This window comes from Pseudomonadota bacterium (assembly GCA_018817425.1).
GTDB lineage: Bacteria > Desulfobacterota > Desulfobacteria > Desulfobacterales > RPRI01 > RPRI01.
The window spans coordinates 57,672-115,342 of sequence record JAHITX010000011.1 but is presented as its reverse complement, the minus strand read 5'-3'; the positions used below and the strand labels follow the sequence as shown (position 1 = coordinate 115,342).

54 protein-coding genes (2 of these 54 cut by a window edge) are annotated in these 57,671 nt (G+C 40.2%); 17 read left to right on the top strand and 37 right to left on the bottom strand.

What is annotated here, in order from left to right:
- The 20 genes from KKC46_02860 to KKC46_02765 all read right to left on the bottom strand — a co-directional run.
- On the bottom strand, positions 1 to 635 hold the 5' portion of the coding sequence (locus KKC46_02860; protein MBU1052754.1) for a corrinoid protein. The gene continues 22 nt to the left of window position 1, outside the view; the window shows 635 of its 657 coding nt (coding positions 1-635); it begins with the start codon at positions 633 to 635; the stop codon falls past the left edge of the window.
- Positions 636 to 669: 34 nt separating this feature from the next.
- Complete coding sequence (locus KKC46_02855) at positions 670 to 1,782, bottom strand: hypothetical protein (GenBank protein ID MBU1052753.1); 1,113 nt, start codon at positions 1,780 to 1,782, stop codon at positions 670 to 672.
- Positions 1,783 to 1,949: 167 nt separating this feature from the next.
- Complete coding sequence (locus tag KKC46_02850) at positions 1,950 to 3,062, bottom strand: hypothetical protein (GenBank protein ID MBU1052752.1); 1,113 nt, start codon at positions 3,060 to 3,062, stop codon at positions 1,950 to 1,952.
- Between the two features lie 490 nt (positions 3,063 to 3,552).
- Positions 3,553 to 3,780 carry a hypothetical protein gene (locus KKC46_02845; GenBank protein MBU1052751.1) on the bottom strand — a complete coding sequence of 76 codons (228 nt, stop codon included), beginning with the start codon at positions 3,778 to 3,780 and terminating at the stop codon, positions 3,553 to 3,555.
- A gap of 65 nt (positions 3,781 to 3,845) precedes the next feature.
- Positions 3,846 to 4,154 (bottom strand): hypothetical protein, encoded by a 309-nt coding sequence (locus tag KKC46_02840; GenBank protein ID MBU1052750.1) that lies wholly within the window; start codon positions 4,152 to 4,154, stop codon positions 3,846 to 3,848.
- A gap of 713 nt (positions 4,155 to 4,867) precedes the next feature.
- Complete coding sequence (locus tag KKC46_02835) at positions 4,868 to 5,110, bottom strand: hypothetical protein (GenBank protein MBU1052749.1); 243 nt, start codon at positions 5,108 to 5,110, stop codon at positions 4,868 to 4,870.
- A gap of 42 nt (positions 5,111 to 5,152) precedes the next feature.
- A complete protein-coding gene (locus tag KKC46_02830) occupies positions 5,153 to 5,296 on the bottom strand; it encodes a hypothetical protein (GenBank protein MBU1052748.1) in 144 nt (47 codons plus the stop codon).
- A 57-nt stretch (positions 5,297 to 5,353) separates the two neighbouring features.
- Positions 5,354 to 6,253 carry a tetrahydromethanopterin S-methyltransferase subunit H gene (locus KKC46_02825; GenBank protein ID MBU1052747.1) on the bottom strand — a complete coding sequence of 300 codons (900 nt, stop codon included), beginning with the start codon at positions 6,251 to 6,253 and terminating at the stop codon, positions 5,354 to 5,356.
- A 32-nt stretch (positions 6,254 to 6,285) separates the two neighbouring features.
- Positions 6,286 to 6,735, bottom strand: coding sequence for a glycine cleavage system protein H (locus tag KKC46_02820; GenBank protein MBU1052746.1), 450 nt, complete (start codon positions 6,733 to 6,735; stop codon positions 6,286 to 6,288).
- A 313-nt stretch (positions 6,736 to 7,048) separates the two neighbouring features.
- The gene (locus tag KKC46_02815; GenBank protein MBU1052745.1) at positions 7,049 to 7,720 is read right to left on the bottom strand and encodes a cobalamin-dependent protein; all 672 of its coding nucleotides are present in this window, start codon (positions 7,718 to 7,720) and stop codon (positions 7,049 to 7,051) included.
- 33 nt (positions 7,721 to 7,753) lie between these two features.
- Entirely contained in the window at positions 7,754 to 8,989 is a 1,236-nt protein-coding gene (locus KKC46_02810) for a hypothetical protein (protein MBU1052744.1), read from the bottom strand.
- Positions 8,990 to 9,104: 115 nt separating this feature from the next.
- Positions 9,105 to 10,415 carry a DUF1329 domain-containing protein gene (locus KKC46_02805; protein MBU1052743.1) on the bottom strand — a complete coding sequence of 437 codons (1,311 nt, stop codon included), beginning with the start codon at positions 10,413 to 10,415 and terminating at the stop codon, positions 9,105 to 9,107.
- A gap of 200 nt (positions 10,416 to 10,615) precedes the next feature.
- Positions 10,616 to 11,092 carry a cytochrome c3 family protein gene (locus tag KKC46_02800; protein MBU1052742.1) on the bottom strand — a complete coding sequence of 159 codons (477 nt, stop codon included), beginning with the start codon at positions 11,090 to 11,092 and terminating at the stop codon, positions 10,616 to 10,618.
- Positions 11,093 to 11,167: 75 nt separating this feature from the next.
- Positions 11,168 to 11,932: a hypothetical protein gene (locus tag KKC46_02795; protein MBU1052741.1), complete on the bottom strand. Its 765-nt coding sequence runs from the start codon at positions 11,930 to 11,932 to the stop codon at positions 11,168 to 11,170.
- A 44-nt stretch (positions 11,933 to 11,976) separates the two neighbouring features.
- The gene (locus KKC46_02790) at positions 11,977 to 13,707 is read right to left on the bottom strand and encodes an FAD-binding protein (protein MBU1052740.1); all 1,731 of its coding nucleotides are present in this window, start codon (positions 13,705 to 13,707) and stop codon (positions 11,977 to 11,979) included.
- 21 nt (positions 13,708 to 13,728) lie between these two features.
- Positions 13,729 to 14,637, bottom strand: a complete 909-nt coding sequence (locus KKC46_02785) for a spirocyclase AveC family protein (GenBank protein ID MBU1052739.1) — start codon at positions 14,635 to 14,637, stop codon at positions 13,729 to 13,731.
- Between the two features lie 76 nt (positions 14,638 to 14,713).
- A complete protein-coding gene (locus KKC46_02780) occupies positions 14,714 to 16,327 on the bottom strand; it encodes an NAD(P)/FAD-dependent oxidoreductase (GenBank protein MBU1052738.1) in 1,614 nt (537 codons plus the stop codon).
- A 321-nt stretch (positions 16,328 to 16,648) separates the two neighbouring features.
- Positions 16,649 to 18,604 carry an FAD-dependent oxidoreductase gene (locus KKC46_02775; protein MBU1052737.1) on the bottom strand — a complete coding sequence of 652 codons (1,956 nt, stop codon included), beginning with the start codon at positions 18,602 to 18,604 and terminating at the stop codon, positions 16,649 to 16,651.
- A 183-nt stretch (positions 18,605 to 18,787) separates the two neighbouring features.
- Positions 18,788 to 19,024: a hypothetical protein gene (locus KKC46_02770; protein ID MBU1052736.1), complete on the bottom strand. Its 237-nt coding sequence runs from the start codon at positions 19,022 to 19,024 to the stop codon at positions 18,788 to 18,790.
- A 20-nt stretch (positions 19,025 to 19,044) separates the two neighbouring features.
- Positions 19,045 to 20,655, bottom strand: coding sequence for an FAD-dependent oxidoreductase (locus KKC46_02765; GenBank protein ID MBU1052735.1), 1,611 nt, complete (start codon positions 20,653 to 20,655; stop codon positions 19,045 to 19,047).
- Between the two features lie 216 nt (positions 20,656 to 20,871).
- Between KKC46_02765 and KKC46_02760 the strand changes: the two genes are divergently transcribed.
- Positions 20,872 to 22,554, top strand: a complete 1,683-nt coding sequence (locus KKC46_02760; GenBank protein MBU1052734.1) for a sigma 54-interacting transcriptional regulator — start codon at positions 20,872 to 20,874, stop codon at positions 22,552 to 22,554.
- Between the two features lie 421 nt (positions 22,555 to 22,975).
- On the opposite strand, the gene KKC46_02755 is transcribed toward KKC46_02760, so the two are convergent.
- From KKC46_02755 to KKC46_02730, 6 genes are read right to left on the bottom strand one after another with little or no spacing between them, the layout of a single operon-like run.
- The gene (locus tag KKC46_02755) at positions 22,976 to 26,224 is read right to left on the bottom strand and encodes an efflux RND transporter permease subunit (protein MBU1052733.1); all 3,249 of its coding nucleotides are present in this window, start codon (positions 26,222 to 26,224) and stop codon (positions 22,976 to 22,978) included.
- A complete protein-coding gene (locus KKC46_02750; GenBank protein ID MBU1052732.1) occupies positions 26,221 to 27,387 on the bottom strand; it encodes an efflux RND transporter periplasmic adaptor subunit in 1,167 nt (388 codons plus the stop codon). Before KKC46_02750 ends, KKC46_02755 begins: the two co-directional genes overlap by 4 nt.
- 31 nt (positions 27,388 to 27,418) lie before the next feature.
- Positions 27,419 to 27,637 (bottom strand): NifU family protein, encoded by a 219-nt coding sequence (locus KKC46_02745; protein MBU1052731.1) that lies wholly within the window; start codon positions 27,635 to 27,637, stop codon positions 27,419 to 27,421.
- On the bottom strand, positions 27,634 to 28,761 hold the full coding sequence (gene tgt, locus KKC46_02740) for a tRNA guanosine(34) transglycosylase Tgt (GenBank protein MBU1052730.1): 1,128 nt from the start codon (positions 28,759 to 28,761) through the stop codon (positions 27,634 to 27,636). The genes KKC46_02745 and tgt overlap by 4 nt, the downstream gene beginning before the upstream one ends.
- Before the next feature lie 8 nt (positions 28,762 to 28,769).
- Positions 28,770 to 29,837: a tRNA preQ1(34) S-adenosylmethionine ribosyltransferase-isomerase QueA gene (queA, locus tag KKC46_02735; protein MBU1052729.1), complete on the bottom strand. Its 1,068-nt coding sequence runs from the start codon at positions 29,835 to 29,837 to the stop codon at positions 28,770 to 28,772.
- 2 nt (positions 29,838 to 29,839) lie between these two features.
- Positions 29,840 to 30,025 (bottom strand): DUF2065 domain-containing protein, encoded by a 186-nt coding sequence (locus KKC46_02730; protein MBU1052728.1) that lies wholly within the window; start codon positions 30,023 to 30,025, stop codon positions 29,840 to 29,842.
- A 619-nt stretch (positions 30,026 to 30,644) separates the two neighbouring features.
- Between KKC46_02730 and KKC46_02725 the strand changes: the two genes are divergently transcribed.
- From KKC46_02725 to gatB, 6 genes are all read left to right on the top strand, one after another.
- Positions 30,645 to 31,544, top strand: a complete 900-nt coding sequence (locus KKC46_02725; GenBank protein ID MBU1052727.1) for an ORF6N domain-containing protein — start codon at positions 30,645 to 30,647, stop codon at positions 31,542 to 31,544.
- 148 nt (positions 31,545 to 31,692) lie between these two features.
- On the top strand, positions 31,693 to 32,874 hold the full coding sequence (locus tag KKC46_02720) for a DNA cytosine methyltransferase (protein MBU1052726.1): 1,182 nt from the start codon (positions 31,693 to 31,695) through the stop codon (positions 32,872 to 32,874).
- 12 nt (positions 32,875 to 32,886) lie between these two features.
- Positions 32,887 to 33,657 carry an HNH endonuclease gene (locus KKC46_02715; protein MBU1052725.1) on the top strand — a complete coding sequence of 257 codons (771 nt, stop codon included), beginning with the start codon at positions 32,887 to 32,889 and terminating at the stop codon, positions 33,655 to 33,657.
- A gap of 41 nt (positions 33,658 to 33,698) precedes the next feature.
- Complete coding sequence (locus tag KKC46_02710; GenBank protein ID MBU1052724.1) at positions 33,699 to 34,454, top strand: PD-(D/E)XK motif protein; 756 nt, start codon at positions 33,699 to 33,701, stop codon at positions 34,452 to 34,454.
- On the top strand, positions 34,451 to 36,499 hold the full coding sequence (locus tag KKC46_02705; GenBank protein MBU1052723.1) for an AIPR family protein: 2,049 nt from the start codon (positions 34,451 to 34,453) through the stop codon (positions 36,497 to 36,499). Before KKC46_02710 ends, KKC46_02705 begins: the two co-directional genes overlap by 4 nt.
- 220 nt (positions 36,500 to 36,719) lie before the next feature.
- On the top strand, positions 36,720 to 38,153 hold the full coding sequence (gene gatB, locus KKC46_02700; protein MBU1052722.1) for an Asp-tRNA(Asn)/Glu-tRNA(Gln) amidotransferase subunit GatB: 1,434 nt from the start codon (positions 36,720 to 36,722) through the stop codon (positions 38,151 to 38,153).
- Between the two features lie 27 nt (positions 38,154 to 38,180).
- Here the strand turns inward: gatB and KKC46_02695 are convergent, their stop codons facing one another.
- The 5 genes from KKC46_02695 to amrB form a co-directional block, all read right to left on the bottom strand.
- Positions 38,181 to 38,390 carry a hypothetical protein gene (locus KKC46_02695; protein ID MBU1052721.1) on the bottom strand — a complete coding sequence of 70 codons (210 nt, stop codon included), beginning with the start codon at positions 38,388 to 38,390 and terminating at the stop codon, positions 38,181 to 38,183.
- Positions 38,391 to 38,486: 96 nt separating this feature from the next.
- The gene (locus tag KKC46_02690; protein MBU1052720.1) at positions 38,487 to 39,743 is read right to left on the bottom strand and encodes a diguanylate cyclase; all 1,257 of its coding nucleotides are present in this window, start codon (positions 39,741 to 39,743) and stop codon (positions 38,487 to 38,489) included.
- A gap of 48 nt (positions 39,744 to 39,791) precedes the next feature.
- Complete coding sequence (gene amrS / locus KKC46_02685; protein MBU1052719.1) at positions 39,792 to 40,991, bottom strand: AmmeMemoRadiSam system radical SAM enzyme; 1,200 nt, start codon at positions 40,989 to 40,991, stop codon at positions 39,792 to 39,794.
- Between the two features lie 77 nt (positions 40,992 to 41,068).
- Positions 41,069 to 43,192 carry a hypothetical protein gene (locus tag KKC46_02680; GenBank protein MBU1052718.1) on the bottom strand — a complete coding sequence of 708 codons (2,124 nt, stop codon included), beginning with the start codon at positions 43,190 to 43,192 and terminating at the stop codon, positions 41,069 to 41,071.
- A complete protein-coding gene (gene amrB / locus KKC46_02675; protein MBU1052717.1) occupies positions 43,164 to 44,648 on the bottom strand; it encodes an AmmeMemoRadiSam system protein B in 1,485 nt (494 codons plus the stop codon). The genes KKC46_02680 and amrB overlap by 29 nt, the downstream gene beginning before the upstream one ends.
- Before the next feature lie 238 nt (positions 44,649 to 44,886).
- Here amrB and KKC46_02670 point away from each other — a divergent pair, with 238 nt between their 5' ends.
- Positions 44,887 to 46,629, top strand: a complete 1,743-nt coding sequence (locus KKC46_02670; GenBank protein ID MBU1052716.1) for a putative sulfate exporter family transporter — start codon at positions 44,887 to 44,889, stop codon at positions 46,627 to 46,629.
- A gap of 120 nt (positions 46,630 to 46,749) precedes the next feature.
- Positions 46,750 to 46,887: a hypothetical protein gene (locus tag KKC46_02665; protein ID MBU1052715.1), complete on the top strand. Its 138-nt coding sequence runs from the start codon at positions 46,750 to 46,752 to the stop codon at positions 46,885 to 46,887.
- 78 nt (positions 46,888 to 46,965) lie between these two features.
- Here KKC46_02665 and KKC46_02660 read toward each other — a convergent pair whose 3' ends face one another.
- A complete protein-coding gene (locus KKC46_02660) occupies positions 46,966 to 48,279 on the bottom strand; it encodes an ammonium transporter (GenBank protein ID MBU1052714.1) in 1,314 nt (437 codons plus the stop codon).
- Positions 48,280 to 48,340: 61 nt separating this feature from the next.
- Entirely contained in the window at positions 48,341 to 48,679 is a 339-nt protein-coding gene (locus KKC46_02655; protein MBU1052713.1) for a P-II family nitrogen regulator, read from the bottom strand.
- A 203-nt stretch (positions 48,680 to 48,882) separates the two neighbouring features.
- Between KKC46_02655 and KKC46_02650 the strand changes: the two genes are divergently transcribed.
- The 3 genes from KKC46_02650 to KKC46_02640 all read left to right on the top strand — a co-directional run bounded on the left by KKC46_02650 (position 48,883) and on the right by KKC46_02640 (position 51,285).
- A complete protein-coding gene (locus KKC46_02650) occupies positions 48,883 to 49,050 on the top strand; it encodes a hypothetical protein (GenBank protein MBU1052712.1) in 168 nt (55 codons plus the stop codon).
- Between the two features lie 132 nt (positions 49,051 to 49,182).
- Positions 49,183 to 49,989, top strand: coding sequence for an NYN domain-containing protein (locus tag KKC46_02645; GenBank protein MBU1052711.1), 807 nt, complete (start codon positions 49,183 to 49,185; stop codon positions 49,987 to 49,989).
- A gap of 681 nt (positions 49,990 to 50,670) precedes the next feature.
- The gene (locus tag KKC46_02640) at positions 50,671 to 51,285 is read left to right on the top strand and encodes a UbiX family flavin prenyltransferase (protein MBU1052710.1); all 615 of its coding nucleotides are present in this window, start codon (positions 50,671 to 50,673) and stop codon (positions 51,283 to 51,285) included.
- Here KKC46_02640 and KKC46_02635 read toward each other — a convergent pair.
- The gene (locus tag KKC46_02635; GenBank protein ID MBU1052709.1) at positions 51,276 to 52,307 is read right to left on the bottom strand and encodes an inorganic phosphate transporter; all 1,032 of its coding nucleotides are present in this window, start codon (positions 52,305 to 52,307) and stop codon (positions 51,276 to 51,278) included. The two genes, KKC46_02640 and KKC46_02635, sit on opposite strands and share 10 nt — an antisense overlap.
- A gap of 2 nt (positions 52,308 to 52,309) precedes the next feature.
- A complete protein-coding gene (locus tag KKC46_02630) occupies positions 52,310 to 52,936 on the bottom strand; it encodes a DUF47 family protein (protein MBU1052708.1) in 627 nt (208 codons plus the stop codon).
- Between the two features lie 523 nt (positions 52,937 to 53,459).
- On the opposite strand from KKC46_02630, the gene KKC46_02625 reads away from it, so the two are divergent.
- Positions 53,460 to 53,738: a PxxKW family cysteine-rich protein gene (locus KKC46_02625; protein MBU1052707.1), complete on the top strand. Its 279-nt coding sequence runs from the start codon at positions 53,460 to 53,462 to the stop codon at positions 53,736 to 53,738.
- Between the two features lie 58 nt (positions 53,739 to 53,796).
- Here the strand turns inward: KKC46_02625 and KKC46_02620 are convergent, their stop codons facing one another.
- Together KKC46_02620 and KKC46_02615 are read right to left on the bottom strand one after the other, a co-directional pair.
- Positions 53,797 to 53,970, bottom strand: coding sequence for a DNA-3-methyladenine glycosylase I (locus KKC46_02620; protein ID MBU1052706.1), 174 nt, complete (start codon positions 53,968 to 53,970; stop codon positions 53,797 to 53,799).
- On the bottom strand, positions 53,942 to 54,061 hold the full coding sequence (locus KKC46_02615; GenBank protein MBU1052705.1) for a DNA-3-methyladenine glycosylase I: 120 nt from the start codon (positions 54,059 to 54,061) through the stop codon (positions 53,942 to 53,944). Before KKC46_02615 ends, KKC46_02620 begins: the two co-directional genes overlap by 29 nt.
- A gap of 295 nt (positions 54,062 to 54,356) precedes the next feature.
- On the opposite strand from KKC46_02615, the gene KKC46_02610 reads away from it, so the two are divergent.
- From KKC46_02610 to KKC46_02595, 4 genes are all read left to right on the top strand, one after another.
- Positions 54,357 to 55,412, top strand: coding sequence for a KamA family radical SAM protein (locus tag KKC46_02610; protein MBU1052704.1), 1,056 nt, complete (start codon positions 54,357 to 54,359; stop codon positions 55,410 to 55,412).
- Positions 55,413 to 55,475: 63 nt separating this feature from the next.
- Entirely contained in the window at positions 55,476 to 56,303 is an 828-nt protein-coding gene (locus KKC46_02605; GenBank protein ID MBU1052703.1) for a purine-nucleoside phosphorylase, read from the top strand.
- Positions 56,296 to 57,606 carry an amidohydrolase gene (locus tag KKC46_02600; protein ID MBU1052702.1) on the top strand — a complete coding sequence of 437 codons (1,311 nt, stop codon included), beginning with the start codon at positions 56,296 to 56,298 and terminating at the stop codon, positions 57,604 to 57,606. The genes KKC46_02605 and KKC46_02600 overlap by 8 nt, the downstream gene beginning before the upstream one ends.
- 2 nt (positions 57,607 to 57,608) lie before the next feature.
- On the top strand, positions 57,609 to 57,671 hold the start of the coding sequence (locus KKC46_02595; GenBank protein MBU1052701.1) for an amidohydrolase. It continues 1,266 nt past the right edge of the window; only the first 63 of its 1,329 coding nucleotides appear in the window; the start codon lies at positions 57,609 to 57,611; the stop codon falls past the right edge of the window.

Below are 57,671 nucleotides of genomic sequence, written 5' to 3'. Positions count from 1 at the left end.
AACTCCTGGGCAAGCTGTGTAGCATGCAAGGCATCTTTGCCGTAAGCATCGGCTCCGATTTTTACTGCCCACTCAGGGTCCAGAACTGCTCCGCCAACCAGTGTAAAGACTTTGTCCCTGATTCCTGCTTCCTTAAGGCCCTCTTCAATCCGGGCCATTTCAGTGGCAACTGTTGATACAAATGCTGATGAACCAATAACATCTGCATTGTTTTCAAGAGCGGTCTGAACAAATTTCTCGGCAGAAACATCTTCGCCAAGATTAAAAACATTAAACCCGCCCAATTCCATAAATAATGCCACCAGATTCTTGCCGATATTGTGAACGTCGCCTTTGACTGTCCCGATAACAGCAGTTCCAATTGCTCCTCCGCCATCCTTTCCCTGCAAGTGTGGTTTCATAAATTCAATAGCGCTTTTCATTGCATCGGCGGCAGCTAGTACTTCAGGCAGAAAAAATTCTTTTGCGTCCCATTTTGCACCGACCAATTTCATGGCTTTAGTCATGCCTTCCTGGAGAATAGCTGAGGTTTCAACTTTTGCTTCCAAAGCGTTACCGCATACTTTTTGTGTCTGCTCTGCATCTCCATCAAGGATGGCCTGCCTGAGAGATTCGAGAATTGCTTCTTGTGTCATAATATCTCCTTTCAATCAGCTTCTGTAAAAGTTGTTAAATTTTTAATGGAAGTTTACCATACTCTAAAGCTGCTTCCATAAAAACATCCAGGTTTTCAGTCGGAGTATTGATATCCAATGTGTCTGTGGTCAATACAAAACGACCGCCCCGCCATCCCTGTTTAATTACGTTTTTTACTTCCTCACGAATCTTTTCTGCCGGTCCATGTACAAGTGTGTTGGAACTTACGCCATAGCGTACTGTACAATTATATTTGTCTGCCACTTCATTAATCTTATCAAGAGGTGTAGGTTGGCCACTGTGGAGATAAAATCCTTGTACTCCTGCCTGGGCATATGACTCAATAACATGTGACCAGTCACCTGCGCCAATTATAAAGACAGGGCACGGCAATGATTTAACCAATCCGCAAACATAAGGAAATTCAAATTTCCTGTGCATAGCATATGATACCTGATCATCAATTCCAACAATATGCAGCATATCAGCACCTGCCTCATACATTGCTGTACCGTAATCTATAACAAAGTTCATAAGTATGGCTGCCAGAGAGTGAGCCAGAACAGGGTCCTTACGAAGCGCAAGTAAAAGTTTATCCATAGGCATTATAACCGGACCAACTGCACCGGGAATTACCGTAAATCCATGGATAGGCATGATATCGCCAAGTTTTTCCTTTAGAACACTTAGCATCCATAGCTGCCATGGCAATGAGCCGTCTGTCATCACATTTGGCATTTTCAGCTTGCCCAGATCACTTGCTGTTTCCACTATACCCTTGATACCAAACGGCACGGCCGAATCTGTATGAGCTATTTCCTGCCCAAACTCCTTTTCACCGGTACTGAAACGGAAAGCTGAAGGAGTGTCGTATCCAAATCTTTCGAGATGTGTAAGATATGCCATGAGTGATATTTTCGGGTCATTGTATAAATCTCCAGGTGTTACACCATAATTGGAGGCTGCGTGCAAACCAAGAGCGCATACCTGAATTGGAATGCGGTCAGGTGTTTCCCCTCTGTAAACAGCTTCAAAACGCTGGCGGGGCGTCATGGATTCCTTTTTCACCCGCTCTCTGATCTTGGCACAAATATCATCGACTTGTGCTTCTTCTTCCTTGGTCAATTGAATTCCATAATCTTTCATTGCAATCATTCCTCCTTTTTCAAACTTTCATTATGGGTGTATTTTTTTTTCTTAAGTTATAAATTTTTATAATATTTTGTGCAGAGCTATCATATTTTGCATACAATCGCTTCGCCGCATACTTTTTGTGTTTGATCCGATCAATCAGCTCATCCATGTTGGTATTCTTAAACCTTTAAGGGAAGTTTACCATACTCTCTGGCTGCTTCCATAAAGACATCCAGGTTTTCAGTCGGAGTATTTATATCCAATGTGTCTGTGGTCAACACAAAGCGGCCTCCTCGCCATCCCTGTTTAATTACGCTTTTTACCTCCTCACGGATCTTTTCAGCAGGCCCGTGTACCAGCGTATTGGCGCTAACGCCATAACGTACTGTACAATTATATTTATCTGCCACTTCATTAATCTTATCAAGAGGTGTAGGTTGACCGCTGTGCAGGAAAAATCCATGTATTCCTGCCTGGGCATATGACTCAATAACATGAGACCAGTCACCGGCACCATTTATAAAGCAGGGCCCCGGAAGGGACTTAAGCAAACCGCAGACATAAGGAAATTCGAATTGCCTGTGCATTGCATATGAAACCTGATCATCAATACCAACAATATTCAGCATATCGGCGCCTGCCTCAAACAAGGCTGTGCCGTAATCAATAACAAACTTCATCAGCAAAGCAGCCAGACAGTGTGCCAGAACCGGATCCTTGCGAAGCGCCAATAACAGTTTATCCATAGGCATTATAACCGGTCCAACCGCACCCGGAATAACTGTAAATCCGTGGATAGGCATGATATCGCCAAGTTTTTCCTTTAGAACACTGATCATCCAGAGCTGCCATGGTAGTGAACCGTCCTTGTAAACATTTGGCAATTTTACCTTGCCTAGATCATTTGCTGTTTCCACTACTCCCTTAATACCAAACGGCACGGCCGAATCCGTATGTGCTATTTCCTGTCCAAACTCCTCCTCACCGGCGCTGAAACGGAAAGTGGAAGGAGTGTCGTATCCAAATCTTTCGAGATGTGTAAGGTAGGCTAAAAGTGATACTTTGGGTTTACTGTATAAATCTCCAGGTGTTACACCATAATTAGAGGCTGCGTGCAAACCAAGGGCGCATACCTGAATTGGAATGCGGTCAGGTGTTTCCCCTCTGTAAACAGCTTCAAAACGCTGGCGAGGTGTAATGGATTCCTTTTTCACCCGTTCTCTGATCTTGGCACAAATATCATCGACTTGTGCTTCTTCTTCCTTGGTCAATTGAATTCCATAATCTTTCATTGCAATCATTCTTCCTTTAATTATGGTTTTGTTTTTTTGCTAAGTACTCAATTTCATAATTTTGGTGTCATATCGACCATCGGGAGATATCTTTTACAGGCTCTCATCCCATCAAGATTTCTCACTTTGTTCGAAATGACAAATACGTAACCGCATTTATGAAACTCTATACTTAGGTATATTTTAATAATATTTTATGCAAAGCTATCATAATTTGTAATAATTGTTTGCTCAAATCGTGCCAACATTAAATATTATTTATATCAAAGTGTTATATGAATACATATGTATATATTTCTGTATTTAGAATATTCGCTTCTGTATTTAGAATATTTGTATTGGTTTAATCCGAATACAGAAATTTTTAATAACCTGCCGACAACACAAAAGTCATATTGTCACTGTATAGAGCTAATTTCAAAACTCTCCGAATCTATCTATGAAAGAAGTTCCGGGCACGAATTTTTATCAAGCTAAAGATGCTAAATTCTCAAAAAACAATAAAAGAGCTTTTAGAGGCACCAAAATCCTGATTTTTGGCGCAAACATTACAGTGGTTCGGCAAGTCCTTTAAGTTCTCTTCCGGATCTCTTATAGATTGGAGTTCTACGCGCTTCGGTGGTTTGGGAGAAAGAACTTCATCTTTAAGGGGATATCCCCCGCTTGCCTTTAGTTTTGGGTACTGTTTTGGATGTTTCTTCTTGCATTGGTTTTTCACGTGCTTCTATAGCGGTGGCATCACGGCGTATGTGGCCGACAACCTTTGGCTACAATGTTTTATAATCATTGCTTCGTAAATTTTTTGTGGCAGACTGTATGTTGTAAACTCTGTAAAGGATCGAGAGAACGTTGCGCTGGATGGTATTTTACATGCGAATTACCATCCACAAAGGCTTTTGCCATGTTGATGCGGTTTTTTTTCTTTCGTCCGAACCCTCGCCAGCGGAATTTCTTCATATGGCTTGGCAAATCGTGCAAGGGAATAACTTGAACAAATTCCAGCTCCTTATCAGAAAGTGGATCAAGTTCTTGCTCTAAACATGGAAAAAGTTGCATTCGGATGGTATTCCCAATATCAAAGAGAGTGTTCATATTATCGTTCCTTTCTTGGTTTAGGGAAATCAACAAGAAGATAATAGAACACTTTCTTGATATCATCAATAATATATTCGTTTTTTTGGTCTATATTTTTTAATATTACGATTGATCCAAGACTTTTGAAATTACCTCTATTCAATACCTTTTTTACTTAAGCAAAAAGACCTCAAAGGAATTAAGCTGGCAGCGGCATATAAAATGCCACCCTACTATCATTTTTTATAGTGCGGGGTTTTCATATCCTGCCCAAAACCCGATCTATTGTTTCATATGCGTTTTCTATCATTTCTCTATTGGCAATAGGACGGGGTTGATGAAATGCTATTATTTAAAACTGATGTTTGATATATATATTTATTATCCATTATCTTAATTGTCTATAGGTAAACCAACGGTTCTGTAAGGCTGCCCATAAGTAAGAATGTGAACCGCTCAACTATCTAAAAGGAGAGGTCGTAGATATTACCGAATTGAGCGGTTCACATATACGTCCTCCGGCTTTGCCGGAAGTAAAGTAAGCTAATAATTTTAGTAATGACATGAACAAAAATACTATAAAATGTCTTCCGACATTGTATCCATCAAAAATCGCATCAATTGCCTTGCGAGGAGTTAAACATTCACCAACTGCAGCCCTCCCAGTGACCCTTCCCGTCATCTACAACAAGTGCTTTTTCTCCGATTTCAGCTTTTTCCTGTAACACATCCTATACGCTGACAACATTATCCTGACCGTAACCGGGCAGAGAAGGAATTTCCGGCGTTGCTTCTATCCCAAGATTTACCTTTACACCCAGTCTTTCCATCTGTTTGTTGAGGTATCTGATACAGCCGCCGTATTCATCAATTCTTTTATTGCTATATGGAGATATGAGTTCCTCAATTAAATAACCTGAGCCACCGTGGAGTTCAACACCATCCAGGCCGGATTTTTCGCTAATCCTGCTGATATGCCAAAGGAGACGGCGCCCAGGATGCCTGCCTTGAAATCTCTATATCCGTCTGTCATAATGGACAAGCTGTGCAAGAACTTTACAATCCTGTTCATATACTGCTTCAGCAAGCAATTTTAATCTTGGAACAACCTTTTCATCACATATTTCTTGTATGAATAAAAATTCCCTTGAGTTGGGCATAATAATTCAAGCATGCTCATATATGTGATTCCGGCTCTGATGTTATATCTTTTCATGTTAAAAGATGCGGTACAGCGGGTGTTCTTTTTTAATATTTATTCCCTTTGCCTGCTCGCCATAGGCAATCATGGCATCCATAGTCGCGCAGGCAGGATAAACCCAGGAAGCATTTGCTATCGGGCCGTAAAGAATAAAATTTCCACCCCAACTGATGGGCAATAAATAACTTGAAGTTCCGCATACCTCAAATTCAGGACTGGCTTTTGCCTTTTTCTTCTTCCACTGGTACAATGCATTGGCAGGTGCACAACCGCCCGGATAGCCCAGCTTGTTCTTGATTTCCCAAATGGCCTGGCTTGACCAGCTTATGCTTGGGATATCAAGCACTCCGGTATCAATGAGCATATTTTCAATACCCGCTCTTTCGGCAGCTCCCAAAAGTTTTTCCTCAAGTAACTTAATCCTTTTTTTGGGCCTGATGGATTTTACATTAAAAGCTAAAATAACTGCGGTCTTGATCCCGCATTCCTTTATACAAGCCAGTTCTTCTTCGCTGTGATGGTCTTCGATTGAATTATATATCAGTCTCGGCAATACCTCTGTTTTGGCAAAATGCCTGATGGCATCCATCCTAACTTTTGCAATGGGCGAATCCACCAATATAGGCGAGGTGGAATTGGCAGCCACAAACTCGAGATAATTGATCAAGGCCGGAGTGGTATCGCCAATAACGTCAATTATACGTGGATTTCCCGTAATTGAGGATATCTCCGCTTCTTTGTCTAACAGTTCTTTGGCTTTTTGTTTATCAAATATACCCTTATCCGTGTCACTTACTATGCGATGTCCCTGGTAAAAAATACTACCCATAAGTACGGTTGGATTTTCACCCGGTTGACCGCCTATTGTTACATCACCTATCGTATAGGTTTTTTGTTCCTGAGTAAATGTCAACACTTCTTTATCACTCCTAGTTAAATATTCGTCGCCTATGCCATGGGAACAATATCATCCGCTTGTTCCTCTAGCCATTCCTTTGTTTCTTCCTCATCGCCTTTCATCAGGTCTTGAAGCTGTGTATCGGTATCTCCTGTTTTTTCTATCTCAATAAGCCAACCATCTCCATAAGGATCTTTCATTATGGTAGCCGGATCACCGCCGGATATTGACGGATTGACGGATGTAACCGTGCCTGAAACAGGGGCGATAATTTCTCTAACGGCTTTACTTGTCTCAACTGTTCCGATCACATCGCCCTTATTTATCGAAGTACCTGCTTCACATGTCATTTTAATGGTTACCAGTTTCTTTGCCGATCTTACTATTATATCGCTTAAACCGGCACGTATCTTTCCATTCTCTTTCTTTACCCAAAGCAACTCAGTGGAATATAAAACATCTTCCGGAAATACGAGTTCATAACCCCATAGGTTTTCCATATATCAATACCTCTTCATGTATACTTTTCAAAAAAACTGAATATCGAATATCGAACAAAAGAATTCGATTTATGAAGTGTTGTGCGGATTTTAAACAACCCCCTTTATCCCCCTTTTTTAAGGGGGAATCGTACCGCCTTACTTCATCATTTGGTGCTGGTTATGAACCTCAGATATTACTTATTTATTAAGTGGAAACCGACTCAAATATTCCCCCTTAGCAAAGGGGGCAAGGGGGTTGTTTGCTTATATCTTTTATCTTCCTTCGATATTCATTATTAATTATTCAATATTCATTTATTCACTTTAATTACTACCTGTTCTTGAGCAATGCTACTTCACCCGCTTTTAACATCTTAACTTTTTTAATGGCTTCAATAGCGCTGGTTCCCGCTGCATCGGCTCCGTATTCTTCGGCTTGCTCATCAGTAAAGGCCCAGCCACCGACTATGTAAATCAAATTATCCCGGACACCTGCATCAACAAGCGCTTTATTGATATTTCCACAATAAGCTTTCACAGGAGATAAAATAGCTGAAGCACCTACTACAGTTGCATTATGTTTTTTTGCGGCTTCCGCAAATTCCTTTGCAGATTTGTTCTCACCGATATCAACGACATTGTAGCCATTGGCAGTAAAAACGGCTCCCACTATACGCTTTCCGATAAAATGCACGTCTCCTTCTACCGTCCCGATTATCAACGTTTCACCCATAGGTTTGCCGCCTGCCTCAATCAAAGGGCGCAGTTTGTCGGTAGCATCATTTAACATGTCCCCGGCAATAACCAGATCGCTCATGAAGCGCTTGCCTGTGTCGAACCCCTCGCCGATGATGTTTAAACCGGGGTTCATACCTTCCATAATCATATCAAGAGGGGCTACATCTATCTTAAGTCCCTCGTCAATCAACTCAAACAATAAGTCGTCATCAAGATCAATGACGGCGTCTTTCATTTTCCCCAAAATTTCTGCTTTATTTGACATAGTTCTCATCTTTCCTTTTTAAAGTTATGCTTCTTATATCTTAGCAAATTTCATAGATGCCGCTATACTAGCGTCTAAATGTTCAGGGGTTGTATAATAATCAATAGCACCCAAACCTATCGTGCATCTGTTGTTGGGTATTTTTTTGGCGGCATCGCATCTTCCTTTTATCTCTTCCTCTATTTTGGACATAGGTCCGCTAACCAGGAGTTTGTCTGAAGGAGCATAGCATCCATACATGTTATTTTTTTGCAGAAAATCATTTACAATATTGTAATCGTTAATATCGCCAGTACACATAACACCGTCAAAGCTGTCATCTCCCAAAGCTCCGGCTTTAAGCATTTCATCCAGCCAATCGATTGCCCCGTTGAAGGCCCAAGCATGTAAGATCGGTTTTTTCACTGCCGCTTTTACTGCTTTGCCGATTCTTGCGTACTCACCGGCAATCCACTCTGAGCCTTTAATGGGGTACATCCCGACAACCGAGCACATATAGCTGTAATCAACTTTTCCGAGATTTGTTACCGCCGTACCCAGTTTTATCAGCCAGTCGGAGGCTAAGTTTGACGCTTTTTTACAGAGTTCGGGATTCTTGCGCATAAATTTTAAATATTGATTGTAGCCCGTCATATGAGCGCATGCAAAGCCGTCAGGCCCTTCACAAAATGATCCTTCGATGGGCATAATGTTGCTTAGTTGATACTTATCAAATATCCGTCTCATTTCCTGGCAAAACCAGAGATATTGGGCAAACATGCCATGTTTGGTTGGATCAGGAGCTTCCAGTCCTTCAAGATCTTCAATTGTTTTTATCGGCGGGTCTGCTTCATGCACCGGATTGCCGTTTTCAATGAACATGGAATCACAACCGAACAATTCTTCGCCATAAGAAATAGGCCCGCAAAACATTCTTTCCATCTTATAGCGGGCTGTGGTAGCCAGATGTGATTTAACCAGCAACTTGGGATAATAATAGGCATCGATGGACTTGACTGCATCGGCAAATCCGTCTAAAGTACGCATTGCATAAGAGGGATGAAAAAACGTCTCAACAACCAGACGGTCTCTCTCCTTGCCTTCCATAGTAGCTTTGAAACGCTCCATAGGCGTCATCTCTTCTTCCGAGATATTCTTGTGAATCTTCTCGCAGTAACGCTCTATCTCTCTTTCCTCTTCGGGACTCCATGATAAACTGGCATTTAATTCATCCAGTGATTTCGCATAATAGGGCCCAGCACCTTTCATTTTTCCTAATTTAATACTCATATACTTTTGTCTCCTTTTTTGTATAATAGTTGTTTAGTGACACTCACTCCCTTATTTATTTAATAGTCATTTATTTTTAGTTTGTAGGGTCGATTATCCGGTTGCCCCTGCGTTTTTATTTAGACAACATTAAGAAATTATTCACGCTAAAATAGCTGGCATCCAGTTTTGAAGCAGGCATATATAAGAATTGTTCCGGGTCTGCTGATCTGTTTACACTTGTAGCATGTCTATATTTTTCGTCTATATAGAGTTGGCAATCAAAATCTACTGCGTTATTATTACCACTTGGCGATTCACTATAGTGCAGCAAATTAACTACCCATGTCCGGAAATCACCGGATTTTTCCCAAACCTCTTTGTACCATATGGTATATGTTTCCTGATCAACATAGTTTAAATGCTTTCCCCAGTTATAATACGGATCTTTAGGCATCTGTTCTACAATCCATACTTTTCTTGGAACATAGGTAATATTAAGAGGCGCCCAGGATGCGCCCTTCCAGTTTGGATCTTCATAGCCGAATTTGAGATGAGTGCCGGTATAGGGATATGGCCTGATCATCCTTCCATCCGGCAATTCCTTTGCCGGAAGCATATCAGGACTGGTGAAACCGACAAGAATTGTCTTCTCGCCAACATATTTCCATTTCATTGAGCTGGTTTTACCACCCCACATGTAATTCATATCCATCCATGAATCAGAGCCCATATAGGGGTCAGACCTCGTCGTTGAGCCGGTTTGCCGAATCCTTCGAATGGCAGGAACATAAGCATAATTGCTATCTTCCTTTGCGCCTATATAAATGATTGCCATTGTATTGGTTCCTCTGGTGCTCATCGGCTCCAAAACTCTTTGAAATTCATACTGCTCAACCATATCAGGATTTCTTATTTCCTGACCTGGCGGCCGGCCGACCATATAAAGGCGTGAGTCCAGACCAGTTAAATAACGTTCCTCTCCTGTATTATTTATCCACATAATACGGATTTTGTCTCTTGAGGCCATAAAACGATCTACCGTGAATTTGAAGTTATATATGATCTCTAACCCGGCCTTGGGATCTTTAAAATCAATATTAGGAAAAGGGAAACTGTAAATATTTTTGGGGAATTTCCCGGTGCTTTTACTGATCAATTCGCCCGCATGATTTACATCGAATTTCCCTTCATTCTTTTCGCTTGCCGCGATGAAGCGGATAGGAAGTTTGTATTCGAAATTTATATTCCCCGGAGTAACAACAAAGTCACCTCTTTCAACAGCTCGGTACATAGCCGGAATGAGCAGGTCTTTGTATTGATTGCAGTTAGTCTTGTCGATCACCTTTGGCAAATCCAGAGCCTTAACGGTACCGCCATACAAAAGCAGAATAAACAACGTACAAAGTGACAATCCGAAACACTTTAAAATTTTCATTCGTTTCATTTCTCCTTTTCCTCCCTCCAGGTTTATGGTTATTATAGTTATCTTTCTCTCCGGCATTAAACAGCCCTTTTGAGGATCGCATTAAATAGCAAGCAATGTCAGGCAAGACATGAAACAACAAAAGGGCTGTTTAATGCCGGAGATAGCCTCATATTGTGACGCGTTTTAACCCGCTATCTTCGATGTTTGTAAATTTGTACTCAATTCATAGTATCATGACAGGAAACACAAAACCCATCAGGAGATTTTGCAATATGTGCCTTATGGCAAATATTGCAATCCACCTCGCCATAATGCGAATCATGGGGGTTTAAGCGTGTTTTGCCCTTTGTGAGCTTAATAATATCTGCGTAGCTCCCATGACACTTAAAACAAATCGTACTAGAATACTTCTGTACCGGAACAGGCGACGCAGTAGCAATATTTCCATGTGACTTTTGCAGATCTTTTGCATTGTGGCAATCCGAACAGACATTTCCAGCCGCGGCATGTTTGTATGCCAGCTTATTATTATCTGCCATTGACTTTACTTCTTTAGTGTGACAATCAGCGCAACGGGCTTTAGAGTTCCATACAAAAGGTGATGCAGTTGAATTTATTTCAGCTCTTCGATTACATGCAGCAACCAGCGATATCAAAATAAATAATACTGCAAGAACTAATATTATCTTTTTCAAATCAATTTTACTCCTTAATTGATTCCTCGATACTTTTACTTACAACTATTTTACTCTGACCTTTAACTTTCACTCTTAAATGCGCTGGGAAACCTTGGACAGAATATTACTGATGACGAAAACGAGCAGACAACACAAGCCAATTGTTCCAGTACCACATAGCCATACAACAACTTCAGACCAGCCGGAATTTAGTGCCAATGCGACCGGAGCAGTGGTTGAACCAAGCACACCGCCGTATATAAATGTCGGTACAAAAAGAAGCAGCAATTTGCGTGCACCTGACAGATGCGGCAGCAAGCAATATAGTGCCGCACCAAGTACAAAGCCACCAGTGGCATCAGCAAACGAAAACCATATAGGTGCACCAAAAAAGTGAAACGGTTGGTTGCCATAGAACGCACTCAAATCAAACCATTCGCAAATCGACACAGCAAGCCAATCAATAAGGACCAGCGCAAAGAAATATTTCATAGCTTGCACTACATTTATGCCGCGTTCAAAACGGCGCATCAGCAAATACGCAGCACCACCAAAAAACCATGCATATCCGATAGGTACGAACCAAGGTATTGTGCGTCCATATGCGGAAAAAACAGAGAGGGGGTTTTCTACCGGATACCAGTATAGCAGCGTATTATCGAATACAGGCTCGATCAGAATAGCGGAAAATGCAGCGCCAAGAAAAACCAGCGGCATTACCGGGCCTCGTTTGCGCTCGGCTGAAAGTGCCCACCACAGCAACAACACCACAACAATAAATATAGTGCCGACCAAAAAAATTATACCGCTTAGCGGCGGTGCCGGCATCACCGGCATAGCTGGAACAGAAACATTCATTACAGTCTCCTCACTTTTATATCTTCTTACTTGTTAGTATTCCGCTATCCATGTTGTTTTGCAGCGTGTTCACAAGCCATGTAAGAGGTTGTCATCGACCCGGCGGCGCTCCATATAACAGGATGATCAAATATGACCTCTCCGGCTCCTCCGCCGGCTGTAAAATATGTGGCATAAAGCCCGGGAATAATGTTCTGGTTCATATCCAGTACCTGCATGTTATGATTTACACGAAGGCCGCATGAGGTTGAGCCCATAGAGCAACCTATTTTTATTCCATAAAACGGCGGATCTTGAAGAGGTATCAAAGACTGAGGATCTTCTCCAAATTCAGGATCTGTTCCGGCTTTACAATATCCATTCCACTTATTAACAGCTGTTTTGAATCTTTCGGAATTCAAGCCTAATTTTGCAGCCAAGCCTTCATAGGTATTCGAGCTTTTTATTGCTCCCATAGCAATAGATTCATTTACTCCTACCCGCCAGTCTCTACTAAAAAGCCTTGGTATATGCCATTCTTTCATAAGGGGTAAATCGGGGGTTATAGGTATCTTACAACCTACAGGATTTTGCTTCCATATATTGATTTCGTAATTACTATCGAAAATTATATATGCCCTATGACCGGGCTGAGCCATTATTGCCGCCGGTCTTTTAAAAAATTGCATCGGAGAGCTGCTTATGTTCATGAATCTTTCACATGCCTTGTTCAAATGAAGCCAGGCACCCCTTGCCAATTGGATATCACCGGAATATAAATATCTGAACCATGGTCCATTTACTTCTGAGAAATCTATTCCTCCGTCAAAACCTGTGAAGGTATCATAACCTGCCAAATCCGCACCTGCACCCTGTCCCATTCTGATACATTCTCCTGTATTGGAAGGCAGAGCCATCGATACGCTGCCGACTCCATTATAGGCAGTTGGAACATATTTTTTAAGCATATTTTTATTGTGCGAAAAACCTCCTGCAGAAAGGATCACAGCTTTATTAGCTTTTATAAATATGGTAGTTCCTTCCAGCATTTTTTCTGCTTTAACACCTACTACCCTGCCTTTTTCCATAACCAAAGCAACAACTTTGGTATTTAGCAGTGTATCCCCGCCTTTTTTTTGCATAAGTGCATAAGCGGGATTTAAAGCTCCTCTCATTGCTGCGTGTCCTATGTTTCTGTCATCACCTTTGAATGCAGGTGAGTAGATGGGACCAAACGGATTTATAATCCATTCCACACCTATATCAGCCAGCCAATCAACCATTTCACCGCATTTAATTACAGTTGCACGAGTCAAGGCTTCATTAACAGTATAATTCGATTTTTCCACTGCCATACGCACAGTTTTTTCCAGGTCAAAAGGTGGGAAGCCGGGTATAGGCGGCACCTTTTTAGCCCCAAAAGCAAACAAGGCTCCAGCATGCCATGTGGTTCCGCCTACAACCGACATTTTCTCTAAAGCAATAACAGAGCTTCCCATCTGAGCAGCTTTTGCTGCACCAATAACACCACCCCCTAATCCAACAACAACAATATCCGCCTGTTTATCCCATATCGCAGGTGGATCTATCGGAGGAATAGGTTTGACATCATCCGGCTCCACGGGTTGGCAATCTCCGGATGAAGATGTAACTGTGCCCGCTATCGCCTTACCGGCAGTGCTTGAATTCAAAAAAGCCGCAGATCCTAAAACTGCGCCGCCAACCACCACTTCGGCATTCTTTAAAAACTCTCTGCGGGATAATCCTGAGTTCTTTTCCTTTATATTTTCTTTCATTTCGACTTCCCTATGATATTGTCAAGGTACAAGCGTGCTTGCATGTCCGAACAGCGCACGTACGGCAACGAACGGACCGGTGCTAAACAACAGGAAAAGCCCATTCATGACTAATATCCAAACTCCCAGACGCGCCAGTTCCCGCCCAAATCCTGCCTGAATATGATCAACTCCAAACCATGATTCGAACCTGACCCGTTCATCCGGACCGCGCATGCCCAATATCCAGGTGGTAATAACCCCGTAAAGAACAAAAAGTGCTATTGGATACACGACAGGAAAGTTGCCTCTATCCGTTGCAATTGCAGGGCCTATGTAATCCGTGTAGGACCACCAACCTTGACTTGCGGCAAAGCCTTCCACAAGCAGATCAAAAAGATAAAAGCTTGGTATCACAACAACAAGTATCCAGCGGTTTTTTCCTAAGTTTGGATATTTTTTGTGAAACTTATTGATCAGAGCAAGCATCAACAGATATATAGTAGCAAAAAAAGGGCCGTAAGACAGTATGATCGCCCATGGTTTGTTCGGTGCAGTCCAAAGGGTTGAGCCCCAAGGCATTAGAGAAAATGCAGGGTTAAAGAGCAGATATGCACCCCAATCCGCATACCATTCCTGCCAGAACATGGTTGTGGCGGAAATATATAAAAGCGCTCCGAAAGTAAAAGCTCCGCCACGAACTGACTGCGTGATGAAAAAAGCAAGCATGATAAGGGAAATAATAGGTACTATAATTTCCTGAATCCAGATATAAGATGGATTGTCAAACTTAGGAGACGCTTGTCTGGTGCTAACATCACCCACTGTACCAATCGTTTTGCCGGATTGCTTGTTAAGAGCATTTGGCCTTTCCGTTTCCGCAAAAACTGACTTCGTAAAAATTACAATTAGAAGTAAAAGGAAGCTCGAAACAAGAATCTTTTTAAACATAGTTTTACCCTCCTCCATTTGTTAACGGTCAAAGATAAGGAATAAAAGTGTTGGCATAGGTCTTTGAAATTTTACCTTAACGGCTACACCGGGCAAGGTATCGGATGACTCTCGCTGAGGCAAGTTTACCTGGTAAACCGGAAACAGCTCCACCCGGATGGGAACCGGCAGCTCCTAAAAAAAGTCCTTTCACAGGAGTTACATACCCGCCTAATCCCCAGGCCGGCCTTAATGGACCCGACCGAAGAAGAGCAAAATCAACATGGGTTACACATCCGTTAACAGCACCTGTCCGCTCACAAAGATCTTTAGGTGTTTCAACCCATCGCCCTATCTCAAGTGAATCGAGGTTGTCAAAGTAAAGCATAGCTTCAGACATTATTATATTTTCCGCTTTTTTCCGTAAAGATTGCCAGCCTTCAGCAGGATATGCCGGAACAGCAGGCGGATACAGATATAAAACATCCTGCCCGTCAGGTGCCTGACTCGGATCGCATGCTGTTGGAACAGCTGCCCAGTAATAAAGACCGGGTGTAAGCTCACCCCGCATGGAGTTTGCAAAGGAAGATCGTATTTCTTCTGCTGTTCCGATAATTAATGCAGGCACCCTGAGATCGACACCGTCTTTTCTGAGCTTCTGATGTTTGGAAATTTGAACACGGCCCTTAAGAGCAAGATCGATTTTCATTGGTGCAGCACCTCGGGCATTTGCAGGAATATGATCGACGCGTGCCTTCATTCGTCTGTCTATGGCGCCATCAGGCAACAGGCTACCCAGTGCTGTACGCGGGTCACAGGCTGCCAGCACGGAATCCGCTTTAATTATACGCCCATCGGCAAGGCGGACACCTTCTGCATGCCCTTTGGTAACAAGTATTTCTTCAACAGGTGTTCCGGTCAGGACAGAACCCCCACCTTCGTACAACCTTTTTTTAAGAGATTCCGCCAGTGATTGCATACCTCCGACCGGGCGGCCGACTCCTACCCGGTGCAAAAGAGCAACTATAATATGGGCAAGCCCGCTGCCATCAGCATCTATTGGGCCAGCGCCTCCGGCAAGTCCCAAAAGAGCCGCAATAACAAAAGGATGGTCGAAACGTTCGCACACAGCCTGATCAGCCGTACCCAGGGCAAGAGCTCCTATCTCGCCGAGCCGTTTACGATGGGATGTTAATGAACGAAGTGAACGAAAAACTTCTCTGATGGATGGTCTTCGGGGATCGGAGCGCATCATGGGAAGGGCGACACCAAGAAGTGCTTCAAGTGTATTGGCAAATTCAAGATAAGCCCTGGCATCCGATGGAGAATATCGCCTTATTTCATCTGCTGTTTTTGAAGGATCACTCCAGAATGCTATGGACTCTCCTTCGGGTGAAAGATAGGCGTATGAAGGATTGGGATCTACGGTGATGAATCCATGCTTCCTCAAATCCAGGTCCTCAATTATGCTGGATGTGCGAATAAAGATAGCATCTACTGCGCACGGGTGAATGATATGCTTCGGCGCTGACTTGATAAAAGGGCCGGAGGCAGTCATGCCTCCGACATTTTTTTGCGCCTCAACTACTACTACATTATGTCCGGCTTTTGCCAGATAACATGATGCCACAAGGCCATTATGACCTCCGCCTATTACTACAACATTAGTATTTATTTCACTGCTTGCTGAAGATTGCATAGGCATTTTCATGGCTAATTTCCTCATTGGTTGCATTTATATTTTATGATGTTAGATACTCTGACCCACTAAAAGCGGGGCAGGGTATCCGCGAACTAGTCGTTCTCAATCCTTAAATAAACAAAACAATTATGTACATTATCAGAATCGATGCTCAACCCTTCCATTAAAAACGGTATTAGATAACTTTTACAGTCTCTATATAAGCAAGCACGATTTGGCACCCTCACTTTCCAATCTTAGCGATGTTGCAGTTCCGATGTCACCTGCACCGCCGGTAATAAATGACATTGTTATCTAATCTATGCATTTTAGTTTTCTTTATTTATATCGCTATAATTTTCTTCCCAGATTATAGCCGTCATAGATGGCATCCAGAGCTAAGCGCGGTGATACACAATCACCCGCTGCATGCAACTCCTTTACCTTACCTTTCAGGGCATAGTAGAGACGATTATTCGATCTGCTTCCTGTAGCAAGAACCACCGTATTCACTCCCTCAATCTTTCTTACCGCATTGGAATAAATATCGAGAACCGTCAGTGTATTTCCCGATATTCCTATTAGCTCCGTATTGGGAGTGAAAATACAGCCCTTGGGCCGTACCCTGAAATAGAAACTGAGCAAATCGCTTGTCGCGGCCAATTCCATACCCACAAAAAGCAATGGTGTAATGATTTCCACATACTTGTTCTGGTCAAGTAGATATTCTGCCGTTGCGCAGCACTGCCAATGACCGTCTCCGCCGTCTACTACAACAACACTCTGCCCAACTTTTACTTTTTCCAGCAATACATCCTCTACCGTAACCACATTATTCTGATCAATTCCCGGGATAGGAGGCAGGAAGGGGACTGTACCGGTCGCAATCACCACCGCATCCGGCTGTTCACTCTCGATAAGCTCCGGCGTTGCCTCAATTCCCAAATTAACCTTTACCCCAAGTATTTCCATCTGCTTGGCCAGATACCTTTTTATGCCACCGAATTCTTTCCTGGCAGGTGCTTTGACAGCAATGTTAACCTGTCCACCCAGCTCCTTATGATTTTCATAAAGTACTACCTCATGACCTCTCATCCTGGCTACCCTGGCCGTCTCCATCCCTGCTGGTCCACCCCCTACCACTACCACTTTCTTTTTGAACTTAGCTGGCTCTAATGTGCCTATTTCCTTCTCAAAACCAACAACAGCATTCTGGGTACAGGTAATTGCTTTCCCTTTTGAAGCTCTTCCGAGACAGCCCTGATCGCAGGCAATACAGTAACGAATCTCTTCCAATCTTCCCTCTCTGGCTTTATTGGGAAGCTCGGGATCAGCTATAAGGCCTCGAACCATTCCCACCATATCACCCTGACCATTGGCCAGAATGTTTTCCGCCTGAACGGGATCATTAATCCTGAAATCATTTAATATAGGAAGATCAACGGCTTCTTTGAACGACAAAGCATAAGGGACATAGAGTCCCAAAGGCGTTTGCATACCACAACCGATACCTTGAATTCCTTCATAGAAGGGGCCTCCGATATGAATAAAATCAATTTGCCTGGTCTCTTCTAGTTGTTTTGCTATTTCTTTATAGTCATCAATCGTATTTCCATCTTGCAGAAAATCATCGCCGGGAAGCCGGTAACCTACTACAAAATCATTTCCAACGGCCTTGCGAATCTCGTCTATTACCTCAAGGGGAAAGCGCATACGATTTTTCAGGCTCCCGCCATATTCGTCTGTTCTTTGATTTACTGCCGGTGACATAAACTCATGCAGTAAATAACCGGAGGCCCCATGAATTTCTGCACCATCTAAACCGGCTTCTTTGACAAACAATGCCGAGCGAGCAAAGGCCTTAACCGTTTCTTTGATATCTTCAATCTCCATAGCTTTGGGAATAAAACGAAACATGACGGTTGAAGGAATTGCGGAGGGAGCCCATGTAGGGAGGCGGCTAAGCTCAATATCCGATTCTCTGCCCGCATGAACTAATTGCACAAGCATCCGCCCTCCCTCACTATGTACAGCCTCACCGAGTTTTCTCAGCATAGGAACGGCCTTCTCATCATAAACCTCCTGAATGCCCGCCAGATCTCTGCTGTTTTTCATTACTGACATCATTCCAGCAATCTGTAAACCGGTGCCGCCTCTGGCTCTTGCCTTATGATACTCCACATACCGATCGTCTATGATATAGTTTGTTGTCAGCATGTTCCCATGTGGGCCAAAATATATCCTATTTCTTACGATCATGTTTCCGATTTTTATCGGAGTGAATAAATAGTTAAATTGCCCTTCCATCCCAAACTTGTTCCTTTTTATAAAAGATCTTATTTCTTCTTACTTAATCACCTTTTTAAAATCGATATAAAGATCTTCCATAATCACTTGCAAAGTCTTCCATGTAAAAAAGCCAAACCTTTATCAATCGAGCAAACGGGACGGCGCTGATGCAATACGAGGCAAAGCAGAACATGCCGTCGGCTATTTCTTTTTTTTAAGACTTCGACTCCGCCACAGCCCTCTCCAAAGGATGACGGGCATGTACCAGACAACATTCCAGGAGAGAAGATCGAATATGCCCCACAACGCCTCGGGTCTCACAAAGGCCGTCATGGGCATGCCGCCCATCGCCATGCCCCGGACGACGAGTCGTTCGCCATCACGTTTCAACGTTTTTATTTGCATTATTGTTCCGCCGTTTCCATCTACAAGCTTCATAATCGTTTTTCCTTCCGATATTACTTTTGTGATACAGCATGTTCGACGGCAGTATAACCGGAGGTAGTCGACATGCTGCAACCCCCGAGAAGACCAAAACCCATCGGCATTCTACTCTGTCCGATACTTCCACCGGCCGTGAAAAATCCGGCGTATAGCCCGGGTATAGGCTTTGAATCCATATCCAATACTTGCATGTGACGATTAGTCCTTAAGCCACAGCCGACCGGTCCCATACTGCCGCCTGCTTTAAGCCCATAGAAGGGAGCGTGCTTTATCGGTATCAGATACCGGGGAGGTGTATCAAATTCCGGATCTTCACCGGCATCACAATATTTATTCCATTTGTCTACGGCTTCTTTAAATAAAAACTTATCCAGGCCTAACTTTTCTGCTAACTCCTCCAATGTATCGGCTACTCTTATTGCTCCCAAATCGATTGATTCTTTCACAGCTTCCCGCCAATCATCCGGGCAAAGCAGATTATTTCTGGTAACTGTATTCAAGCCAGGGATATCCGACGTGATGGGGCGTTTGCATGACAGCCCCAATGGGACATCATCCTGGATCTTCCAAATATTTTCTTCGTACTTGTTATCGAAAATCACATAGGCCCTTCCCCCGGGTTGCGCACCCATGGCGGGCGGCCTTAACATGTATTGGCCTAAGTTGTTGTCCATCATCATAAATCTTTCGCACGCTTTGTTTAGGTGCAGCCACGGGGCCCTCGATAACTGAACATCTCCGGAGTATAAATATCTAAACCACGGGCCGCCTTTTTCCATGAGGTCTATCCCCCCCTCAAAGCAGGTACATGAGTCAAATCCCGCCACATCAGCTCCTGCTCCAAGCCCCATCCTGAAACATTCTCCGGTATTTGACGGCAGAGACATCGATACACTGCCGACACCTTTATAGACTGAGGGTGCATATTGCTTAAGCAAACTTCGATTGTGCTGCATACCGCCGGCCGACATAAGTACGGCTTTTTTTGCTTTTATGAAGATGGTGGTTCCCTCCGGATTGGTAGCTTTCACCCCCACAATTCTGCCATTATCTCTCACCAATGCGGCTACCTGAGTGTTGGTGTGAAATTTCACGCCCTTTTCCTTGCACTTTTCGGTCAGAAAGTTCATAAGGTCTGTCATCGGAATATAACATAATCTCTCGTGGCCGCCTTTGGAGGTGACTGCGGGATATCCTGCTCTCTCGTTCTCCCATTTAAAACCCTGATCTTCTATCCAATCTACGACTTCACCACTCTTTTGTATCATGTTACGAAACAAATGGATGTTGCCTGTGTAACCCGTCTCAAAAAGGCTTCCCATGGCAACTTCATTTACATCCCATTCTATCCCTTCTTTTTTCTGTATTCTGCTGTTGTAAGCGTAAAAGGCGCCGGCGTATTGGGATGTCCCGCCGGTAAATTTCAATTTCTCCAAAAGAATCACGGAGTATCCCTCCGAGTTGGCTTTTAGAGAGCCTGCAAGGCCTCCTCCTCCAGATCCGACTACTACTATATCGGCTTCCTGATCCCATTTTGCCGGTGGGTCTACCGGCTGGATCGGTTCAGCATCTTCAGGTTTATCGAGTGGCTTTTTTCCTACTCTCCAATCATAATCTTTGTTCATTTTTGCCTCCATCGTTTTTATTTATTTGTATCAAATACTCATTTTGAATCTAAATATATATGCTTAAATCATGCCAATAATATAATATAACATATAATCAGATGTTTATAGCTATAATCAATATTTCATGTGGTTAAATATAAACAAACATGTTTACATATGAACGCATAGGGTGTTATTTAAATTCTTATTTAGCCAACAATAGGGGTGAATTTTATGGATATAGATGCAAACGAATTTTTCCGTCAGGCAACAATGAGAATATGCGGAAGCCTGGATATAGAAACCGCTATGTGGAAAGCGCTGGAATATTTGGAACAATTTATACCATTAACCGGAATGAATCTTGTGCTGGGTGAGCCTGGCATGCCTGCCATAGAAACACTTGCCCAGGTAAGCCGCTATAAGATAGAAAAGATGGATCGGATTCTTTCTTTGCCTTCCGAAGTTCGATCCGAGGTTGAAAACCAATGGGCAAATCTTGATGGTGTTTCAATAATCAACAAGCCTGAGATGTTTCCACCTACCCTGAAAGTAATTAGTTTGCTCGATAGACCCGACATGTCAATCATGACCATGAGATTGAAATTAAAAGATAATAGGTATTTTGCACTTGTGACATATTTAATTGGACCGGATCAATACGAAAGTGAACACGCCAGACTTTTGTCTATGCTGCACGACCCCTTTGCAATCGCCATGTCAAATGCTCTTAGGCATGAAGAGGTCTTAAAACTAAAAGAAATACTTGCTGATGACAACAGGTTTCTTTATCAGGAAATGCTTCGTATTTCAGGTGACGAAATTATAGGAAAGAATACAGGGCTGAAGCAGGTTTTTGATATGGTCAATCAGGTAGCTTCTGTGAATATTCCAGTGCTTTTGCTTGGTGAAACCGGAGTCGGCAAGGAAGTAATTGCCAATGCTATTCATTATTCTTCGCCCCGGAAGAATCAGCCGTTTATCAAGGTCAATTGTGGCGCAATACCTGGAACTCTTATTGACAGCGAGCTTTTCGGACATGAAAAAGGTGCTTTTACAGGGGCATTATTTCAAAAGCGTGGCAGATTTGAGCGGGCTGATAAAGGAACCATACTGCTGGATGAAATCGGAGAGCTTCCGCAAGAAGCGCAGGTAAGACTTCTGCGGGTACTACAGGATAAGCAGATAGAACGTGTCGGCGGCACAATGCCGGTACCAATAGATGTAAGAGTTATTGCTTCTACAAACAGGGATTTAAAGAATATGGTAATTTCTAAACAGTTCAGAGAAGACCTTTGGTTCAGGCTGAATGTGTATCCCATCAAAATTCCACCCTTACGAGAAAGACAAGGAGATATTCCGGAACTTGTTTACTACTTTATAAATCGAAAATCTATTGAAAAAAACATAACCTCTCCACCGAACATTGACAAGGAAGTTATTGATCAGCTAAAAACTTATAACTGGCCCGGCAATGTGCGCGAACTGGAAAACATTGTTGAACGGATCTTAATTCAATCCCAGGGACAAAATATTTCAGGTCCACTTATGTTTGAAGATACTATTTTCCAAAAATCAGAATCAGGAGCGTTTCGTCAGCCGATTCCGATTTATAGTAAAATAAATGATGCGGAAGGCAAAACTATTATGCACTTAAAAGAAATAGCTAAAACCATTTTTCCACAATTTGACTTAGAAAAGCTTACATCGTCGTTAAACAAAACAGAACCTATGGAATTAGAAGAAATCATATCGTTACACATTCAGAAAGCAATAAAAATAACAGGAGGCAAGATAAACGGGCCTGGAGGGGCAGCTGAACTTCTTAATATAAACCCTAATACACTTAAAAGTAAAATTCGAAAGATGGGTTTATTAAAAAATAAAAGAGATCAAAAAATTCATTTTAATAATTGATGACATATTTTATTTTGTTTCTGATCCTATAATTGTTGGATAAGGAAGCTTGGATTTCCAAACAGTATCCGAACCAAATCTACATGAATAGTTAATAAAATCAAATAAAACATAGTATGTAACTACTACCCAATCTTCACCAATACACGCAAGTTCCATTCTCTATCCCTGTTGAAAGTTTTTAACTCTAAACCATGACTCAAAACGGACACGATCATCTTTATTTCAGAATTTCAGATTTCCTATTAATAGAACACAATAGAACCTTATACTGTTAATAATGGTCGAACCTTTTCATAACTAAAGATAAAAGCGGAAGAATTTTTTAACAATCTCACCACCAAAGGAGTTCTTAAAATGATAGAGAAAATCACATTGGAAAACGTTATCGGTAAAGTACATGAAATGTCCTCTATAGATATTAACTTGAGCTACTGACAGCCGGTTTTTTTTTATGTACATGTTGTGATTCCCAGCGTTTATCAAGATAATACAAAATAGGAACAGTCATGCGTGAGAAAAGAAGAGAAGCGACTTCGCCGGCCATAAGAGATATGGCAAGCCCTTGGAATATAGGATCAAACAATATTACCGAAGCTCCTACCACAACAGCAGCCGCAGTTAGCATCATCGGCCTGAATCTAACAGCGCCTGCATCAATTACGGCAAGATCAAGGGGCATGCCCTGAGAGACACGAAGCTCGATGAAATCAACAAGGATTATGGAATTTCGTACAACAATACCTGCACCTGCAATAAAGCCTATCATAGATGTTGCCGAAAAGAAAGCGCCCATTATCCAGTGTCCGGGCAATATACCGATTAAGGAAAACGGAATAGCTGCCATAATTACAAGAGGGGTTGAAAAGGATTGAAACCATCCGACTACAAGAACAAATATTAAAATAAGCACAACGGCAAAAGCTATTCCCAGATCACGGAAAACCTCATAAGTGATATGCCATTCGCCATCCCATTTCATGGAAAACCGGCGATCCGATTCCGGTAGCGCTGCGGTATGCTGAACAATTTTATATCCTTCCGGAAGAGATATGGCATCAATAGCTTTTTTCATCTCCAGTATGGCATAAACAGGGCTTTCTTTCTCACCTGCTACATCACCTGTTATATAAACCACAGGCATAAGATTTTTATGATATATGCTTTTATCGTTTTTTGTATCGGATATTTTAACAAGGCTGGACAGCGATATAAGCTTTCCGTCCGGTTGAGATATTTTTATGGATTCCAATCGTTCGATTCCGGCCCTTTTCGAAAGAGGAAGCTTCAGCATAATGGGAATATCTTCCTTTTCTTTCGGCTGGTGAAGAAGGCCTGCCTGTCTTCCTGAAAGGGCCAGATCAAGGGTTTGTGCTATCTGTGCCGCACTGATACCGTGAAGTGCTGCTTTTTGCCTGTCAATTTCAATACTAACCCTTGGCTGATCATCTTCCATGTACCAGTCAACATCAACAACCCCTGATGTTTGCTCAAATATTTTCATAACTTGTTTAGCGATAAGCCGCTGCCGGTTGTAATCAGGGCCGTATATTTCAGCAACAAGTGTAGATAACACAGGAGGACCGGGCGGCACTTCCGCAACTTTAATTCTGGCATTATACTTTTGGGCAATTATTTGCAATGCAGGCCTTACGCGTTTTGCTATCTCATGACACTGGTCTTTTCTTTGCCCTTTTGAGACGAGATTAACCTGAATGTCAGCAACATTATTTCCTTTACGCATGAAATAATGGCGTACAAGCCCGTTAAAATTGAAAGGCGCCGCAGTGCCTGCATAGATTTCATAGTCAACAACCTCATTTACGGTTTTTATATAATCACCCATTTCAAGAGCTGCCGAAAGTGTATTTTCCAGGGTGGAATTTTCCGGCATATCAATTATGACCTGAAACTCACTTTTATTATCGAAAGGAAGCATCTTGACATGGACTTTCTTAATCGCAACAAGAGCACAGGAGATTAAAAGAAGACCTACCACCAACAAAAGAAACGTATAACGCCAGAAAGGTATTTCAATAAGCGGAGTCATAACCTTACGGTAAAACAGTGTGCTCCATCCTTCTTTCTCATGTTTTGCCGTTTCATTTTCCTTGTGGCTTATAAGCTTCATGGAAGCCCATGGTGTGACTATAAAAGCTACTATAAGCGAAAAGACCATTGCTGCCGAAGCACCTACAGGAATCGGTCGCATATAAGGACCCATAAGACCGCCGACAAAAGCCATAGGCAAAATGGCGGCGATAACTGTCATGGTTGCAAGTATGGTCGGATTTCCGACTTCATCAACTGCTTCGATAGTAATAAGGATTTTAGGGCGATTTGCATTTTCAGGTAACCTGAAATGTCTCACTATATTTTCAACAATAACGATTGCATCATCAACAAGAATTCCTATAGAAAAAATAAGAGCAAAAAGCGTAATTCTGTTTAATGTGTAACCGTATAAATAAAATACAGAAAGAGTTAAGGCAAGCGTAACAGGTATTGCAAGAGCGACTATACCTGATTCGCGATGACCCAATGTAAACCAGATAAGAATTGATACCGACACAATGGCTATCATCATATGCAAAAGCAGTTCATCCGACTTTTCTTTTGCAGTTTCGCCATAGTGCCTTGTTATGGTCATGTTTATATTGTCCGGGATGATAGTACCCTTTGCGTCTTTGATTCTTGCAAGTATTTTATTTGCAACATCAATTGCGTTTGTGCCCTTTCTTTTGGCTATTGTAAGAGTAACTGCCGGGCATGCATCTTTAGGCAAAGAATCTTTTGAAATATTTTTTTCTTTTGCAGCAGGGCCTGCTCCGAAAAAGACATACTGGTCGGGTTCACCGGGGCCGTCTGAAATTGTTGCTACATCTTCCAGATAAACCGGCTTGCCATCATAAACGGAAATAACGACTTTATTAACATCTTCGACATTATTTATAAATCCTCCGGTATGCACTATGGTCTGGCCTGAAAGCGATGGAAAAGATCCTGAATCCGAACTCTGGTTTGCGGTAGATAACATAGAAAAAACACGTTCCGGATCAATGCCGAAAGCAGAAAGCTTAACCGGATCTATATTTACCTCAACCTGTCTCTTTTCTCCACCTATAATTGTAGTGATAGAAGTATTTTCTTCCATCTTTGCGATGTTTTCGACTTCGGCAGCTACGCGCCTTAATAAGTAATGATCAGCATCTTTTCCCCAAAAGGTTAATGCAAGAATGGGCACATCATCTATATAACGCGGTTTTATCAAAGGCTGCGATACGGAATGCGGAATCCTGTCCATGTTTGCCATAAGTTTGGATTGAAGCCTGACAATAGCTTGTTCTTCATTCTGCCCCACCAGAAAGCGCACTATCGCCATTGACATGCCGGGGCTTGAGGTGGAATAAATGTATTCGACTCCGGGTATTTCCCATAAAAGCTTTTCCATAGGCGATGTAACGCGCTCTTCAACTTCTTTTGAGCTTGCCCCAGGCATACTTACAAAAATATCTATCATGGGAACTATGATTTGGGGTTCTTCCTCTCTTGGCAGGGCAATAACCGAAGCAATGCCCAAAAGTATGGAAGCTATGATTATAAGAGGCGTAAGTTTGGATTCGATAAAATAATTTGCTATTTTCCCCGCCACACCAAGCTTATTGCTCATGTGGATGCCTCCACCTTGACACCATCTTTTATGTTTACGTCAGGATTTGATATATAGCGGTCTTTGGGATTTAATCCCGAAAGAACTTCTATGGATTTGTCAAAAGTTCTACCTGTGCGAATTACTCTGAAACGGGCTATGTTTTGATCATCAAGAATATATATTCCTGTTAACTGGCCCTGATAGATTAATGACGAAGACGGGACGGAAAGTATATCTTTTTTGCCTATGGGAATTAAAACTTTTACATACAGTCCTGAGCGAACCGATTGGTCTGAAGTGAAAGAGGCTTTAAACATGAAAGAACGTGTGTTGGAATCTGCTGCCTGAGATACGGTATAAATTGTTCCTTCGAGTAAAAGATCGTTTAATGCCGGGATTACTATACTTACCTTTGTGCCCATACCTACGGTTTTTACCTGGGCTTCAGGAACAACAAATTCCGCATAATAACCCTTAGTCTCCTCAACACCAATGATAGGTGCGCCTGGTGACGCAAGATCTCCGGGTTCCACCATTTTAGCTGTTACAAGCCCGTCATACGGAGCATAAATTACAGAATCTTTGTCATATGATTTTGCAGATAAAAGTGCTGCTTCAGCCTGTTTGATACGGTTACCTGCGGCCTGCACCATCGCCTCTGACTGAAGTAAAGCCGCTTTTGCCTGAATGTTTTTGGTTTCAATGTCTTCAAAATTCTGCTTGCTTATTGCATTATCATTATACAAATTTAAAAAACGTTTGTATGTGTCACTGGCAAGTTTTGCCGCAGCTCTTGCCGAATCCACGCCGGATGCTGCTGCATCATATGCATTCAGCGCTTCTTTTTTTGCCTGCCGGGCCTGCTGGAGCTGAGCTTTTACCTGGCTGTTATCAAGAAGGACAAGCACATCACCTTTTTTAATTGTATCGCCTTCTTTTACGTTTATTTTTTTTATTTCAGCTAAAAGTTTGCTTGATAAAATACTTTCCGTCTTTGCATGAATGGTTCCTGTGGTTTCATACAAAAGAGGCTGGTTTACAACCTTTGCCTCAAGAACAGCGGCTTTAACTATTGCAGCACTTTTTTCTTCAGTTGTTCCGGGTTCAATTTTTTCCTTACATCCTGATAAGGCAATAACTGAAAGAAACAAAAGACAACATATCACTATTCTTTGCATCATACAGGACTCCTAAGAAAAATATCTTATTTTACTATATTGATATCACCGATTTTACACCCGGCACCTCTTCTTTTAAAAGTTTTTCAATCCCGTTTTTTAAAGTCATCTGGGACATGGGGCATCCAGCGCAAGCACCCTGAAGACGAACCTTAACTATACCATCACTAACATCTATAATTTCAACATCACCACCATCTTTTTGAAGCATAGGTCTTATTTTTTTTATAGCTTCCTCAACCAGTTCTTTCATGATCTTTCTCCTTTGGTTCTTTTATTATAAAAATTTGTTCTAAAACTTTCAAACTCATCATTTAAAATTGCTTTTCTCATATCTTTCATCAGTTTTGTATAATAAAAAATATTATGTATCGTATTTAACCGATATGCAAGTATTTCCTTAGCCATATAAAGATGCCTGAGGTATGCCCGTGAAAAATTACGGCATGTATAGCAATTGCATTCTTCTTCAACAGGGAGAGTATCAAATTTATAACGTGAATTACATATATTGATTGTACCCATGCTTGTAAACATCTGGCCGTTTCTTGCATTTCTTGTAGGCATAACACAATCAAACATATCGGTTCCAAGTGCTACCAGTTCAACTATATTTTCAGGTGTTCCGATTCCCATCATATATTTCGGTTTATCTGAAGGAAGTTTATCAAGACTATATTCGGCTATTTCAAGCATAATGTCAATCGGTTCGCCCACACTCAACCCACCTATTGCATAACCGGGAAATCCGATTTCAACAATATCCTGCGCGGATTTTTCCCTAAGCTCCTTAAACATTCCGCCCTGAACAATCCCAAAAAGAGCGTTTTTATTTTCACCCGCTTCTTCCCATGTTTTTTTACATCTTTTTGCCCATTGAGTTGTAAGTTCAAGAGCATCCTGTGCTTGTTTTTTTTCGGCAGGATAATGTATGCACTGATCAAGACACATCATTATATCGGAGTTTAGCAATAATTGTACTTCTACTGCTTTTTCGGGTGTTAGGGTATGGCTTGATCCGTCAATATGAGACTGGAATGTGTAACCTTCGTTTGTTATCTTTGAAAGTTTTGCAAGTGAAAAAACCTGAAACCCCCCGCTGTCTGTCAGTATAGGGCCTTTCCAGTTCATAAATTTGTGCAGCCCGGAAAAAAGTTTTATAACATCACAGCCCGGCCTTAAATATAAATGATAGGTATTTCCGAGAATAATGCTTGCTCCTGCTTGAGTGATTTCTTCCGGTGATAAAGACTTAACCGATGCAAGAGTTCCTACCGGCATAAATACAGGAGTTTCAACATCACCGTGTGATGTTCGCATAAGCCCGGCTCTTGCCCGGCTGTTTGAAGATTTTGCTATAACTTTAAAATCGAACATAATAGCTCCTATTGTATGAACATCGCATCTCCATAGCTGTAGAATCTGTACCCTTTTTGTACAGCCTCTTTGTAAGCAGCAAGTATTTTGTCCCTGCCGGCAAAAGCCGATACAAGCATAAGAAGGGTGGAGCACGGCAGATGAAAATTTGTAATTATTGAATCAACAATTTTAAAACTGTATCCGGGATATATAAAAAGATCGCATTTACCGCTTCCAGCCGTAACCCTTCCATTATTATCGCTGGAATATTCCAGAGTTCTGATACTTGTCGTTCCAACAGCGATTACTTTACCGCCTTCTTCTTTTACCTTATTAATTGCATCGGCTGCATCTTGCGGAATATGAAATCTCTCGGAATGCATTTTATGCTCCCTGATATCGTTTACCCTTACAGGAAGAAATGTGCCGTAACCCACATGAAGTGTTATTTCCGCTGTTTTGATGCCTTTTGATTTAATTTTATCAAGAAGTTCTTTTGTAAAATGAAGACCTGCGGTGGGAGCTGCTACAGCTCCTTTAGTTGAGGCATATACGGTCTGATATGAAATTTTATCATCGGATAATTGATTGCCGTCTTTATCACGCCTGATATACGGCGGAAGCGGCATATGGCCGATTTGACCAAGCACATCTTCAAAACTTTCGGAAGATGAAAACCTGAGCAGGCAAATTCCGTTTTTTATTTCATTAACCACTTTCGCTTTAAGATTATCTGCGAATAAAATCAATGATCCTTTTTTCGGGGGTTTGGAGGTTTTTACAAGACATTCGCAAGTAAAACTTCCGGTTTCATTTTGCTCTGCGATCCCGCCTGCAAAATCCAGAATAAGAACTTCAGCTTTGCCTCCGGTTTCTTTTTCCCCGAATAGCCTGCCTGGTATTACCTTTGTATTATTTATTACAATGATATCTTCAGGTGTAATAAAATCGCATATTTCAAAAAAGTTATGGTGAGAAGTGGCCCCGGTTTTTTTGTCAAGAACCAAAAGCCTGGATGCATCTCTGCAAGATGCCGGCTTTTGGGCAATATTTTCTTCACTAAGTTCGTAATCATAATCGGATAACAAAAACACGCCTATTGCCTCCCGATAAAAACAAGCAGGCAACCGATAAGCATGAAAAACAAACCCATCCACCTTAAAGAGCTTTCATTCATTTCAACAATTTTAATAACCCACTTTTTCATTTTTTCAGGGAACGCAAAATACGGAAGCCCTTCAATAACCATAACCATCCCGATAACACAAAGAAAATACTTCATTTTTTACTCCAGCCACATGTTTTTATAATTATTGTTACAGATATTTTAAAAGAAGTTACACATTATCCTAAAATTTTGTCAAAATAAAATAATAAAATCGGCAAAGTAAAACATAGAACATTGCCGGGCCGTATCAATCAAATGGCATTGAAATTATTAACTGACCTATTGGTTACATTGGGGCGTATGGAGGGCTGATTGCATAAAGAGAAATAAAGGCAAATGGGCTGCTACTTTATAGAAAGTTCGGAATAATAAACCCTATACTGGCTCTTTTATATAAACTTTAATTTCTATTGAATTATAATCAATCTTAATATATGGACAATCCTGTAATATCTGAACCAATCTAAACCATATTTAAAAAGAGGCTGCTATGGCCAGAGAGAATATCACTGGCTGCAAATGCAATCATTAAGAATATGGTATTCTAATGAGCCACTTTCAAAACGTTTCAGTTTGGTCAAGCTCAAGGCGGGAGAAAATTTCAACCGCAGGAATACATTGAGTATTTCGAGGATTGAAATTTGAGCCCAACGCAGAGATCGGCCAAAATGGGGCGTTTTGAAACTGGCTCTAATGTCGAAAATTGCATCTTTAAGCCGGAAGGCAAACCTGTATGAGCGAAAATGCGTTGATAAGCAATGAAAAAATCCGAAGCAGGATTCATACTATTCGTGGCGTTCAGGTTATGCTGGATAAAGATTTGGCCGTTTTTTATGATGTTAAGCCTATAAGATTAAGGGAACAGGTCAAAAGAAATATTAAACGCTTTCCTCTTGATTTTATGTTTCAGCTTACAAAAGCAGAGGCTGAACTCATGGTATCGCAAAATGCGATACCTTCAAAACAATCCCTGGGGGGTTCCATGCCCTATGTCTTTACCGAACAAGGTGTAGCGGCTATTTCTACAGTGCTTACCAGTGAGAGAGCAATTGAAGTCAATATACAGATCATGCGCGCCTTTGTTACAATGCGCCGGTTCATTTCCTCTAATGCTAAGGTATTTCAACGTCTCGACGCAATAGAAAGAAAACAAATCGAGTACAAGTCTGAGAGTGACCACAAATTTGAACAAATTTTTAATGCCATTGAAGAAAAAGATATCAAGCCCAGACAAGGCATTTTTTTCGATGGGCAGATTTTTGATGCCTACCAATTTGTTTCAGATCTGATTCGTACTGCCCGGAAATCCATTGTCGTGATTGATAATTATATTGATGATGGCGTTTTAACCTTGCTTTCCAAGGCAAATAAAAAAGTGCGTATTACTATTCTCACTAAGACCATTTCCAAACAACTTGCACTGGATCTAAAGAAATATAACGAGCAATATCCGCCAATCACAATTAAGGAATTTAATAATTCTCACGATAGGTTTTTAATCATTGATGACAAAACTCTTTATCATTTTGGTGCATCCTTAAAAGACCTGGGTAAGAAATGGTTCGCATTTTCCAAGTTTGACAAAGAGGCCTTTACTCTTCTGGAAAGATTGGCAGGTGTTATCAGTGAATAGTAATCGGCAGATTGTTACTTTGGATGCCATAGAAATATGTCTTACGGTTGATCTTAAAGGATCTGACAGGTATTCATTTGTCCGCAACGTCGTGAGTGTTTGTGGTTATGAATCGTAATGGTTTTAATGATAGGTAAATATAAACCCAATGGCGGGCAATAAGCAAAAAACTATTAGATTTCTGGACCTTTTTGCAGGTGCTGGTGGCTTATCTGAAGGCTTCATTCGAGCTGGATTTGCCCCTGTTGCTCATGTGGAAGCCGATAAAGCTGCCTGTTTTACTCTGAAAACCAGAGCTGCTTATCATTGGCTAAAGAATTCCGGCTTACTTGATCGTTATAATGCTTATCTGAATGGAAGTATTACTCGGGGTGAGTTGTATGAACTTGTTCCAAAAAAACATATTCTATCTGTTATTAATTCGGAAATCAGAGAGGATTCTTTAACAGAAATATTTGGCGAGATTGATATTCTTCTCCAAGGGAAAAAAGTTGATTTAATCATTGGTGGCCCACCTTGCCAGGCATATTCTCTCGCAGGACGTTCCAGAGATAAAAATGGAATGAAGGGTGATAAACGTAATTATCTTTATGTTTATTATGGTGAATTTCTGAGGAGATACAAACCTAAATATTTTTTATTTGAAAACGTCATGGGGTTGTTATCTGCCAAAGATGAAAATTGTGCACTTTACCTTAGTACAATGAAAAAACTTTTTAAAGAACACGGATATGAAACAACAGAAAAAGTTTTTTCAGCAAATAATTATGGTGTTTTGCAAAAGCGAAAACGCGTTATATTATTTGGGAACAGAAAAGGAAAAACTGAATTTTTCCCGATGCCGGAAGAATGGAAGCCAAGTATAAATGTAGAAGAGATATTAAAGGATTTACCATTTCTCAAGGCCGGAGCAGGCTCTGTATCACCACATAAATTAAAGAATTATTCAGGGAAATACCTGTATGATGCAGGAATCAGGAACGGCAATGAATGGGTAACGCTACACATAGCGAGACCACACAATGTCCAGGATCTTGAAATTTATCATATTGCCGTTAAAAAATGGAATGAATACCGTCAACGCCTGTATTATTATGAATTGCCGGATAACCTTAAGACACATAAGAATCAAACATCATTTACAGACAGGTTTAAGGTTGTTGCTGCAGATCTTCCTGTATCTCATACTGTTGTGGCTCATATAGCCAAAGACGGTCATTACTATATTCATCCCGATATTGACCAGAACCGTTCAATAACCCCACGCGAGGCGGCCAGAATGCAAACGTTTCCTGATGACTATTTTAACAAACTTCCATTGGTAGCATGAGGTGCGGTTTCCATGAAAAGCAAAAATTGGACGCGTGAAGAATTGATACTCGCATTCAACTTGTATCTAAAACTTCCGTTCGGCAAAATGCACAAAGGTAATCCTGAAGTCATTAATTTATCAAAATTAATTGACAGAACCCCAAGTGCAGTTGCTATGCGCTTAACAAATTTTGCCAGTATAGACCCGTTCCATCAGGAAAGAGGTGTAGCTGGCTTGACTGGTGGGCGCAAACAGTGTCAGCCTATCTGGGATGAATTCAATGAAAACAGAGAGGAATTGATATATGAAAGCGAGAGAATAATCGCCGAAAAAGAAAGTACAACTATTGAAACGAAATTCGAGAAAATTTTACAGGATATATCAAAATATAAGGGCGAAGAAAAAGTAAGAGAAGTCAAAACACGAGTAAACCAAAGTGTTTTTAGACAAATTATCTTGGGTAGTTATTCTGGCAGATGTGCTATAAGTGGCATAAATATCCCTGAACTATTAAATGCAAGCCATATAATACCGTGGTCAAAAAATGAGCAAGAAAGATTGAACCCTGAAAATGGAATCTGTTTATCTAAACTCTATGACGCTACATTTGATAGCGGTTTAATAGGTATAAAACCTGATTATTCAGTTATCCTTTCGACAAAAATTAAAGAACAAAGTACTGAAGTTTTTTATGACAGATATTTTTCTTTTATTTCAGGCACTCAAATTGTTTTACCAGAACGTTATAAACCTAGAAAAGATTTTTTAGAATTCCATTTGGATACCATATTCAAAGGTTAGATCTGTGCTAAAAGATAACACCAGCTAATGAAAGTATCTATATGAATCGCTTGATATTACTACTGAATGAGCAAAGGAATTGGGAATTACTTTTATCTTTATGTAGCGATTTGGTACAGGCAACGCGGCAGTCAAAAACTTCAGCTTCTGCAGTTCAGACGATACTCAGGCGTCTGACCCGTTGGCATGAATTCCTTAGAAAGAATCGAAGTGAACTGCTGACTGAAGAAAAAATAAAAGGTCTGATTGGCGAACTCTTATTCATCAGAAATTATCTCATTCCCGCATTTGGCGCTGGGCATGCAATTCAATTCTGGCAAGGACCGGAAGGATTACCCCAGGATTTTAATGTAAATAACAGTGCAATCGAAGTTAAATGTCAATCCGGGGCTACATCCCCATATGTAAGAATCTCATCGGCAGAACAGTTATGCCCTCAACTGCCTGAAATGTATCTCTTCGTAATAACTTTAGGGAAATCCACACCTGAAACTGAGGAGGCTATTAATCTGCCCGGTTTGATTTCTCACATCAGAGATATTCTGCAATCAGATGCTTCAAGCCATATTGAGCGCTTTAATGACCTTCTGCATATGATTGGATATATAGACTCAGATAGCTATCTGGATTTCAGTTTTATTCTGGCTGGTGAAAAAATGTTTCAGGTAACAGAGGGCTTCCCCAGAATTTGCAACCACGACATCCATCATGGTATTGTAAAACTTTCTTACGATATCAGTCTTTCAGAATGCGAGCCTTTTAAAAATCGACCAGATTGGATGGTAAAAATTTCATGAGTATCGACGATTTCTATACAGAATTTATGCAGGACATTTATGCACGTTCGGGGGCAGAACAAAATTTCACTGAGGCTGTATTTACCGAGCGCATATGTGACTTTCTCGTTGATCAGGCAACAATCGAAAATTACGTCTATTCCGGTTATAAAAACAGCCCCAGAGGCATTCGCGTAGATGCATGGGGCTATAATGATGACTCTGAGGTTTTGAGCCTGTTTGTCACCGATTTCAGATTCAGCAGTGAACTTGAAACATTACAGAACGCAGAAGTAATACGCAATTTCAGAAGACTGGAAAAATTTTTTAGTGAAAGCCTAAATATTAAATTCCTGATTGCTTTGGAAGAAAGTGCACCGGGATATGAATTAGCCCGGGAAATTTATGACAAGAATAAATCAAATAGTATCTCCAGAGTTCAGTTTTTTCTTTTGACCAATATTCAGCTAAGCAACCGGGTTAGTGCTATAAACAAAAACGATATTGAAGGATATAGCTGTAATTATGATATTTGGGATATCAGCCGTCTGTTCCGCATAGAATCATCCGGTAGGGCCCGTGAAGATGTGATTATTGACTTTCAGAAAATTCTGCCGGAAGGAATACCCTGCTTACCAGCGTTTACCGGCTCTGATAATTTCGCCTCTTATCTTCTGGTAATGCCAGGAGAAATAATTGCTGATCTTTATGATAAATACGGAGAGCGACTTCTGGAACAGAATGTAAGAACCTTTCTTCAATTTCGGGGAAAAGTCAATAAAGGAATCAGAAATACTATTAAGAATGAACCGGAAATGTTTTTTGCTTATAATAATGGATTGACTGCTACAGCAGAGAATGTTCAAACTGATATTTTGCACGGCAGAATACAATCTGTAACCAATTTTCAGATTGTAAATGGTGGACAAACAACCGCCTCAATTTTTACTGCTACTAAAAAGAACAAAGCAGAATTATCAAAAGTCTACATTCAGGTAAAGCTGACAGTCATTTCGCCGGAACAGGCTGAAACAGTTGTCCCCAGAATTTCAGAATATGCTAATACGCAAAATAAAGTGAGCGCAGCGGATTTCTTTTCCAACCATCCATTTCATTTACGTATGGAAGAAATATCGCGTCGCTTATGGGCTCCTTCTCCGCAAGGTGGATTGAGAGAGACCCATTGGTTTTACGAACGCGCCCGAGGGCAATATGCCAATGCTCAGGCCAACTTAACACAGGCACAAACGAAGGAATTTCTCTCTAAAAACCCCAGGTCGCAAATGTTTACAAAGACTGATCTGGCAAAATTTGAATATTCACTGAATATGCAACCACACATCGTAAGCTTAGGTGCTCAAAAAAACTTTGCCAAGTTCGCTAATGAAATCGGGCAGCACTGGGAAAAAAATGAAAATCAGTTCAATGAGCTATACTTTCAAAACATTATAGCAAAGGCCATTTTATTTCACTTTCTTGACAAGAGCATTATGAAACAAAGCTGGTATGGCGGATATAAAGCCAATATCGTTACCTATTCTTTAGCAAAATTGGCCCGTATGGTTTCAGAAACAGGAAAAAATCTGGATTTAGCTCAGATATGGAAATCTCAAAAACTATCCTCAGCGCTTGAAATACAACTTATGGCTATTGCCGAATTGGTTAATGAGCACATACAAAATACCCCGGAGGGTATAACCAACGTAACTGAATGGTGTAAAAAAGAATTATGCTGGAAGAAACTTCAGGAATTACCAATACCGCTAAATCAGGATCTTATGCTTGATTTAGTGGATAGTGATGAAGTTAATTCTCGGAAAAAGAGCGCTGAAAAGATCCAAAAGATTGATGGTGCAATTTTTGCTCAAAAATATGTTATTGAAAAAGGTGCTGAATATTGGAAGCAGGTTGCCCGATATGGTATAGAAGGAGCCTTTCTTAGCCCTAAAGAGATGAGCATTATTGGAATTGCCTGTGAAATCCCCAATAAAATCCCATCTGACAAACAATCGGAAATTGTAGTGAAAATTGAAGAAAAGTTGAAAAATGAGGGGTTTTTTGTCTAATAAAATGGGCACACCTTTTTATTCTTTAAACCACGTTTGCTTAAAATCAAGCCTGAAAAATCGTACATACACTTTAAAATTATTATAAAAAAGGGGAAAAGCCCCACAACTTATAGCCTTATAGCTTGACACTATCATACCTCATCTTTATATTCACAAAATAATATTTACATTTCATGCAACTGCCACCCGCAGATAATGAAACAAGGAACTTAATAATATGGAGTTTGAACCGGTAATCGGGCTTGAAGTTCATGCCCAGTTGAAAACCAATACAAAAATATTCTGCTCTTGCCCTACTTCTTTCGGAGCACCACCCAATACCCATACTTGTCCGGTATGCCTTGGCATGCCGGGTGTTCTTCCGGTACTGAATAAAAAAGTCGTTGAATATGCTATGCTCATGGGAATAGCTACAAACTGTAAAATTTCAAAAACCAACGGGTTTGCGCGCAAGAATTATTTTTATCCTGATCTTCCCAAAGGTTACCAGATTTCTCAGTATGAGCTTCCCATTTGTGAACATGGTTATATAGATATTGATGTAAGTGGCTCAAAAAAAAGAATCGGTATTACAAGAATTCATATGGAAGAAGACGCCGGCAAACTTATACATGATCCTGACCGCCCTTATTCTATGGTAGATTTCAACAGAACGGGTGTTCCCCTTATTGAAATAGTGAGTGAGCCGGACATACGCTCATCCGAAGAAGCTGGTGCTTACTTAAGAAAGATAAGATCAATATTAAGATATCTTGATATCTGTGATGGAAACATGGAAGAGGGTAGCTTCAGATGCGATGCGAACATTTCCATACGTCCTCTTGGCAGCCAGCCTTTTGGGACAAGAGCAGAGCTTAAAAATTTAAACTCATTTAAAAATGTTGAAAAAGCAATTTTATATGAAATTGAAAGACAAAAAGATGTTTTGTTTGACGGTGAAGAGGTTGTTCAGGAGACAAGGCTTTGGGATCCTGAAAAAAACAATACCATATCCATGAGAGGCAAGGAAGATGCGCATGATTACAGATATTTTCCCGATCCCGATCTTCTTCCTATTTCAATAGATGACGCCTGGGTTGAGGAGTTGAAGAAAAAGCTTCCTGAACTTCCTGATGAAAAAAAAGAACGCTTCATTGCTCAATACGGACTTCCTGAATACGATGCTGATGTTTTAACCGGTGCTATTGAACTCGCCGGGTATTTCGAAGCCTGCACAAATGAATTTAATAATCCGAAACAGGTAAGCAACTGGATAATGGGTTCTCTTTTAGGGCTTCTTAATGCCGAAGGCAAAACCATTGAAGAATCTCCCGTATCACCTTCAAACCTTGCACAAATGTTAAAGCTTATAGACCAAAAAATAATAAGCGGCAAGATAGCAAAAACCGTTTTTGATGAAATGGCAAAAACCGGAAAAACACCGGAAGAAATAATAAAAGAAAAAGACCTAGTCCAGGTTACGGATGAAACTTTGCTTGAAGAAATTGCGGTAAAATTAATAGCATCAAGTCCTAAAGAGGTTGCGGAATACAAAGGTGGCAAAACAAAAGTACTTGGATTTTTTGTGGGAAAAATTATGAGGGAAACAAAAGGAAAAGCAAATCCTGAAATAGTAAACAGGATACTGAAAGAAAAGCTTTCGGCCTCTTAGAAACTTAAAGAAAGGCGCGTACCTAATTCAATTTGCATACCACAGGTCACCGGTGATACTAAGCTTATCGGTCGGGTTGTGGGTTGCGCCGAGATTCATGGCTATAATGTTTGTAGGAGAATACCCGGGGGAACCGGTTGGCTGACTGTTTAAACCATTGGCACCGGCTGAACCATCAAACATTCCACGGCCAAGTATTTCCGCCCAGAAGGACTGGCCATGAATATCCGCCAGCACAAGACCGAAAAGTCAAGAAACCCCGTTTTACGACACAGGGTAACCTCATTTGGATTTTACTTATGATTTGCTTAGATTAAGTTATGATCAGCGGATTTATGCCGGATGTGTTTTCTTTTGTTTTTTATGCTCATACATTAATTTATCAGCCTGAGATATGAGCTCATCTATGGAAAATGGTTTTTCCTGATTTTGAAAAGAGCCGCCTATGCTGATTGACAGCATGTAAGTCCGGTTTTCCTGTTTGTTTTGTGTGTCTATCAAATACTGAAGGCGGGAAGTAAAGATTTCGGGATTTTCATCTTGTATATCTATTGCAAGTGCAGCAAATTCATCCCCTCCCAGACGAGCGATTATGTCGGTTGTTCTGAAAGTCTCTTTAAATACCGATGCTGCTTCAATAAGAGCTTTATCTCCTTCCTTATGCCCGAACCTGTCATTAATGTCCTTCAAACCATCCAGATCCGCAAAAAAGAGCATCATTTTACTCTTACTTCTGTCTGCTAATTTGAGCTGCTGCTCGGCAAGAGATAAAAAACCTCTTCTATTGTAAAGACCGGTAAGCTGGTCAGTCATTGACAGGGTTAGAATTTCATCCTCTATTATTTCACGATAAAGCATCTGGTTCCATAAACGCCGTGTGCTGACAGCAATTCCACCTATGCCTATAAACCATAAAAAAACGTAGGCGAAAAGCACTTTGCTTACCTGTGACTGTTCAATAGACTTTAATGGCTCCATAGGTATTGAGATGCTCACTCCTCCGCGAATATCACCCACCTTGTATCCCTGTGAGGCATGACATTTCAGGCAACTCTCTTCTGTAGTAAAGGGACGCATATAACGAAAGTACTCTTTGCCTGATTTTATCTCAAAAGAAATCGCTTCTTTTGTGCCGTGTTCAAATGATTTGAGAGCTTCTATCTCCCATGGATCAGGATGATTTTCAGGGCGAATGCAATTAAGGCTGGTGATGTGACTTTGAAATCCCAACGTATCTTCAATCAATTCACTAACCTGGCGTGTCATATAAGCAGGATTTATCAAAGTGAATTTCTTTCCGTCTGAGGAGGTAATATCCCTGCGAGGAACTTTAAGATAAGGGTTAGGGGGGGTTGCATCAGAGACCGGCACATAAACTCCTCCATGTTTTGCAACCCAATGTCGATAGAGAATATCCTTATTATAAGATATCTCCGCACTTCTTCTGGCAACCAGAAAGTTTGACTTTTTTATCTGATAGATATTCCACCCCAGAGCTGCAAGGACTCCCAATGTCCAGATCACAATAAGAAATATAAAATAAATTGTAATACTTTTTGTGCCTGGTTTTTTCTTATCCATAAAATCCATTGCAAGAATCTCCGGGATACAATTTATTAGAAAAACCTTAAGGATTGATTAAATCATCTTTTTATTCTTTTCCCAAACGCCGGGTATAATAGTATTACACAATTTACATCTGTTTTCGGAAATATTATACTCTGGAATAAAATAGCCCTTTCGTTTTATAAGCAGTTTTTTACAATTGTGACAGTATGTGTTCATACCTTCATGATTCGGAACATTGCCGACGTATGCATAATGAATTCCTTCATTGATTGCTATGTCCCGGAAATTTTCGAGTGTCGATATAGGTGTAGGCGCAAGTCTGTCAAGTTTATATTGTGGAAAGAAGCGCAGGAAATGAAGAGGGTGATCGGGCCCAAGGTTTGATAAAATCCATCCGCACATGCGTTTAACCATTTCAGCGTCATCCGTATAACCGGGCACAACAAGATTGGTCATTTCAAAGTGAATACCGTTTTCATTCATGGTTTTAAAAGTATTTAAAACCGGTTCAAGCCTGCCACCGTTTAATTTTCTGTATATTTCATCACTAAAAGATTTGATATTAACATTTGCGCCGTCAATATATTTACATAATTTACGCAGCGGCTTATTGTTTATATATCCGTTTGATATCCAGAGATTGGAAAGACCTTTTTCTTTTGCTATTCTTGCGATATCCAACATATATTCAATGTAAGAAATCGGCTCGGAATATGTGCATGCGATTGATTCGGAGCCTGTTTTCAATGCCGCCTTAACAACATCTTCGGGGAAAAGTTCGGTGTGGCGTATTTCACCTGGTTTGGCCTGTGAAATTTCCCAGTTCTGACAATTCAGGCAACGGAAATTACATCCGGCTGCTGCAACTGAAAAAGCTTTTGTTTGAGGTTTGAAATGAAAAAGAGGTTTTTTTTCGATAGGATCAACATTAACTGTGCAGGGGTTTCCGTACGAAAGGCTATATAATACTCCATCTATGTTTGCTTTTGCACGGCATACACTTCTGTCTCCCGGCGACAGCAAACATCTGTGAGGACATATTCCGCATGCCACTTTTTTATTATCAAGCTTTTTATATAATAATGCTTCGTGCGACCATTTCCCAGGCTTATCAGGAGCATCTCCTTTAAAAATACTGCCCCGGATGTTATCCGAACCTGCTGCTTCACTTTTCTTCGCACTAAAAGGCCAAAGGGCATAAGATGAAACAGGAGCCGAAAGAAGTAATGCTGCATTGTATAAAAATTTTCTTCTGTTTATTTTATTCATAATTTATAACATATAGTCTTAAGTATATGTGCGAAAGTATCGATGAAAATAATTACGCAAAATCAAGCAAAAATAATTTATGTTTTTTTAATCTGAATTAAAATCAGACTTATTAATTTTAATCCGATCAGCGCAATTGCCGCCCAGATGATTCCGAAATAGGGTATAACAGCAACACTTATCAGAAGCGTACCTGCGGCTGCCCCGATAAGATCGGCTGAAAACAGCCTTGTCACAGATGGATTATTGTCTCCCATCAGCTTAAGAGCAGTGGGAAACTGAAATCCGCATGTCATTGATACGATAAAACCATATGCCAGAAAAACAAATAAAGGAATCTTATCCCCGCCCTTTAAAAACGCCAGAATCAGAAGTCCTGTAAGAAATATAAGAATCCCATCAGTTATTGCAAGAAATGACCTGTTAAAATGATCGTATTGGTTTGCCATTTTGTTTCCGGCCCAGGCTCCCGGCAAAAGCCCTGCAAGAAAAACAGTTATTATCAGACCGATTTTAATATAAATATATCCGAAAAAAATCTGAAACGCAAATATAACAAGAAGCTCTGTTCCCATTTCCATACATCCTGTTGAAAAAAGCACGAATTCTTCTTTTGTTATTCGTATCAGATAAATGGCGCATACAACAGACAAAACAAGAATAAAGGCAACAGGAGATGTTGAAAATTTTGCAAACCATTGCAAAAACATAATCCGCATAAGTTGTGGATAATTATCTGTATTAATCGGAGCGGATAAGTCAATAAGTTCTTTTAAATTACTGATTCTGTCTTCTGTAAGATTACCGTAAAAAAAACTGCTGATGTAATCGGTTTTTATACCTTTTTTATCAAGCAAATCAGGGATATCAGCATTAACAGGAAGTTTTGAAGCTAAAAAATAAATTTTGGACCCTGGCAGTAAAAGGATTTTGCTGAAATGTTTTGATAACGTATTATAAACAGATGATATTTTTTGACGTTGAGGTTCTGCCAGATAGTTATCGTATCCTTCCATAGAAAAACTTAAAATTCCTTGAGGCGATAAACGCTTTTTTGCTGTATCAAAAAAAGCATCTGTATAAAATCTGTTAATCTGGTAAGTTTCCGGCTCAGGCATGTTGATAATTATTGCATCATATTTTTTATCCGAATGTAAAAGATAAGAGCGCCCGTCCTGATTGATCACATTTAGCCCCGGAATTTTTTTCAGCAGACCAAAACGGAATAATACACCGGATACTTCCGGGTCAAGTTCGATGTAGTCTATGCTTTCCGGGTGATATTTCTCAAGCTCTTCCATTATCCCGCCTTCGGCGGATATTATAAGAATATGCTTTGGATTCGAAACCTGTGAAAGAGGGTAATGAATAGTTTCTTCGGCATTTGATGTATTCTGATTTGAAAATAACGGAACTCCGTCACCTACTAAAGTAAACTGTTCATTATCCTTATGCACTTCAATACGTCCGTATTTTGATTCCTTATAATAGACAAGATTTCCTTCATGTGTCAGCAGAGAGCTTTTCTCAAGGAAAATGCCTGAAACAAGAATTGCAAGGGTAATGCATACGCCTATGATAGCCTTAATATTAAGGGTTCCGGAGTTTATGAAAAGTAGAAATGTTGCGCCAAGAACAAAAAGGTTTGATATAAAAATCGATTGAAACGGTGAAAAAAAATAAACAAGAAAAAAAGAAAAAAAAGCGCCCCCGGCTATATCACCCATATTGTCGACTATATATATCTTTGTTCCGGAGTAGTCCGGCTGAAAAGATCTTAACACGAAAAGACTGTACGGAAGCACAAAACCTATAAGAACAGCATAAGGTAATATTGTTAAAAAAATAAATCCGAATGTGGGATAAAACGCGACTGAACTCCCGTGTATAAACAGAGCATCACGAAGATTTCTTATCAAAAGAATCTGTATAGCGGGAAGTACTGCAACCAATAGGGAAAGAAAACCAAGAAATTTAGCCGAAGGAAGTCTTTTCTTAATGTACAATTGTGAAAGCAAAGTCCCAATACCGCCTAGAACAAGCCATGAAAACAATATAAGGGCAACAACAAATTCATTGCCCTGGAACTGAGCTAAGAATTCGCGAATTGTTAATAACTGGGTTACAACAGAAGAAATCCCCGTTGCAATTACTACCAGTAATACAGGGCTTTCATTTTTCCTCTTCAAAATATTGAACATTATATGTCAGGACTTCCAGTTTTGAGCTTTTCCATTCATCGGAAGAAAGGCCGGCTTTTATGCAAAGATGTGTGAGAAAATCTTCGGTACGCGACAACTGTTCCCAAACCTGAGGCAAAAAAGTCGCACTTGCAAAACCTTTACGGATAATTACACCATCAACATTCGGCCGGAGTTTTTTGACAAGATCTTTGCCATCTTTGTATTCAAGTGGTTTGGGTTCGGAAAGAATGCTGATCTCAATTTCAACATCTTCAAATTCCTGTTTAATAAGAGGAGAAAAACGATGATCATTAAATGCCGCATTTATGGCATTACGTTTAACTCCCTCTATAATTGTTTCTGAGTCGCCAAGATTCCCTATGCAACCGCGAAGCTGGTCATGGATTTTAAGTGTGACGAATGTGCCGCTTTTTCTTTTAAGACTTATATCTTCACTGATAGAGGTTAGAATCTGCCCCAGGTTGGTTTTTATGCCGAGTTTGTCTGCAATAGTTTGTCTTGCAAGTTTTACCAGTATTTGACCTTGTTTTTCATTTAATCCGCTTGAAACATTATTATTTTCTTTCATATATGGTTCTCCATAAAAAGCAATTGCTGCATATCCGACAACCCGTGAGCGTTCCCCGGCTGTGTCGCCACTGTTTGAATAATGAATAAGAAACGGCTTCCATCCGAATTGCCCGGCAAAATCCATGATTGTTAAGACAGGGATTTTGCCACAGGCACTGTTATCATGCTTTACAAGTTTGTCTTTTTCAAGGTTTAATACCATGCTTATCGTTTCATTATCTTTTTTTACAGCATCCTGGTATTTCAGATAATGCGAAAGATCGGAGCTTGCAACAATCAGTGTGTTGTCATCAAGCAATGGATTTATTGCTTCTGATAGGGCATGATAATCAACTGAACCGACAACAACAGGAATAATTTCAAATTTGTTAAGATAAGTTTGCAGGAAAGGAAGAACAACTTCAATTGAATGCTCGTATTTATCCGAAACAGGGATAGATTTAAATAATTTCTTATTATTGCGTAATTTTGCTGCATCTTTGTGGATTCTCACAAATCCAAGCGGAGTTTCATATGCTTTCGTATCGGTAAGAGCGCAATTGCTAAAACCTACCCTGTGATCAGGACCCATTAATATTACTTTTGAAAATTGATTTTCTGAAAGAACCAAAGATGCATAAGAAGCAGTAGGCCCGGAATAGATATAACCGGCATGAGGCAGAATAAGAGCTTTTAGTGTTTTGCCGGAAGGAACAGTAAATGATGTATTCTTTGTTTTTTGAGTCAGGCTGCTTATGGTCTGTTCAAGTTTCTGCTTGTCTGATGGATAAAAAGAGCCGGCATATGCTGGTGTTCGCACATTTTCTGCTCCAAAAACTGCCAGCGGCAAAAAAAAGGTTACCAGGCATGCTGTATAAAATAAGATGAATATTTTTGTTCTCATTTGCACCCCGTATTCTGACACAGCAAATGTGAGTTATTCAAAGTGCTCAGAATATCAAACTTATTTTTATTAAAATACAACGTGGTATGAATACTGTCAAATATATTTGATTTTTACAAATCAATCAAGTATATTACACATGCTAAAATATTCCTGGATCTAATGTGTGATAGTAGTAATATAGAGTTAATATTTTAATATCTTTATTATAAATTCATATCAAGAAAGGAGTTGGCTTATGGCGACAAATCAATCATCCGATATTGTCCTTGACCAGGCAAAAGGCAGTCTTTCTGATTTATGGAATAAGGAGGATTACTGGTCTATCTGGCTTGGTTTTATATTGCTGATTATCGGGATTATTATTTATTTTCCGCTTGGGCCGGAAAATATGCACGAAAAAATCAAAGAAGCAAATGCAACTCTTGCTAAAGAAGCAAAAAGCACCCCTTTTAAATCTATTGCATGGTATGAAGCAACCGATTCCAAAAAGAAACTCAAAGCTACAAACTCAGACATAGGAAATACAATAAAAAACTTTACAAACAAACCTCATAAATGGAGCAATAATCCGGTTGAAGCTTTTTTTATGAGTAGCAAAGCAGCAGAAGCAAAAAAAGTACAAGCTGAAAAAAAATATCAGGAAGCACTGATAAAAGAAAAAGAAGCGCTTGAAGTTGCCACGACTGCTGAAAATATCGCAAAATTATCCAGGTTCAATGATTCTTCTCTTAATGCAGCTGCTGTTGAGACCATTGACAAATGGCAAAAAGCTCATCTCGCCGCATCAAAAGCTAAGTCCAAAGCCAAGGTAAAAGCATATAACCAGATCCCATATCTTTTTGGCCTTATGATTATAATTGCACTTTTTTTCGGTATCGGAAGACAGGTTATGAATAAAGATATGAGAAAATTCTTATTAGGATTTGTTTTTGTGTTTATAATAGCTGTTCTTGCATATACTGCCGCATCAAATTCTACAATGAAACATTATGGCATAGGATACGCCGCATGGGCAATTCTCTTCGGACTGATAATCAGCAATACTGTTGGAACTCCCAAATGGGTTATGCCTGCTGTACAGGTTGAATATTATATCAAGACCGGTCTGGTATTGCTGGGAGCGGAAATACTGTTTGGCAAAATACTTTCGATAGGAATTCCCGGTATTTTCGTTGCCTGGGTTGTAACACCTATTGTACTTGTTACCACATATATTTTCGGACAAAAAGTAATTAAAATGCCTTCCAAAACACTTAACATTACAATATCGGCAGATATGTCCGTTTGCGGAGTTTCTGCTGCTATTGCTACTGCCGCAGCATGCAGGGCAAAGAAGGAAGAACTGACTTTAGCTGTTGGTCTCTCACTTGTTTTTACTTCTATTATGATGATTATAATGCCGGCACTTATTAAGGCTGTCGGAATGCCTCATGTTCTCGGAGGCGCCTGGATGGGTGGAACAATAGACGCTACAGGAGCAGTTGCCGCAGCGGGTGCTTTTCTTAGCGACAAGGCTCTTTATGTCGCAGCTACGGTAAAAATGATACAAAATGTTATGATCGGTGTAATTGCATTTGGCGTTGCCGTATACTGGTGTGCAAAAGTTGACTGCATTCCAGGACAGAAGGTAAGCGCTATGGAAATCTGGTACCGTTTCCCCAAGTTTGTTATTGGTTTCATCGCTGCTTCTATAGTTTTTTCTCTTATATATGGTTATATGGGAAAAGATGTCAGTTATGCCATCATAGATCATGGAGTTATAGGTGGCCTATCTAAAATCGGAAGAGGCTGGTTTTTTTGCCTGGCGTTTACCAGTATTGGATTGGCAACAAATTTCAGGGAACTCTCACATCACTTTAAAGGAGGAAAACCACTCATACTATATTTATTTGGTCAAACTCTTAATCTGATTCTAACTCTTGTTATGGCATATGTTATGTTTTACCTGGTATTTCCTGAAATTACAGCAGCAATTTAGATAAAATATAGGTTTTTGCATCTGATGTTACTTCTCAAAAAGTGGGTGTATCTTTTTTCGTGCTTTTTTCTTATATGGGTTTTTATTTTTATTATTGCCCCATATATGGAAATGTTGCCTATGGTAAAACCTATTGCAGAGTTTATAGAAAATAGCGGCATTGATGCTGGGGCTCTGTATTATACGGAAGTAGAAGAAGCAAGCGTGGCAGAACTTAATATGTATAATACTGTTAATTATACTCCGCAGAAACGCTGATAAAATTAAAGAGCCCGGCTCTTTAACAAACCGGGCTCTTTTTTTCCTGTAGAGGGGGAGTCAGGAAAGTATGATGTGTTACTGCTGTACGAAATCAGGATAGGCCATACCGCCATGTTCAGCGTGATCTAATCCTTCCAGTTCTTCTTCAGGTGAAACTCTTAAACCAATAGTTTTAGAGATAAGTTTGAACAGTAAAAATGTAGTTGGAAATGTCCAGAGAAAACAGGATACAATACCTAAAGCCTGTACCCCAACTATAGCAAGCGTTGCTCCTTCCATATTAAATATTCCGGCAGCAAGAGTTCCCCATGCACCGCATACGCCGTGAACTGAAATGGCTCCTACCGGGTCATCTATCTTTATCTTATCGAAAAACAGAACAGAAAATACAACCAATACCCCTGCTATAGCACCGATAATAATTGAACTGCTGGGAGTTACATTTGCACAACCTGCAGTTATTGCAACAAGCCCTGCTAAAGCACCGTTTAAACTCATGCCGACTTCCGGTTTTCCGAATTTGATCCAGGAAACGAACATGGCAATAGTGCATCCGGCAGCCGCCGCAAGGTTTGTATTAACAAAAATCATTGCTATGCTTTTATCTGCTGTAGTAGTTGAACCAGGGTTAAAACCAAACCATCCCAGCCAGAGAATAAAGACTCCAAGAGCAGCAAGTGTAATATTATGTCCCAGAATTGGTTTGATTTTTCCGTCTTTCCCGTATTTTCCTATGCGTGGCCCCAATACTATGGCACCGGCAAGAGCTGACCATCCACCTACTGAGTGCACTACAGTTGAACCTGCAAAATCTATAAAGCCTAAACCCTCCAGCCAGCCTTTGCCATTAAAAAGACTTCCCCAAGCCCAGCTGCCGAATATCGGATATACAAGAGCACTAATAATAACGCTGTATATAAGATACCCCGAAAATTTGGTACGCTCGGCCATAGCGCCTGACACAATAGTTGCTGCTGTTGCTGCAAACACAACCTGGAACATCCAGAAGGCCAGAACCCATGGATCTCCGCCCGGCGTGAAATCGCTTAAGAAAAACCCGGAGGTTCCAAACCAGCCGGTTGTAGTTACTCCAAACATGAGCCCAAAGCCAACAGCCCAATATGCTAAAGAACCTAAAGAAAAATCCATAAGATTTTTCATCATTATATTAATTGCATTTTTTGCACGGGTAAATCCGGCCTCAACCATTGCAAATCCAGCCTGCATAAAAAAAACAAGCGCAGCCGCAACAAGTGTCCATAAATAATTAGCATGTGTCTGCACCAGTTCAATTGCTTCTTTATTGCTAACAGCCGTAGGTTCAGGATCGGCTGCAAAAGCTGTTGAAATGCACGCCATAAAAATTAGTATTAATAACATCTTTTTCATTTTCATTGTCTCCCCAGGTTTAAAATACTTTTGTTAATATTTATGCTTATATCTAAATAAATTATAATGCATCCTTGTCTTTTTCCCCGGTTCTGATTCGTGTAGCCGATTCAACCGTAAGAACGAATATCTTTCCGTCTCCTACAGTTCCGGTAAATGCACTTTTCTTTATTGCTTCTATCACAGCTTCAACCATTGAAGCATCCACAACAGTTTCAATTTTAATCTTGGGAATAAAATTAGTTTCGTATTCCACCCCCCGATATATTTCTTTGTGGCCCCGCTGACGACCGTAGCCTTTTACCTCGGTAACGGTCATCCCTTTAACTCCCAATTCATTAATAGCATCTTTCACATCATCAATTTTGAAAGGTTTAATTATAGCTTCAATCTTCTTCATTTAAATATCCCTCCCGTTATTTATTGCGAACTTGGCAATAGCACCAATTGCCTTAATACTTGAGCAATCACTGTGCCATACTCAAATTAATATTTATAAACTTTTGATATAACAAATTAATAAATTAAGTAACCGTATATAAATCTGCTTTATCTTATAAACAAATATGTAATATAAGCCATAAATAATTACATTTATGTTATTTGATATTAAATCCTCAAACACCCGGAAGAAACTACAGGTCATCATTCAAAAAATGCTATACATATGGAAAAGGCAGTGAAGGAGTAAAAGTACTTTTTTACAGAATAGAAGAAGGCGGCCATGCATGGCCCGGAAGGCTTAATCCTTATCTTGCTAAAACCAATTAACCGAACATTATCATAATACTTATAGATTTCTAACTGAAAACATGATAAAGAAACCCGAAGCTAATTTTAAAAAAGAAACCACCGTTATTGAGAGGAAACTGTTCAATATATTGTTATAAAACAGGAGTCATCATGACATCCCCACGATTAGTAGCAAAAATTGAATCCGAAGAGCCAACCCTTCAACTGGCAGTTTTAATTGACGCTGATAATGCTCAAGCTGCTGTCATCGAGAGTCTTCTCGCAGAAATTGCAAGATTTGGGGAAGCAACTGTAAAGCGTATTTATGGGGATTTTACTGCTCCAACAAGTGCTTCCTGGAAAAAGGTGTTGCAGAGATACGCCATAAAGCCGGTTCAGCAATTTGCCTACACAACCGGAAAAAATGCCACAGACAGCACTCTGATCATCGATGCAATGGATTTGCTATATACTCGAAGATTCGATGGTTTCTGCCTAATCACCAGCGACAGTGATTTTACAGGTCTTGCCATGCGTTTGCGAGAAGAGGGCCTTACAGTTCTTGGATTTGGTGAAAAGAAAACGCCGGAGGCGTTCAGAAATGCCTGCCACAAGTTTGTGTTTACTGAAGTCCTTCGTCCACGCATTAAAAACGATCCAGTTAGCCTGTCAGGAAAGGATGAAAATGAGAATAAACCTATGATAACTCACACCCTTCCCGAAACGACTGAGCCAGCCCAAAAATTTCCCAAAAAATTCGTTCTCACAGCATTAGAGCAATCAACTGACGACGCAGGATGGGCACAGCTTGGCACTTTTGGGAGCTACCTTACCAAATTGCAACCTGACTTTGACTCCAGGTTATACGGGTACAAGAAGCTCTCTGATCTTGTCAGAGCAAAAAAAGATCTCTTTATGACAGAAGAACGGCAATCACCAGGATCAAATCAGAAAGATCTGTATCTTCGTGCAAAATAATATACTAACGAGCTACTTTCAAAACGTTTCAGTTTGGTCAAGGTCAAGGCGGGTGAAAATTTTAACCGCAGGAATACATGGAGTATTTCGAGGATTAAATTTTTCACCCAACACAGAGATCGGCCAAAATGGGACGTTTCGAAACTGGCTCTAGCCACAAGCCTTTCACCTAATCGAGATTCCGCTAACGCGCCGTTCCGGTATATGAAGGCCACAGTTACTCTCTTTCCTTCTGCAATATACAAGTTCCAAAGAATCCGACAGTGAAATGACGTCTCGTGCGGAGGCTGAGTTCTTTATTCGGAACTGTTTTATACAAAAATGGATGGCGATAACGGTGGTATCCCTTGTGAAAATGATTCTCGATTTTAAAGGCTGACACCCAGGGTAACTGCATTTAGAAATAATGGTTATGCACAAACAATCAAAACCGTCATGCCGGACTTGATCCGGTATCCAGAACCAATTGGAATTACGATATTCCTGACTTTGAGACTGTGCCACAACTAGAATAAATGTCATTTGGAACGTAAGTGAGGAATCTTAAAATACTTTAATCAGGTCAAATAATTGGCTTCATCTTTTATATATTTTCATTGAAGATCAAGACTGTAAAATAAATATTGCCATACCTTTATGTGATTGTTAGTATTTATACAAATTTAGCTAAAGAGGAATTTCATGAAAAAACGATTGGTAATCGGAATATCAGGAGCTACGGGTGCAATTTACGGCATAAGAATGCTGGAGCTGTTAAAGGATACGGATATTGAAACACATCTTGTTTTATCTAATGCTGCTGAAAAAATAATTCGATTGGAAACGGATTGTTCGATAGATCATGTAAAGGGGCTTGCACATTATTACCATGATATCGATAATGTTGGGGCTTCTATCGCAAGCGGATCATTTGAAACAATCGGTATGGTTGTCATTCCTTGTTCCATAAAGACTTTATCCGGAATTGCTAATTCCTTCAGCGTTAATCTTTTGATCAGAGCTGCGGATGTGACACTGAAGGAGAGAAGAAAACTTGTTTTAATGCTTGGAGAATCACCTTTTCACAAGGGTCATTTCAGGTTGATGTCCCAGGCAGTCGATATAGGCGCTATCATCACTCTTTCTGCTGTAAGCTTTTATACAAGACCTGCAACAATCCAGGATATAGTAGATCAAAGTGTGGCAAGAACACTGAATATCTTTGATATAAAGATTGATTCCTTTAAACGATGGTCCCAGGCGGATGGAGATAAAGCTATGGACCTTTTGAAAAAGGAACGGGACCTTCAAAAATGAGGATGCAAAAATTGCATCGCATACATAAATAATGAAGCAACAAGGGCTGAAGCAGGAATAGTAATAACCCATGCCCAGACTATGCGTGCCGCTACACCCCACTTTACGCTTGAAAGCTTGGATGTAGATCCTACTCCGACAATTGATCCTGCAATGGTGTGCGTTGTTGAAACAGGAATCCCCGCATAGGTTGCAAAAAAGAGTGTAAGAGCTCCGGCTGTTTCGGCGCAGAACCCTCCAACAGGTTTTAACTTGGTAATTTTCATACCCATTGTTTTAACTATCCGCCAGCCCCCAAATGCAGTACCTATAGCCATCGCAAGGTGGCATGACAGTATAATCCATGCTGTGGAAAAATCACTCAGACTGAGAGTGACTGTGCTATCCATGACGCCGGAAGCAACCAGCAGGGCAATAATAATTCCCATGGTTTTCTGGGCGTCATTACCTCCATGCCCAAGTGAATAAAGAGCTGCAGAAAAAAGTTGACCTTTCCGGAATAAATTGTCCACCTGTTTTGGGCGCCATCTCCTGAAAATCCATAATACAAGGAACATAAAAAGCAAACCAAGCACAAAACCCATAAGAGGTGCTACCGGTATAAAAGTAATTGTAGCAAATAATTTATCCCACCTTGGTGCAGAAAAGCCTGCATATGTAATTCCGGCACCCGCAAAACCGCCTATCAGAGCATGGGAGGAGCTGGTCGGAAGCCCCCACCACCAAGTCAGTAAATCCCATACAATTGCTCCGATTAGACCTGATAATACTACATACACATAAGCAGGATCATTAGCATTTATATGAATGATTTTAGAGATGGTATCCGCTACCTTTGGTGCAAAAACAAACATGGCAATAAAATTGAAAAATGCCGCCCAAATTACGGCAAGTCGTGGAGAAAGAACACGGGTTGAAACAACGGTGGCTATAGAATTGGCCGCGTCATGAAAACCATTGATAACATCAAAAACAAGCGCAATAATAACAGTAAATATTACAACATACCATATGGGAGCCATCTCTAATCTTCCTCTAGTATTACTCCTTCAATCAGATTAGCCACTTCCTCAGCAAAATCTGTAGCACATTCAAGATCCTGTAGTATTTCTTTATACTTTATAAGCTTAATAGGATCTTTTTCCTCTTTGAATAACCTAGCAAGCCCTTTGCGTAAAACATCATCGCCGCTATTTTCAAGTTTATGAATAATAACACAGCTATTAAGTACGGCCTCCCGCTTTTTGGGCTTATTCAACATTTTTAATGCTTGCTGAAGTTCCATGGAGGCTTTTAAAAGTAAAAGTGCAATTTCTTTCATTTCAGGAAGAAATTCCGTTACTTCGTATATCAAAATGCGCTCAGCTGCCGAATCTGTGGCATCCATTATATCATCAAGCTTTTTGATCATGGCAATGATCTCCGTGCGATCAAAAGGAGTGATAAAAGTTTTACGCAAAGCGCTATAGCATTCGTGAGTTACATTATCTGATTGATGTTCTATTTCTTTAATCCGTTCTACCCGTTCTTCAATATTATCAGCATTTGTTACAAGCTCTAAAAATTCTTCGACTCCTTTTATGGTAAGAGCTATTTGCCGTTCGAAAAATTCAAAAAACCCCGTTTCTTTTGGTAAAAATCGTTTTAGCATAATCTCTCCCTGAGGCCTTTGCATAAAATTTATCTAAAGTTATTGAAATCTAAACCAACACTTTGTTTGCAGCAAAAATCGGCTTCTGTTTTAATTGCGAAAAAACTACAAAAATCTGAACGCTTCTATCATAATGAATAAATTTAGACAAGATTTTGTAACAATAAAAAGCAGGCTATATTTGATGAATTCATAAAAACACCTCAAGTCGTCATACCGGCGAAAGCCGGTATCCAGAACCTATTGAAATTACTGGATGCAGGATCGGGTTCGGCATGACGAAACAGGTATATTCCGGCTTTTTACGAGTCTATCATATTTGAATTAAGGCAAAATAATTATTGATTTTCTTGCCTTGCTGTCGATAATTATTCTTGACAAAGCAATAATATTGATTATATTAAGCCAAAAATTTGATGGGCTTTCGAGTCCTTCGATACAATTTAGTAGCTTGATAAAAGGCCTAAAGTGTTTACATAGGTCTTTTTTTTGCTTTTATATTTCGTAAAAGGTGGTGATAAGAATGGTTTGTACAACAATAAAAAACGGTAGGGAATGTCCATTTATGGCAGCTAAAGGTTGTTCATATAACGGCGGATCATGCCATGAAATAATTGAACAATGCAAAGGTTGCGGTAAAAGCATCGAAACCTCTTCTGGCTGGTATTGCGCTTCCTATCCGGAACCTTCCTTAAAGTGGAAAAACGGGAATTGCAATTTTGCGACTCATATTGCAACCGCTGCTGTAGCAAAAACAAAAGTTAATCCAATCAAGGCATCCAAACGCGGAAGCAAACGATAATATAACGGCTTCGTTTAAAATTTAATTTTATATTTTTACGAGGCCGTTTTTTATTTCTTCATAACGAAAACAGTTTGTTCCTTATTATGCCTTTATCTGGAAGAAGTGGTACTATCTTATTTGATTCATGGGCAAATATTATTTTGGGATCAAAAAATTTAAAAGCCTTTTTGTAATTATTTCTTTTTTTAAAAAAATATAATTCAGTTCCAACCGGCCTGTGCCCCTTCAAGAACCAGAAATTCAAAAAGAATTCTATCGGCGTGAACTTCAAAGCCCCACTTGTTATCGTAATAATCAATATATACAGGAGCCAGTTTCAAAACGCCCCATTTTGGCCGATCTTAAGCGTTGGGCTCAAATTTTAATCCTCGAAATACTCAATGTATTCCTGTGGTTAATATTTTCTCCCTCCTTGAGCTTGACCAAACTGAAACGTTATGAAAGTGGCTCACAGGATCAGGGCCTGCCCATTTACATCTTCTTTTCATTTCTTTAGCTTTTCAACATGGTTGATTTATAAATTTTCTTTAATCGACAGAATTAGTTGATTATTATAATTAATAATATACTATTCTTGTTCTGTTAATAAATATAATTATTAAGGACCCATTTAACTTGAAACAATTTAATTATAAAGATTTTTCAGACTGGCATGATCTTGTGCAAAACAGCATAATAAAATCCGAAGAGCTTTTGGAGATATTGCCGGTTGAAAAAAATAATATAGAAAAAATAATAAAAACATACCCTATGCGCATAAATCCTTACTATCTTTCCTTAATCAAACATGCGAATTGCCCTATAGGCAAACAGGCTATTCCGGATCTGAAAGAAATCGAAGATTTTAATACTATTACTGATCCCGACCCGCTTTGTGAGGAAATTCAGTCTCCGGTACCAAACTTGATTCATCGTTATCCTGACAGGGTACTTTTTATGGTTTCTGCCGAATGTGCAATGTATTGCCGCTTTTGTATGAGAAAAAGAAAAGTCGGGCACTCTTTGGCAATAACGGATGAAACAATTAACACAGGCATAGAATATATCAAAAAAACCAAAACTATACGTGAGGTTGTGATTTCAGGTGGCGACCCCTTGCTTTTGGAAGACAAAAAGTTAGGCAATATTTTAAAAGATTTAAGAGCAATCGGCCATATTGAAATACTGCGGATTCACACAAGAATTCCATGCACGCTTCCTCAAAGGATTACAAAAGATCTTGCGGATATATTACGCTGCTATCATCCTCTTTTTATAAATGTCCATTTTAATCATCCGGATGAAATAACAAAAGAAGCCGCTCTTGCATGTGCTACTCTTGCTGATGCCGGAATTCCACTTGGCTGCCAGACAGTGCTTTTAAGCGGTATTAATAACGATGCGGACATAATGAAGACTCTGATGAAAAAGCTCGTTATGATAAGGGTTAAGCCATACTATATACATCAACTGGATACGGTAAGAGGAACCCTTCATTTTAAAACAACTATTGAAGATGGGCTGAATATAATGCAATCTCTTTATGGATTATCCGGCCTTTGTGTCCCGCAATATATGAAAGATCTTCCGGGAGGAGGAGGAAAAATACCTATGTTGCCGAGATATTTAAAAACTGTTTCGGGCGATACGCTAAAACTTGCACATTTTAAAGACAGCGGTATTGTTGACTAATTATAAAGAGTATATTAAATATTTCTAAATTTATTAAAATCATTTCCAAATTGGTAAAATCATATGATAACATCAGGTAAAATTGCAAAAAAAACCGCTGCGTTTTTAAGAAAATATATCAAAAATATCCCTAAAATAGCTATTCTTTCCGGTACCGGTTTAAGTGAGAGCATGCAGGCAATGGATATTTCTTATTCCTGCCGGTACGAAGACATTCCTAATTTCCCGGTTTCTACGGTTGAAAGCCATATAAGCAAGCTTCTTGTTGGAAAATTTGAAGAACATGAAGTTATAGTCCTGCAGGGGCGTTTTCATCTCTACGAAGGTTACTCGCCTCTTGAGGTTACTTTTCCCATAAGGGTTATGCAGGAACTTGGAGTAAAATTCCTGATTTTAACAAATGCCGCAGGGGGGCTTAATACATCATTTTCTTCTGGGGATATAATGGTAATAACAGATCATATAAACCTGACCGGCTATAATCCGCTTGTTGGTTCTAATGACGATAGCCTGGGTGTCAGGTTTCCTGATATGAGTGCAGTATATGATAAAAATTTAATTGAATCCGCCTTAAATGCAGCAAAAGAAGATGGCCTGCCTTTAAAGAAAGGTGTTTATGCCGGGCTTTTGGGACCTTCCCTTGAAACTCCCGCAGAAGTCCGTTTTTTAAAAACAATAGGCGCCGATGCGGTTGGCTTTTCCACAGTGCAGGAAGTAATTTCCGGTGTTCATGCCGGCATGAGGATTCTCGGTCTTTCGGCAATAACCAATGTTCATAACCCTGATAACCCTTCACCTTCTTCAATTGATGAAATCATTGAAACAGCAAGAAACATAACTCCCAAAATAGGAGTAATAATAAGAAAGGTTATAAGAGATATTAATGAATGAGCTTTCTGCGGATATTCTGATATTAAACGGCACACTTGTTTTAATGGACCGTGAAAATACCATAATAGAAAACGGTGCTGTGGCTGTAAACAAAGATATCATAACAGCAACGGGCAAAACCGGAGAACTCTCTTCGTATAAGGCTGCAAAGGTTATTGATGCAAAAGGCGGCATAATTATGCCTGGTCTTATAAATGCGCATACCCATGCATCAATGTCTATATTCAGAGGTCTTGCAGACGATCTGCCTCTGATGGACTGGCTCAATAACCATATTTTTCCGGCAGAATCGAAGCTCACACAGCAAAGAGTTTATGACGGGGCACTTCTTGCCTGCGCGGAAATGATTCAATCAGGTATCACCTGCTTTTGCGACATGTATCTTTTTGAAGACCATGTTGCCATGGCAGCTTCTGATGCAGGGTTACGTGCGTTAGTTGGTGAAGTGCTTTATGATTTTCCTTCGCCAAATTACGGGCCTATAGAAAAAGGCTTTTTATATACTAAAATGCTTATCGAAAAGTATCGCGATGATCCTTTGATAAAGATTGCCGTAGAGCCTCATTCCACATATCTTTGCGCACCTGAACTTCTTAAAAATGCAGCTTTGCTTGCTAAAAAAAATGATCTTTTGCTGGTTATCCATGTTGCAGAAACTGAAAGTGAAATCTTACAAATAAAAGCAAAATATGGGCTTACGCCTGTTGGATTCTTAGAAGATATCGGAGTATTGTCTTCAAACCTTCTTGCCTGTCACTGTGTTCATTTGACCGATAACGACATTTCGCTTTTAAAAAAATATGATGCCAAAATTGCCCATAATCCTGAAAGCAACATGAAACTTGCTTCAGGCATTGCGCCTGTTCCAAAATTATTGGAACAGGGAATATGCGTGGGTATCGGAACAGACGGTTGTGCAAGCAATAACAATCTTGATATTTTCCATGAAATGAATATGGCTGCAAAACTCGGCAAAGTCAGTACTCTTGATCCCACTGCAATGAATGCCGAATCGGTTTTGAAAATGGCAACCATAGATGGAGCAAGGGCCCTTGGCATATCTGATATAACCGGTTCTATCGAAGTAGGCAAAAAAGCCGATGTAATAATCATTGAGACAAAAAAGCCGCATCTTACTCCCATGTATAATCCGGTATCTGTTCTTGTACATGCCGTAAGAGCAAGTGATGTAAAAACATCTATTATAAACGGCAAAGTAGTTATGGAAAATGGAAAGCTTCTCACATTAGATATTAAAAAAGCAGCAGAAAAAGTCAGAAACATTGCGCTGGATATGATTTGATCATGAAATACGATATTATAATTCATAATGGAATAATCGTAACGGTCAATAAAGATTTTGATATT

Bases quoted from the DNA above. Each gene is read 5' to 3' on its own strand.
- KKC46_02855 (MBU1052753.1), bottom strand. From the start codon at position 1,782: ATGAAAGATTATGGAATTCAATTGACCAAGGAAGAAGAAGCACAAGTC.
- KKC46_02850 (MBU1052752.1), bottom strand. From the start codon at position 3,062: ATGAAAGATTATGGAATTCAATTGACCAAGGAAGAAGAAGCACAAGTC.
- KKC46_02840 (MBU1052750.1), bottom strand. From the start codon at position 4,154: ATGAACACTCTCTTTGATATTGGGAATACCATCCGAATGCAACTTTTT.
- KKC46_02830 (MBU1052748.1), bottom strand. From the start codon at position 5,296: ATGCCCAACTCAAGGGAATTTTTATTCATACAAGAAATATGTGATGAA.
- KKC46_02820 (MBU1052746.1), bottom strand. From the start codon at position 6,735: ATGGAAAACCTATGGGGTTATGAACTCGTATTTCCGGAAGATGTTTTA.
- KKC46_02815 (MBU1052745.1), bottom strand. From the start codon at position 7,720: ATGTCAAATAAAGCAGAAATTTTGGGGAAAATGAAAGACGCCGTCATT.
- KKC46_02810 (MBU1052744.1), bottom strand. From the start codon at position 8,989: ATGAGTATTAAATTAGGAAAAATGAAAGGTGCTGGGCCCTATTATGCG.
- KKC46_02805 (MBU1052743.1), bottom strand. From the start codon at position 10,415: ATGAAACGAATGAAAATTTTAAAGTGTTTCGGATTGTCACTTTGTACG.
- KKC46_02795 (MBU1052741.1), bottom strand. From the start codon at position 11,932: ATGAATGTTTCTGTTCCAGCTATGCCGGTGATGCCGGCACCGCCGCTA.
- KKC46_02790 (MBU1052740.1), bottom strand. From the start codon at position 13,707: ATGAAAGAAAATATAAAGGAAAAGAACTCAGGATTATCCCGCAGAGAG.
- KKC46_02785 (MBU1052739.1), bottom strand. From the start codon at position 14,637: ATGTTTAAAAAGATTCTTGTTTCGAGCTTCCTTTTACTTCTAATTGTA.
- KKC46_02780 (MBU1052738.1), bottom strand. From the start codon at position 16,327: ATGAAAATGCCTATGCAATCTTCAGCAAGCAGTGAAATAAATACTAAT.
- KKC46_02775 (MBU1052737.1), bottom strand. From the start codon at position 18,604: ATGGAAGGGCAATTTAACTATTTATTCACTCCGATAAAAATCGGAAAC.
- KKC46_02770 (MBU1052736.1), bottom strand. From the start codon at position 19,024: ATGAAGCTTGTAGATGGAAACGGCGGAACAATAATGCAAATAAAAACG.
- KKC46_02765 (MBU1052735.1), bottom strand. From the start codon at position 20,655: ATGAACAAAGATTATGATTGGAGAGTAGGAAAAAAGCCACTCGATAAA.
- KKC46_02760 (MBU1052734.1), top strand. From the start codon at position 20,872: ATGGATATAGATGCAAACGAATTTTTCCGTCAGGCAACAATGAGAATA.
- KKC46_02755 (MBU1052733.1), bottom strand. From the start codon at position 26,224: ATGAGCAATAAGCTTGGTGTGGCGGGGAAAATAGCAAATTATTTTATC.
- KKC46_02750 (MBU1052732.1), bottom strand. From the start codon at position 27,387: ATGATGCAAAGAATAGTGATATGTTGTCTTTTGTTTCTTTCAGTTATT.
- KKC46_02745 (MBU1052731.1), bottom strand. From the start codon at position 27,637: ATGAAAGAACTGGTTGAGGAAGCTATAAAAAAAATAAGACCTATGCTT.
- tgt (MBU1052730.1), bottom strand. From the start codon at position 28,761: ATGTTCGATTTTAAAGTTATAGCAAAATCTTCAAACAGCCGGGCAAGA.
- KKC46_02730 (MBU1052728.1), bottom strand. From the start codon at position 30,025: ATGAAGTATTTTCTTTGTGTTATCGGGATGGTTATGGTTATTGAAGGG.
- KKC46_02725 (MBU1052727.1), top strand. From the start codon at position 30,645: ATGAGCGAAAATGCGTTGATAAGCAATGAAAAAATCCGAAGCAGGATT.
- KKC46_02720 (MBU1052726.1), top strand. From the start codon at position 31,693: ATGGCGGGCAATAAGCAAAAAACTATTAGATTTCTGGACCTTTTTGCA.
- KKC46_02715 (MBU1052725.1), top strand. From the start codon at position 32,887: ATGAAAAGCAAAAATTGGACGCGTGAAGAATTGATACTCGCATTCAAC.
- KKC46_02710 (MBU1052724.1), top strand. From the start codon at position 33,699: ATGAATCGCTTGATATTACTACTGAATGAGCAAAGGAATTGGGAATTA.
- KKC46_02705 (MBU1052723.1), top strand. From the start codon at position 34,451: ATGAGTATCGACGATTTCTATACAGAATTTATGCAGGACATTTATGCA.
- gatB (MBU1052722.1), top strand. From the start codon at position 36,720: ATGGAGTTTGAACCGGTAATCGGGCTTGAAGTTCATGCCCAGTTGAAA.
- KKC46_02690 (MBU1052720.1), bottom strand. From the start codon at position 39,743: ATGGATTTTATGGATAAGAAAAAACCAGGCACAAAAAGTATTACAATT.
- amrS (MBU1052719.1), bottom strand. From the start codon at position 40,991: ATGAATAAAATAAACAGAAGAAAATTTTTATACAATGCAGCATTACTT.
- KKC46_02680 (MBU1052718.1), bottom strand. From the start codon at position 43,192: ATGTTCAATATTTTGAAGAGGAAAAATGAAAGCCCTGTATTACTGGTA.
- amrB (MBU1052717.1), bottom strand. From the start codon at position 44,648: ATGAGAACAAAAATATTCATCTTATTTTATACAGCATGCCTGGTAACC.
- KKC46_02670 (MBU1052716.1), top strand. From the start codon at position 44,887: ATGGCGACAAATCAATCATCCGATATTGTCCTTGACCAGGCAAAAGGC.
- KKC46_02665 (MBU1052715.1), top strand. From the start codon at position 46,750: ATGGTAAAACCTATTGCAGAGTTTATAGAAAATAGCGGCATTGATGCT.
- KKC46_02660 (MBU1052714.1), bottom strand. From the start codon at position 48,279: ATGAAAAAGATGTTATTAATACTAATTTTTATGGCGTGCATTTCAACA.
- KKC46_02655 (MBU1052713.1), bottom strand. From the start codon at position 48,679: ATGAAGAAGATTGAAGCTATAATTAAACCTTTCAAAATTGATGATGTG.
- KKC46_02645 (MBU1052711.1), top strand. From the start codon at position 49,183: ATGACATCCCCACGATTAGTAGCAAAAATTGAATCCGAAGAGCCAACC.
- KKC46_02640 (MBU1052710.1), top strand. From the start codon at position 50,671: ATGAAAAAACGATTGGTAATCGGAATATCAGGAGCTACGGGTGCAATT.
- KKC46_02635 (MBU1052709.1), bottom strand. From the start codon at position 52,307: ATGGCTCCCATATGGTATGTTGTAATATTTACTGTTATTATTGCGCTT.
- KKC46_02630 (MBU1052708.1), bottom strand. From the start codon at position 52,936: ATGCTAAAACGATTTTTACCAAAAGAAACGGGGTTTTTTGAATTTTTC.
- KKC46_02625 (MBU1052707.1), top strand. From the start codon at position 53,460: ATGGTTTGTACAACAATAAAAAACGGTAGGGAATGTCCATTTATGGCA.
- KKC46_02605 (MBU1052703.1), top strand. From the start codon at position 55,476: ATGATAACATCAGGTAAAATTGCAAAAAAAACCGCTGCGTTTTTAAGA.
- KKC46_02600 (MBU1052702.1), top strand. From the start codon at position 56,296: ATGAATGAGCTTTCTGCGGATATTCTGATATTAAACGGCACACTTGTT.